Raw genomic sequence first — 57,671 nt, forward strand, 5'->3', positions numbered from 1 at the left:
CAAATAATAAAACAAAATCAAAAGGTTAAACTAGATTAAAGACGGAAAACGGGGCCGATACTTGCTGGCGACACCCCAAAACTCGCAGCACCGCACCCTTGTGCACACAGTTACCCACAGACTCGCTTCCGAGTCAGGCTGAATCGGCCGTTTTCGATCCGGAAACGAGTCGCGGCATCGGTAAACGAAGGGCAAGAAGTGCAAGAATGATCGTCAGATAGACCAGCGGCTCGATCTGGAACCCTTTGGCCAACATCACGTAGTGCAAGGCACCCAACAGCGCGATTGGGTACACCAGACGGTGGAGCTTGCGCCAACGAGGCCCTAACCTGCGCACCGACCAATTGTTGGATGTCACCGCCAGCGGCACCAAAAGAAGGAAGGCCGCCATGCCAACCGTGATGTAGGGACGCTTGAGAATGTCCGCCCAGATCTGACTGGGAAGCTGTACATCCAAGATCAGCCAAACCAAAAGATGCAGGCTTACATAAGAAAATGTCAGCACTCCGATCGCACGCCGGAACTTCATCAGGTTCAAACCAGTGAACCGAAGCAGGGGCGTGATTGCCAGCCCAGCGATCAGAAGTTGCAAGGCCAGTTCGCCATAGCGATGCTCCAGCGCTTCGATCGGGTCGATACCCAGCCCCCCGGTCAGGCCCAGATAGAACAGCCAGGGCGCAGGTAGCGCCCCAAGCAGGTAAATGGCCCATACCGGAATACGGCGGAATATCTGGTTCACGGCCTGCATGGTCTTAGTAGTTTTTGGCCAGATCCAAGCCTTCATAAAGGCTGGCGACCTCTTCCTCATAACCGTTGAACATCAGAGTGGGGATTCGCTTGGCAAACAGGCCGCCCCCAATGCGGCGCTCGGACGCCTGAGACCAACGTGGATGATCTACATTTGGATTCACATTGCTGTAAAATCCGTATTCGCGCGGGTTGGACATGTTCCAGCTTGTGGGCGGCTCTACGTCGGTCAGAGTGACGCGTACAATCGACTTGATCGACTTGAAACCATATTTCCATGGAACCACCAAACGCAAAGGCGCGCCATTCTGGTTCGGAATTGTTTTCCCGTAAATTCCTGTGGCCATGATCGTCAGCGGGTGCATCGCCTCATCCAGGCGCAACCCCTCACGATACGGCCATTCGAGAATCGGGAATCGGGTTCCGGGCATTTCATCAGGGCGGTATGCAGTTTCGAAAGCCACATATTTCGCGCCTTCCTGAACTCCGGCCATGTTCAGCAAGTCGGCAAGCTCGAACCCGTTCCACGGAATGACCATGGACCAGGCTTCGACGCATCGGAAACGGTATATCCGCTCTTCGACGGTCATCTCTGACAGAATGTCCTTGAAGTCATACTCGCCCGGGCGATCCACCAAACCGTCTATCTTGACGCTCCAGGGCTCAGTCACCAGAGATCCGGCATATTTGGCAGGATCGTCTTTGCCTGTTCCGAACTCATAATAGTTGTTGTAGGTGGTGATCTCTTCCCATGTGTTCGGTTCCAGCGCGTCTTGCGCCGCAGCCGGGCGCGCCATCGCGGTCAGTCCGACACCCGCCAGCCCGGCCATTACCTGCCGCCGGTTCAGGAACGCCACCTGCGGGGTGACGTCGGCTTGTGTCAAAGTATTAGTCCAGCGATGCGCCATATGGGTCTCCGTTAGGTACTTATGTCTGTGTTGACGTAATGCGCTGATAGCATAGCGCCAGCGAAACAGGCGTAACGATTGAGCGAAGTGACTGTAACGTTCTCAAATCGGACACCTCACAAAGACCGGAGTATTCTGCCTGTACAGCTGTTCTTAACGACTGCTTTGGCCGAACTGTTTTCCGGAAACCTTTACAAAAGCGCCTACCAGACTGCACTCTGTCACGCAGGTATCGCACGCGATCCTGCGCGTTGCTTGCCTGCCATTGCAGCCGTATCGCTGCAGAAAGGGAGGAAGAATTATGTGTGACATCTGTGTAATGAGCGCCGTCAAAGAGAGGATGCTGTCTCGGCGTGGGTTCTTCAAAGCTGCAGCTGCAACAAGCGTTGCCGCCGTCGCAACCGGTGGCACGGCCCCTGCAGCTCTGGCCGCAGGACATGGCAGTGTCGAGGACATGACCCACACGCTCAGCCCGGAATTTCCGACATGGGGCGGGGATCCCGGTATTTCGGCTGAACAGCCTTTCAACTTTGCAGATCACGGTTTCAACCTGTTCAACCTTTCGATCAATGAACATACCGGCACCCATATCGACGCTCCGCTGCACTTTTCGGCGGATGGCACCTCGGTTGATGAGATCCCTGTCAACGATCTGGTGGCCCCATTGTGCGTCGTGGATATCGCCGCCCGCGCGGCAGACGATGCAGACACACGTGTCACACCAGACGATCTGAAAGCGTGGATCGCAGCAAATGGTGACATCCCCGATGGGGCCTGCGTCGCGATGCATTCAGGTTGGGGCAGCAAGACCGCTACAGACGGATTCCGCAACTTCGATGGCGAAGCTCAGCATTATCCCGGCTTTCATGTCGAAGCGGCGCAAATGCTGATGGAGGACACCGGCGCGCGATCGATTGCTGTGGATACCCTGTCGCTGGATCATGGCATGTCAGCAGATTTTGCCACCCATTATGCGTGGCTGCCTTCAGGTCGGTTTGGAATTGAATGCCTGGCCAATCTGGATCGGGTGCCGGCATCCGGCGCGACACTTGTTATTGGCGCACCAAAACATGCAGGTGGCACAGGAGGCCCAGCGCGGATCTTTGCGTTGGTTTGAACCTATGAGCGACGACGAAACGGGCTTGTCTGTACTGCTGGTCCGTCTCTCACCATGCGAACCAATGGCCTATGGCCCAGCGGACACATCAACCTATGGAAAAGACGGCTTCGGATACCACCTCGCGCTATGATACCGCAGCGCCTAAATGGCGGGACAAGATGCGCGCACTTGGTTACTACGATGCGTATCTTGGTTTTCTTTCGGCGGAATACCGTGGGCCAGAACCAAAGCAGTGTGTTGTTGACGTAGGCGCTGGGACAGCTTCCTTCGCCGAAGCTTGGGTCGCCATTCATGGACCGCCCAAAGACTTAACGCTGCTTGAACCCAGTTCGGTCATGCTGCAACAGGGTCAGGGCGCATTGCGGGCGCGGGGCGTAGAACCAAGTATTGCACAAGGCGTGCTGGGCTCTGTCAATCTTAAACCTGCCGACGTGGCACTTGCAGCGCATGTGGTTGAACACTGCCCGAGTCCCTTGAACGCGCTTGAACAGATTCGCGACCTGCTGCAACCCGGAGGTCGTCTGTATCTGGTGGTATCAAAGCCGCATTGGTGCAATGCAATCATCTGGCTGCAATGGCGACACCGCACCTTTCGCAGGGAAGAGATCTTGGCTCTGTTAGATCAAGCAGGATTTGAATGCGAAAGCATATACGCATTCCCTGCAGGACCACCGTCCCGGACAAGCCTCGGAATACTGGCGCGTCGCTGAGACTAGTTTTCAAAAAAAGACCCGCCGATATAGCGGGTCTTCTTATTTCCGTTGGATTAATGCACCACGGCATCATCAGGACGAGGTCGGTCTGACGTCCCAAGCCAGTCGCCTATGATCAGCCCGTCTGGACCCGCGGTGACGGGAACGGTCTCGCCATCCTTGATCTCACCAGCCAGCAGCGCTTCGGCCAGCGGGTTCTGAAGCGCGCGCTGGATCACGCGCTTCAACGGACGGGCACCAAATACCGGATCATAGCCTTCATTGGCCAGCCACTCCTTGGCACCGTCATCCAGCACCAGCTCGATCTTGCGAGCGGCCAGACGTTTTTGCAGACGCGCCATCTGGATATCGACGATGCCATCCATATCACCCCGCTTGAGTCGATCGAAGATGATCGTCTCGTCCAGACGGTTCAGGAACTCGGGCCGGAAATGGGCCCGTACCGCATCCATCACATCGCGCCGCGCCTGCACGCTGTCCGCACCTTCGGGCAATTGGCTGAGCGCCTGAGAGCCAAGGTTCGACGTCAGGATGATCAGCGTCTGCTTGAAGTCCACGGTGCGACCCTGACCATCGGTCAGAACGCCATCATCCAGAACCTGCAACAGCACGTTGAACACATCCGGGTGCGCTTTTTCGACCTCATCAAACAGCACAACTTGGTAGGGCCTGCGCCGCACGGCTTCGGTCAGCACACCGCCTTCGTCATAGCCGACATAGCCCGGAGGGGCACCGATCAGACGGGCAACGGCATGCTTCTCCATGAACTCGGACATGTCGATACGGACCATCGCATTGTCGTCGTCGAACAGGAAGTTCGCTACGGCCTTGGTCAGTTCTGTCTTACCCACACCGGTCGGCCCAAGGAACAGGAACGAGCCCAGCGGGCGACCTTCGTCGTTCAGGCCCGCACGCGCACGACGCACGGCATTGGCGACAGCGGTCACCGCTGCATCCTGACCGATCACGCGGGAATGCAGATCGTCTTCCATCCGCAGCAGCTTCTCACGTTCACCTTCCAGCATTTTCGAGGTCGGAATACCCGTCCAGCGTTCGACAACAGCAGCGATCTGCGTCGGGCGCACCGTTTCTTCGGCCATCATGGCGTTGCTTTCGGCGTTCTCGGCCTCGGTCAGCTTTTTCTCAAGCTCTGGGATGACGCCATAGGACAGCTCACCGGCTTTGGCCAGGTTACCTTCGCGCTTGGCAATTTCCAGATCAGCCCGCGCCTTGTCGAGCTGTTCCTTCAGATCACGGGCACCCGCCAGCTTGTCGCGTTCGGCCTGCCATTGGGCCGTCATCTCGGCAGATTTCTCCTGCAGATCGGCCAGATCCTTTTGCAAGGTTTCCAGTCGATCCTTCGAGGCCGCGTCATCTTCCAGCTTCAGCGCCTCTTCCTCGATCTGCATCTGCAGGATTTGGCGATCCAGCTGGTCGAGCTCTTCCGGCTTACTATCCACCTCCATCCGCAGGCGCGACGCTGCCTCATCAACAAGGTCGATGGCCTTATCTGGCAGGAACCTGTCAGTGATGTAGCGATGCGAGAGCGTCGCCGCCGACACCAATGCTGAATCCGAGATACGCACGCCATGGTGTAACTCGTACTTTTCCTTGATGCCCCGCAGGATGCTGATCGTGTCCTCAACGGTTGGCTCAGTCACCATCACAGGCTGGAACCGGCGCGCAAGGGCCGCGTCTTTTTCGACGTATTTTCGATACTCGTCCAGCGTGGTCGCGCCGATACAATGCAGCTCACCCCGGGCAAGCGCGGGCTTGATCAGGTTGGCAGCATCCATCGCGCCGTCGGACTTCCCGGCCCCAACCAGCGTATGCATTTCGTCGATGAACAGGATGATCTCACCAGCGGCCTCGGTGACTTCGGTCAGAACGGCCTTGAGGCGTTCTTCGAACTCACCACGGTATTTCGCGCCAGCAATCAGCGCGCCCATGTCGAGCGCGAGCAGCTTCTTGTCCTTCAGCGATTCCGGTACGTCGCCGTTGACGATGCGTAGGGCCATGCCTTCGGCGATCGCGGTTTTACCAACGCCAGGTTCCCCGATCAGAACCGGGTTGTTCTTGGTACGGCGCGACAGAACCTGCATCGAGCGGCGGATTTCCTCATCCCGCCCAATGATCGGGTCAATCTTACCTTCAGCCGCAGCTTCAGTCAGGTCGCGCGCGTATTTCTTGAGCGCGTCATAGCCCTCTTCCGCCGACGCTGTGTCAGCAGTGCGACCCTTGCGGATGTCATTGATCGCCTCATTGAGTTTCTGGGCGGATACAGCCCCGGCCTCCAAAGCGTCCTTGGCTTTGGATTTCACCATACACAGCGCCATCAGCACCCGTTCGACCGGCACAAAGCTGTCGCCCGCCTTGGTGGCAATCTTGGCAGCCTCGTCCAGAACTTTGGCGGTTTGGCCGTCCATGTAAATCTGGCTCGCGTCGCCGCTGACCTTCGGGATCTTACCCATGGCCGCGTCCAGCGCTTCAACCACGCGGTTTGGCGCGCCGCCTGCGCGTGTGATCAGGTTGCTGGCCAGCCCCTGATCGTCATCCATTAGTGCTTTGAGTATATGCGTGGGCTCCAGCCTCTGGTGCCCCTCACGCAGCGCAATGGTCTGCGCAGCCTGCACGAAACCCCGTGCCCGCTCGGTGAACTTGTTCAAGTCCATGATATTCTCCTTTTCCAAGCGCCCCGTGTTGACATGCCCGCTTGGCGGCACATATCGGTCGAAGCCTCACATTCAATCTGGGAAATATCTTTGCCGGTTCAAGAGGCTAAGACGCAGAAATCACCGCTATTCGCGCTGTATGGTGTAAACGGTGTAACCCCCGGTCTCGGCAACCTGAACCGCACCCAGATCATCCACCAAAGACTGCGCCGCCGCACTTCCCGTCGGGCACGAAACCAGATCGGCCGTGTGATCCAGGAAATTTCCAGTAAAGGCTGTTTCGCCCGTAAGCTGGCACCAATCATCCTCGGACCTGTAGCCACCCACAAGACGCAGATCATCATTCGTCGGTGCAGGAGCAGCCCCGGTTTCCGGTGTTTCGGGCGGGGTTTCGTCACATGCAGCCAGCGCAACCAATACGCCCAGCACAACCAGCTTTTTCATTTTCTGTCCCTTACTCTGAAATCACGTGCTCAATGCCCGGCAGGATAGCACAAAATGAACGTGTCCGCACCCGGCCTCGAAGATGGACAGAACCGCCTGAACCCGCTAGGACGCAGACGTTTGCCAAAAAGGAGCGCCCCATGTCCGATGACCGTCTGATCGTAGCCCTCGATGTCCCCAATGCCCTGCAAGGTCTGGCCATGGCTGAGCGGCTGGGCGACAGCGTGTCTTTTTATAAAATTGGTTTGGGTATGCTGACCGGTGGTGGTTTGGCTTTGGCCAACGAACTGAAACAAGACCACGGCAAACGCATCTTTCTGGACATGAAACTGTTCGACATCGGCAATACGGTGGAAAACGCCGTGCGGGGGCTGGCGCAATTCGATCTGGATTTTCTGACCGTGCATGGCGACCCCCATGTGGTGCGCGCCGCAAAAGAGGGGGCTTCGGGCAAGGACCTTAAAATCCTCGCTGTGACGATCCTGACTTCGCTGAACCGCGATGATCTGGACGCCAGCCTTCTGAAAGACGGCGACGTGCAGGATTTGGTTGTCGAACGCGCCGCCAAGGCGCTGGAAGCCGGAGCAGATGGCGTCATCGCCAGCCCGCAGGAGGCCGCCCTGATCCGCTCGCTACCCCAAGCCGAAGGTCGCCTGATAGTCACCCCCGGTGTGCGCCCCGCCGGTGCTGCGCTGGGTGATCAGAAACGTGTGGCTACGCCAGCCAGTGCGATTCTGGATGGTGCAGATCATATCGTCGTTGGCCGACCGATTTATCAGGCACAGGATCCAAAAGCGGCCGCCGAAGCCGTTCTGGCAGAGCTAAATTCTTTGAAAGTTCACTGACTGAACCAGATCAATTCGTCAGGTTTGCACGTTCGGTTTGCCAGATAACAAGTTGACCTTGCGTCACTTTGTGGGGAAACCGCGCCAAATCGTCCCTGTGCCGGAAAACACACATTCAAATTACGAGTTTTTGCGAAACCGTCATCGGCCTATCGAAACTTGGGAAATTCAGCGATTCTGAGGGCAATACTCCCCAACGAACCGCTTCTTCCTGAGGTTCGTTACTTCCCCCCGCCATGCAGCGGGGGGCTTCTTCTCAGAAAGCCCTGCCGCAAAACCGGAGCTTTGATCCAGCGCCGAAGCTGGTATAAGTGACGTCCTAGCCAACTGCGGAACGCATGAGGGCGCAGATGCCCGGTCTTTGCCGAGATTGCCTGACACCTTTGACAAACGAACGGCGCTGTCCGGCCTGCGGCAGCCCCAGGGTCAAGTTGCACCCCGAGCTCTTTGACCTGTCCATCGCTCATATGGATTGCGACGCCTTCTATGCATCGGTTGAAAAGCGCGACAATCCCGAGCTTGCGGACAAGCCTGTCATCATTGGTGGCGGGAAACGGGGTGTGGTTTCAACGGCGTGTTACGTGGCCCGAATCCGCGGCGTGCGCTCCGCGATGCCCATGTTCAAAGCGCTGCAACTCTGCCCGGACGCGGTGGTAATCAAACCACGTATGTCCGTTTACGCCGAAGTGTCGCGCGACATCCGCGCCATGATGGATGAGTTGACGCCGGTCGTGGAACCACTGTCTCTGGACGAGGCGTTCATGGATCTGTCAGGCACTGAACGCCTGCACGGAGCGCCGCCCGCCGTCATGCTGGCGCGCCTGGTCAAACGCATGAAGGAGGAGCTGGGCGTGACAGGGTCCATCGGGCTGAGCCACAACAAGTTCCTCGCCAAGGTTGCGTCAGACCTCGACAAACCGCGCGGTTTTTCGGTGATCGGAAAGGCCGAAACGGCAACGTTCCTGAACGACAAACCCTTGCGGCTGATCTGGGGCATTGGCCCAGCGGCGCAAGAGTCGCTGGACCGGGCGGGGATACGAACCTTCAACGATTTGCTGCGCTGGGATCAAGAGGCGCTGACGGAACGCTTCGGCGCGATGGGGTATCGCCTGTGGCATCTGGCCCGGGGGCAGGACAAACGGCGTGTCTCGGCTCATGAGCCTATGAAATCCATCAGCAACGAGACCACATTTTTCGAAGACACGGCCAACCCCGAGATCCTGGATGGGCATTTGTGGCGTATGGCGCTGAAAGTTTCGGATCGGGCCAAGGCCAAAGATCTGGCCGGACGGGTTGTCACGCTCAAACTGAAGAAGGCAAATCACAAAACCCTGACCCGGCGCGTGTCCCTTCGCGATGCGACCCAGATCGCCGATAGGATCTATCGCACAGCAAAAGGGTTGTTTGATCAGGTGGGCGATCAGGGGCCTTACCGGCTTTTGGGATGTGGTTTGTCTGATCTGTGCCCCGCAGATCAGGCCGACATCTCGGGCGATCTGCTTGATCCGGGCGCTGCGCGCAGATCGCAGGCGGAACGGGCCACCGACGAGATCCGACAAAGGTTTGGCTCGGATGCCATCGTCAAAGGCCGCGCGCTGCGCTGAGGTTATTCGGCCGCCAAACGAACCGGTTCCGACCCGATGCTGGAGATTTCGCGCACCACCTGCCGCAAGAGCTTCGAAAATGCCATAAAATTGGCATTTGGCGTGATCTTCTCTTCGTTCATATAGAGTGAGCGGTCGATCTCGATCTGAATGGCGTGCTGATGGCGCCCCGGACGGCCATAGGTCTGGGTGACATAGGCCCCGGCGAACGGCGCGTTTCGCGCCACGATCAATCCTGCCGCAGCAAAGGCCGATTCAACAAGGTCCACGATTTCCGAAGACGCTGACGCGCCAAACCGATCGCCTAACACAATATCCGGACGTTTGCTGCGCGCCGTACCGGCCATTGAAACCGCCTCGTGCGGCATCGAGTGGCAATCCACCAATATTGCCTGACCAAATTTCTCATGCGATTCGGCCAGCAGGGATTTCAATCGTGCGTGATAGGGACGCCAGTAGGTATCGATACGCAACCGCGCTTCATCCATGGTCAGCTTTCCGCTGTAGATTGCCCGACCGTTAGCCACGACGCGGGGAATCACCCCTAACCCAGAAGCGACTCGCGGGTTGTGCCCATGTCTGCGCGCACCGCTGATCAGGGCCGGGTCCAGCTCATCCAGACTGCGATTCAAATCCAGATACGCACGCGGCATGGCTGCCTTGATCAAGGGTGCACCGTATTCAGCAGCAGGGGCAAACAGTTGATCCACAAAGGCATCTTCCGACGATCGAATCACGTTTTGATTCAGCACCGAGCGTTTCAGAAAAGCCTCAGGATACTCTCGCCCGCTGTGTGGGGATGAAAAAACCACGCATGAACTACGGTTTTCAGGCATATCCAATACAAAGGCTGCGTTCTGCATGATCACTCCATGTTCGTAATCAACATAGACTGGAAAATTGTTCTTCCAAACCCCTTGAACCCCTGAACGACTCCTTTTATAGACCCCGCTACCGGCGCGGTGATCCGCGCCCCATTTCGTTATGGGGCAGGACATGCATCGGGAACGTGGGCGGTTAGCTCAGCGGTAGAGCACTTCGTTGACATCGAAGGGGTCACAAGTTCGATCCTTGTACCGCCCACCATCTATTCACTGTTCCGGGCTTCCGGGGCACCCGACTAACCCAGGCGCTGGCCACGTCTTTGATGAAGGCGCCGCAGATTGGAGACAGACCATGAAGGTCAAGAACTCGCTCCGCTCGCTCAAGAACCGGCACCGTGATTGCCGTATTGTGCGTCGCAAAGGCCGCGTCTACGTGATCAACAAGACGCAGCGCAAGTTCAAAGCTCGTCAGGGCTAAGAACTGCTTAAATAGCTTTTAAAGAACCGCGCCTTTCAGCGCGGTTTTTTTGTGCCTGACAACAATCTGCGAATGGCGAGCCTGTCCAAACATGCGTTGCCGCTGTAATTCGCTCGCCAAAAGCGGCGAAGTCTTAACCTGACATTTCTCATTGTTATAAGTCGTTCTCGTGTTAACGTTTGATCGATTTATGATGTCAGGAGGTCTGATTTGGCCAACGATGACCCTCATGCAATATTTGGTACAACTCTGACGGACATGGTTGCCGATATCGGTAAAAGCGTTGCCCAGGCTGCGGAACAACTGAGCAGAGATCAGTTGGAAGCACTAAAGAACTATCCGCAGGAACTGCGCGACATGGGCATACCGCCTGTCTTTTATCATATGCAAGATGTCGACGTTGAACTGAAAGTGGTCATGGAAATGTCCAGCGAGCAAGGGGAAGAAGACAGGCTGTTCAGCTTTCTTTGGGGCCCAAAGCTGACGCAGACCGATACGCTCGACTCAAAAAGCGCGTCCACCATGCGCATGCGTTTTGTCCCCGGACCCGTTCACGAGGATGAGACCGGCAGGCCCGAAGATGGCTGATTCCGATCGAAAGCAACCGATAGAAGTTCGGGTTACCGAAATGCCCGAAGCGTTTACGCTTTTGCTCAAGTCTCTTTCGGACAGGCTGACCGCCATGGAGACACGTGAAAACGAACTAAGGCAGACCATCTCGGACCTGGAAGACAGGATTGATGAGTTGGAGGATGGCGGTGAAATGATGGTCGGGGCCAGTTTGCCGCCCGTGACGAGCCCATTGGCCAGTGCTGCCGCCGAGGTGATGGCAGACGATAGAGACACGCAGATCGTCGACGCGCAGAAATTCTCGCAAGCACTGGGAGAACAGATTCTGGCCGGATCTAACGACAGCGACGATTTCACCATCGACAACGTGAAAGTCGAAGCCTTTGTTGGATTGGGTCAGGATGGTGAAACCGCCCAGATTGCGACCAATGCAAAGAAGCAGGTGATCAGCCAGAACGCTTCAAAAGTCACATTTTCCGTCAGGAGGCGGTCCCCCACGAAAATTATCAAGTAGACTGAATTTGGAACAGGAGTTCGAAGATGAGTATCGGGCAGGAATTGCTAAACGTCCCCTTTGCGGAAATGGTTCAAAAACTGGCCCTTTCCGTCGCCGAGTCGCAATCAGAACTGGATCGTCATTCGACCGATGTTGCCAAATACATGGCCGATCAGAAGATTATGCTGCCCGACCTGTCCAACCCAAGTGGACCCGGCAAAGAATTCAGCCTTGTTTCGATGGGGTTTCTTCCCGCGTTTTATGCCGTTCAGGAAGCTGAGATCGAAGTGAAAATGGCGATCTCGATGACGAAACAAAAGGAAAAGTCAGGCAGTGCATCCGTCAAAGGCGGCTGGGGTCCTGTGGCCGCACAGGTCAATGCCAGCTATTCCTCTCGCTACGCATACAGCCAGGAAGGCGCGAGCAGGTTGACTATCAAACTGGCACCTGCGGACCCCCCTATTTTGCTTCAGAAATATATGGAGGCTGTGACGGCGGCGATGCTTGCCGAAAATCCGGTCATGGGTGAAGACCCCGACCCCGAGCCTGAGCCGGCCCCACAGCTTCGCCAGGCTGGAAAACAGTCAAGGAAGCGACAGTAGCTAAGTCGTGAACAGTTCAGATTGTAAGAATGCAGGGCGGCGCGTCGCAAAGGCGGCAATTTCGCGTCCGGCATGACACAGCGCCAGCTCCACGAACATCGGCGGCTAGACCCGAATTGAGATGTAACGAACTGCGCCGTTTGGCGGGGGTTACCTGCGCCTGACGCTTTTTAGAACGTGACTCCGGCGTGAATTAGAATTCCGATCACCATCAAGATGTTCAGAACCATTGAGATGCCATTGCCGACATAGATCGGCAGCTTCCCAACAATCAAACCGTAAGCGAACCACAGGAATGAGACAGCAGCATAAAGCGACCATGACACCAAAGATTGGCCAGTCGCGTGTTCTGTATGCGTAAAATAGAGCTTCATCAGTTGCGGCAGGGTCGCAAATGGTCCAACGACGCCGACAAAAACCATGAAGCTTTCGTAGCGGGCCATCCAATGTCCAAGGTTTGATTTTTCCAGTTTTTCCGCAAGTGTTTCGGGCATCAACTGATCCTTTTCGTGCACTACTCAATCCGACTCTGCCTGTCGCAGAAAAGCTGTAACCCCAAACTAACTCGCTCGGCCCCTGCGGCCAATACGTGCAAAAAAGTGTTTCAGGTTTCACCCAATACCTCTTTCTGACATTTACCCAACTATTTTCGTCGGATTTCCTTGCATCCCGCCGGGAATCGTATAATTGATCAAATCAGTCGGATTAATGTCCACTCTCTGAATTCAACAATGGGACGCAACATGCTGAACTCCTCCACCTGCATCGTCGCCGCACTGTCGGCATTGATTGCCACCTCCGCCGTCGCTGAAGGGGAACTGAACCTTTATTCGTCGCGCCACTATGACACCGATGAACGTCTGTATACCGATTTCGAAGACGCAACCGGCATCAAGATCAATCGCATCGAAGGCAAAGCCGACGAATTGATCGCGCGGATGGAAGCCGAAGGCGAAAACTCGCCCGCAGACGTTATGCTGACCGTTGACACTTCGCGCCTGGCTCGCGCCAAAGACGCAGGCATCTTGCAGGCCATCGAAAGCGCAACCCTGGAAGAACGTATCCCCGCGAATCTGCAAGACAGCGACAATCAATGGTTCGGCTTTTCGCAGCGCGGTCGGATTATCTTTTACAACAAAGAAAACGTCACCAACCCACCGGCCACTTATGCCGATTTGGCCAAGCCAGAGTATAAGGGCCTGATCTGCATCCGCTCGTCGACCAACACGTACAACCAGACCTTGTTGGCCTCGATCATCACCCACGAAGGCGCCGACGCCGCGAAAACCTGGGCAGAAGGTATTGTCGCCAACATGGCGCGTGATCCACAGGGCGGCGACACCGACCAGCTGCGCGGCATCGTATCGGGTGAATGCGACATTGCAGTCTCGAACACCTATTACTTTGCGCGCGCAATCCGCAAAGATGTCAAAGGCCTGTCTGCTGACCGTGACATGATCGGCTGGGTCTTCCCGAACCAGGAAGGTTATGGGGCCCACATGAATCTGTCAGGCGGCGGCGTTGCGGCAAACGCGCCGAACAAAGAAAACGCGATCCTCTTCCTTGAGTATCTGGCAGGCGATCAGGCGCAGCAATATTTCTCGGCAGGTAATGACGAATACCCGGCTGTACCTAGTGTCGCGCTGGCTGAGTCTGTCGCTACCTTGGGCGAGTTCAAGGCTGACGAAGTGAACCTGTCCGAAGTTGCCAAGAACATTCCCGAAGCGCAAAAGATCTTTAACGAGGTTGGCTGGAAGTAACCTTCCAATTCGACGCAAACCACAAAGGGTGCGAGGTTTCCGCACCCTTTTTTCGTTTACAGTTTATTTGTTTTGGACTATCTTTCTCATATCTGGAATTTTTTCTATTATATGATCCATGCTCGACGCGCTCTCGAACCGCCTTGCCAGCCGATTGAATGAACTCCGCCGCGGGCGTGGATGGTCTCTGGACCAATTGTCTGAGCACAGTGGCATCAGTCGCGCCACCTTGTCTCGGATGGAGAAGGGCGATGTCAGCCCCACGGCAGAAAACCTTGGTCGTTTATGTGCCGCATACGACTTACCGATGTCACGCCTGTTGATGATGGTCGAAGACAGTTTTGACCCCAAGGTTCCGTTTGAACATCAGACGGAATGGAGCGATCCCGAAACGGGATACACCCGCCGCGCCGTGTCTCCTCCTGCGAACGGTCTGAACGCTGAGGTCGTGGAGGGCCACCTGCCGCGTAACACCGTGATCACGTACGAGACGCCGCCCAAATCAGGGCAAGAACATCACCTGATCCTGATCGATGGCGCACTGACGTTGACAGTTGACGGAACGCCACACGATCTGAGCGCGGGGGATTGTCTGCGTTATCATTTATCTGGTCCGACCCGGTTTGAAACAGGCGCCGAACGAGGCGCACGGTATCTACTGGTGCTGGTATGATCACACGTCTAACTTGTTCAGAATTCGATGCCGCCTTAGATGATCTGGCAGAGATTTTGCACGCCTGTGTCCATGACGGGGCCAGTATAGGGTTTATCCTTCCCTTTGCGCAGGAAAACGCGCGAAACTATTGGCAGCAGCACGTGCGGCCGGGATTAAACGCGGGCGCTTTAGAGATTTTCGCGGCCTATGACGGCGCGCGCGTTTTAGGTACCGTGCAGCTTGTCCCGGCGGCCATGCCCAACCAACCCCACCGTGCGGATGTCGCAAAGCTGCTGGTTCACCCAAACGCGCGACGTCGCGGGCATGCCCGCGCTTTGATGGCGGCGCTTTTTGAACACGCCCGCAGCTTGCACCGCACGATGCTGGTGCTGGATACGCGCAGCAGCGATCCCTCACGGATGCTGTACCAAAGCCTCGGGTTTCAAATTGCAGGGGAAATACCGAATTATTGCCGTAACCCGTTCGAACCCAGGCTGGAACCGACCACGTACATGTACAAAGACCTGTCCGCCTGAAGATGGACGACGCGGCTATTCTGCTGCCGTAACCTTTTCCGGAAACTTGTTTGGCAACAACCCCAAACGACGCGCGTGCCGGACATCGGACAACAGATCGCGATCGGCTGCTTCGAACAGATCTTCAGGGTCATCCAGCACAAAATACCCCATCTGGTGCATGTCGATCCGATAAGGCGTGCGCAGAATTGTCAGGATGTCAAACGCGTCGCGATCCGGGATGTCGCTGGTTACGGCATAAACCAGTTCGGTCGGCGACGACGCCAGCCCCGATCCCAAAGCCTTGATCTGACCGCCCTGTCGGCGCAACCCAAATTCAATGGAAAACCAGTATAGCCTGATCAGCCAGGCGTAATCTGCATCCGTCGCCTGCTGGCCTGCCTTGCCGATGGCGTGGCTGAACGCGGCAAAGCGTGGGTCACTGAGCAACGGGGTGTGGCCGAAGATCTCATGAAAAATATCCGGCTCTTCGATATAGTCGAAATCCTCGCGCGAGCGAATAAACGACGCTGCGGGAAAAACGCGATCTGCAAGCATTCCAAAGAACGTCTTGAACCCGATCAGGGCCGGAACCGGTTGCACCCGCCACCCCGTCAGATCCAGCAGTCGATCCGAGATATCGGCGCAAGACGGCACCTTGGTCTTTGGCAACTCAAGACGCGCCAGTCCGTCAAGATATTCGCGCGCCATATAGCGCTGAACATTATTCTCCTGCGCTGCGTATAGATCGGCCCAAACGGCGTTTTCTTCATCCGTATAGGCGATATGGCCACGCGCGTCGGCGACTTTGGCAACGTATTTGGTCGATTTTGGCATCCGCTTCCTCCTGCTGAGGAACAGGATACCGCGTCACACGCGGGAGATTTGTTTTGATTACTGGAGATTTCTCGCTAGTTTGATTGAAATAGACCGGAAAAATTGAGTTTGCGAAACATATGCTTCATCCTGCAGACATCGATATCCTGCGCGAGCTTCAGATCAGTGGACGTCTGTCTATGCAAGAGCTGGCGGACCGAACCGGGTTATCGGCCTCGCAATGCTGGCGGCGTGTTCGCGATCTTGAAGCGTCCGGAGTGGTTACAGGCTATCGCGCGCAAGTGCCCGCCAAGGCCGTTGGGCTAAACGCCATCGCGTATGTTCATGTTGCGCTTAAGGATCATCAGGAAAAGAGCATTGCAGATTTCCTGCGTTTGGTCGAAACCGAACCGCAGATTGTTGAATGTGCATCGATCACCGGGGATCACGATTTCATACTGAAAGTCTATGCGAAAACGCCCGAAGATCTGGAGGTCTTCATCATGCAACGACTCTTGAAGTCCGGGTTGGTCCGCGACACGCGCAGCAATTTTGTACTTCGCCAAACCAAGACCCGTGGACCGTTGCCTATTCTTTGAATGCGGATCGCCTTTTCGGCAAACGCAACCGCGGCTTGAATTCAACGAATGAAAACGCCCGGGCACCTGCAGGGTGCCCGGGCGAAGTATTCTCAGCGTCGACGGCGGCGTTTAGAAGTGCGCTGACTTCGTGCCCGCTGGCTTTTCAGTCGAAGGCGCGAATTTGGTCAAGTCGATGCCTTCAACAGCGGTCTTGTACTCGTCGATATTTGGGGTGCGGCCCAAGATAGCCGACAGCACGACAACCGGGGTCGAGGCCAGCAGGCTTTCACCCTTCTTGTCCGGCGCGTCCGCCACGACACGGCCCTGGAACAGGCGGGTCGAGGTGGCCAGAACCGTATCCCCCTTGGCGGCTTTTTCCTGGTTGCCCATGCACAGGTTACAACCCGGACGTTCCAAGTAGAGGATGTTTTCGTACTCGGTGCGGGCATTCTGTTTCGGGAAAAGATCGTCGAATTCGAAGCCCGAGTATTTCTCAAGCACTTCCCAGTCACCCTCTTCTTTCAACTCGTCGATGATGTTGTAGGTTGGGGCCGCGACGACCAGCGGCGCCTTGAATTCGACCTTACCGGCTTCCTTCTCAAGGTTCTTCAACATCTGGGCGACAATCTTGATGTCCCCCTTATGCACCATGCACGAACCAACAAAGCCCAGATCGACATGCTTTTCGGCTTTGTAGTACGAGATCGGGCGGATCGTGTCGTGGGTATAGCGCTTGGAAACATCGGCATTGTGAACATCCGGGTCGGCGATCATCGGTTCAACAATCTGATCCAGATCGACGACGACTTCAGCGAAGTATTTCGCGTTGTCATCCGGCTGCAGCGCGGGTTTTTCACCCGATTTGATCTCGGCGATGCGCGCGTCCGCGATGTTGATCAGCTTTTGCAGCATGCCGTTTTCATGCTCCATGCCCTTGTCGATCATGATCTGGATGCGCGACTTGGCCAATTCCAGCGAACCGATCAGGGTCTCATCATTCGAGATACAGACCGATGCCTTGGCCTTCATCTCGGCTGTCCAGTCGGTGAAGGTGAAGGCCTGATCCGCCAGCAGCGTGCCAATATGCACTTCGATCACACGACCCTGGAACACGTTGTCGCCGTGCTGGTCCAGCATTTGCGCCTGGGTTGCATGCACCACATCGCGGAAGTCCATGTGATCGGCCATTTTGCCTTTGAAGGTCACCTTGACCGACTCCGGGATCGGCATCGAGGCTTCACCGGTCGCCAGTGCCAGCGCCACAGTGCCCGAGTCCGCGCCAAAGGCGACGCCTTTGGACATGCGGGTGTGGCTGTCACCGCCGATGATGACCGACCAGTCATCCACGGTGATGTCGTTCAGCACCTTGTGGATCACGTCGGTCATCGAATGATAGACGCCTTTGGGGTCACGTCCGGTGACAAGTCCGAAGTCATTCATGAACTTCATCAGGCGTGGCGTGTTGGCCTGCGCCTTGGCATCCCAGACCGATGCAGTGTGGCAGCCGGACTGATAAGCCCCATCAACGCTGGGCGCCACAACGGTCGCGGCCATCGCCTCAAGTTCCTGCATGGTCATCAGACCGGTGGTGTCTTGCGAGCCGACAATGTTGACCTTCACGCGAACGTCCGAACCCGCGTGCAGGGTTTTGCCCGGCGTGGTGCCCAATGCGTTCTTGTTAAAGATCTTCTCGACTGCGGTCAGGCCCTGGCCTTCGTGGCTGATTTCCTTGGACGGGGCAAAGACCAAAGGTGCTTCGACACCCAGCGTCTCGGCCGCAAATGTTTGCAGCTTCTTTCCAAAGACAATGGCGTAAGAGCCCCCGGCCTTCATGAATTCCACTTTTTGCGGGGTAAAGGACGAGGATACGTCGACCAACTCATCGCCATCTTCGCTCAGCAGTTTGTGGTCTTTGGTGTTGATCTTCAGAACCGTGCCTGTGGCGACCGAGTACTTCTCTTCCAAGATCGGGTTGCCGTCATTGTTCAGGATCGCATTGCCGTCCTCGTCCACCTTTTTAACCCAGTTCTTCAGGTCCAGACCGATGCCACCGGTTACACCGACGGTGGTCAGGAAGATCGGAGAGATGCCATTCGTACCCGCGACGATTGGGGCAAAGTTGACAAACGGCACATAGGGGCTGGCTTGCTTACCGGTCCAAAGCGCCACATTGTTTACGCCGGACATACGTGAAGAACCAACACCCATGGTTCCTTTTTCAGCGATCAGCATGACACGTTTGCCGGGGTGCTGAAGCTTCAGATCCTGAATTTCCTGCTGCGCCTTTTCCGAGATCAGGCACTTGCCGTGCAGTTCGCGGTCGGCGCGCGAGTGTGCCTGATTGCCCGGCGACAGAAGGTCTGTGGAAATGTCACCTTCGGCAGCAACATATGTGACGATTTCGATTTCCTCGTCGATGTCGGGCAGCTTGGTGAAAAACTCGGCCTTGGCATAGCTTTCCAAGATATCCCGCGCGACGGTGTTGCCGCCCTCGAGCGCGGCCTTCAGTCGGTCGGTGTCGGCGTCGTACAGGAAGACTTGTGTTTTCAGCACTTCCGCCGCTTTGCCAGCAACTGCAGCGTCATCGCCCAGCGCAAGGTCCAGAAGAACCTCGACCGAGGGGCCACCTTTCATATGCGACAACAGATCGAACGCAAAGTCCTGCGAGATTTCTTCGACGTCAGCTTCGCCCAGAATGACCTCTTTCAGAAAGCTGGCCTTTTCGCCAGCCGCGCTGGTTGTGCCGGGCAGCGTATTGTAGATGAAATAGTTCAGCGAGTCTGCGCGATGTTCGTTCTGGGGATCACGGATCTGATCAATGATTTCCTTCGCCAAAGCCCCATCATCGATGGGTTTTGGGCTCAGGCCCTGCTCTTTGCGGGTTTCGATTTCATTCAGGTAATCAGTATAGAGGCTCATGACGGGTCCGACCATTTAGCTGGGTGTACCGGCAGTCAAAAGGCCGGCACTTTCAATTTGTATGCGGCGGTATACTAAAACTGCGCCACATGCAAGTCCCAGACCTGCGACCCGGTGTCCTGAGCCGGTTGCAGCCTGCCAAAGTCGCTACCCTTGCAGGAGCGGGATGAAGAGGTCAGTTAAGACGGATCGTCCCCAAAGGCTGTAATCAACGCTTGCGCCAACGGCAAGGAAGAGTAACCCAACCGAGACGGGGTCAATCCCATTCGCAAAACGATCATGTCATGAGACGGGAACACACCGATGAACTGGCCGTCATGCCCCTGTAGCCAGTATGCGTCTTCAAAGGGCGGAAAATCTCCCGGAGAGTCCAGCCAAAGGTGCCCCTTGGCATAGCGCCCGTCTGAGGCAGCCACCGGTTCGACCATCCAGTCCACAAAGCCTTCCGGTAGAATCCGGGTATTGTCCCAAACACCCTTTTGCAACAAAAGCTGGCCAAACCGGGCCCAATCGCGGGCCGTGGCATACATATAGCTGGACCCGATAAACGTATCGTTGGCATCCGTCTCAAGGATCGCCGAGGTCATGCCCAGCGGCTCAAACAGAGCAGCTTGCGGATAGGTTAGCCCGCCATCCGGCAACTGGTCCTGCCAAACACGGGACAAAACAGTGGTTGTTCCAGAAGAATAATTGAAATCCGTACCGGTTTCGGCTTCAGGCACTCGATCCGCTGCAAAGCCAGCCATATCATTGCTGAGATACAGCATTCGGGTCACATCAGAGACATCGCCATATTCTTCATCCCAGTTCAATCCGCTGGTCATGGACAGCATATCAGCCAAGGAAATGTCACGGCGAGAGTCCTCGGCCCAGTCCGGAAAGCTACCGACCAGATTGTCCGTTAGGCTCATCTCACCTGCTTCAACCAATGTACCAATCACCCCGGCCGTGACGGATTTGGTCATGGACCACCCCAACAAAGGGGTTTGCGCGTCAAACCCGTCCGCATAGCGTTCAGCAACAATGCGCCCGTTTCGAACCACCACGACCGCGCGGTATCCTTCACCAAGCAAGCTTTCATCAGACATGACAGCCTGAACCTTTGCATCCTGCGAAAGGGCTACATCGTTGCCTCTTGGCCAAAGGCCCGCAGGCAAAGGACCGGGCGCCACAAGCGTTTCTGCGCTTAGAGCAACGTCATGAACGTTGGTGCAGCCAAGCCCGTCGCGGTACTGTGAGGTTGCGGGGGCAAAAAACCGAAAAAGCCGGGCGTGCACTGTTTGCGCCTCTTGATCGACCTCGATCGACACTTGTTTGAGCAGCGGATGTCCCGGCGCTTGAACGTCTACGGCCAGCACCTCATCGGGATCACGTCCGGCAATGAAAACGTTCGAACAGACAATTTTGGCCGAGTAATTTGTACCGACCTTCAGCAGATCGGGTGGCGCAATCAGCAGGTAACTTACCAGCCCCACGCCACCCACGATCACTAAACCGCCAATTGTTTTCGCTATTTTCCCGAACATCCGACTGCACCGCCCCAATTGTCATTTTGCCCTGTGACGTTAGAGGCAACGTGGCTGCGTTTGCCACACTTCCGTTACGTAGAAGTCAGGTACCTAAAATCAGACTCCATGCGTTACGCGTAACCCTGAAGGTGCCACTTCAGAACTGACCCGCGCGAGTGACCCTCGCGGGCCTCGGCGCTTCAATGACATGGCCATTCTGCCGGGGAAGGTAATCCAAAAGAACAAACTCACCCTTAAGCGTAACTCAAGTTGAGTTTCACTTCAGCACGCGGCGACCAAAGAACGTCGCAAAGTGACGTGATCCGTTTTCTGGCCCGTGCTAGTGGCCCCATGAAAGGGCACCTCATGACAGCAGACGTAAAGTTGCAAAACCCAACAGCAGGTATTGCATTCATTCTGATAGGAATTTTGGCGATTTCTATCAACGATATGCTGATCAAGTTCCTGTCTGGCGGTTACCCCCTGCATCAAATGGTTTTCACCAGATCACTGATCGGAATCGGGTTCAGTCTGGCTTTGGTGCAGATGGAAGGCGGCTGGCGCATCTTGAAAACCGATCAGCCTGGGCTTCATCTTTTACGCGGGGTTCTCATCGTTGTTGCCAATCTGACATTCTTTACGGCATTGGCTGTCATGCCTCTGGCCGAAGCAACCGCAGTATTCTTCGTTGCACCGCTGATGATCACTTTGCTCAGCATTCCCTTGCTTGGGGAAAAAGTTGGCCCCATGCGCATCGGCGCGGTGATTGTGGGTTTCCTCGGCGTGGCAATTATGACCCGCCCATGGGAAGCTGGCGGCGCGCGCGACGTCAGTCTTTTGATGTATGCCCTTCCTGTGGTGGCAGCCTTTACTTATGCCCTCAACAACGTGCTCACCCGTTTGCTTGGTGCCAAATCCAAAGCATCGGCGATGGCTGTCTATATTCAGGCATGTTTTATCGTTGTCAGCTTACTGTTCTGGTCTGTGGCAGGGGACGGGCGCTTTGCCGATGCATTCGAAAATGAAAGCTTGATCTTCTTGCTAAGGGCTTGGGTTTGGCCAGAAGGCACTGATCGATGGTTGTTTGTCGGGCTAGGGTTCAATTCGGCAATCATTGGGTATTGTCTGGGTCAGGCTTACCGTATGGCCGACGCCGCCACGGTGGCACCATTCGAATATGTTGGTCTTCCTTTGGCAGTGTTTTGGGGATGGGCGATTTGGGGCGAACTGCCAAATCTGCCTGTCGCGACTGGTATCGTGCTGATCTTGGGATCTGGATTGTTTGTCTTTTTGCGCGAGCGCCAGAAAGAGAAGAACGTGATTACTCGAAAAAGAGTGCATCGTCGTTATTAGGTATCACCACTCGCAGATACGGCGACGGTAGCCGCCCATGACGGGTTTTCTGCCTTTCTCTGACGACCCAGAAAAAAGCGTTTTCCCACAGAAATCGAGCTCACATCCGGTATGATCCCGGTGTCCGGTTTGTCCACTTTCGGAACGCTCTGTGGAAATTCGCAGGGGCCGAAAAGCCCGTGTCAAAGGCGATTTGATCGATACTGTCCGTGCTTTGCTGTAGTGCACGGATCGCGATGTCACGGCGCAGGGCATCCTTGATGTCCTGAAAGGATGTTCCTTCGTCTTTCAAGCGTCTGTTCAATGTCCGAGGCGTCATTTTCAAAGCTCGGGCTGCATCCGTAAGCTGGCAAGACTGCCATGTTGCTCCGTAAAGAAAAGCTCGGACGCGAAGGCTGTTTGTATGCACCCGAGAGCCTGTGAATATCCAATCCAGCGGCGCGCGCTCAAGAAACACCGACGCCTCCTCAGGGCTGCGGGTGATCGGGCGGGTGAATTGGCGAGGGTCAAAACGAATGCTGGTTTGCGGGGCGTCGAATTCGACAAGGCACGGGAAGACAACCGAATAATCCGCAGCAAATTCCGGGCGGGGAAAGGCAAAGCAAACCATTTGAACTGGCGTTTCCGACCCGCTGAGCCAGGACAACAAACCGTGCGCCAGTTTCAGAATCAACATGTGGCCAAAGCGCTGCGGCTGGGTTTCGCCCAAGTAAGGCACCAAAGCCAGCTCCACCTCATTTGGCCTGTTGCGCAGGTCAAAAAAAAAGTCATCCAAAAGCAGGTTCCAGAACGTCGAGAAACGATAAAGGGCCGAGGTCAGGCTGCTTGCTCCGCGCTGAACCGTCACAAGATGCTGCAGAGCGCGGGGCCGGATCGGGCGGCTCCAAAGCCCCATCATTTCGTCCCCGGTTTCAGGCGCCGCAAGCTGGTAAAGCTGCGCAATTTCATTGAGGGTAACACGTTGATTTGGAGCCGTCGGACCAGCCTGAAGACCAGCGCGCTCTAGCAGCGAAGCCATCTCTTCCGGGGTGCAACGGGACCTAAGTGCGTCCAGCCAATCCTGAATGAATTCTGCTGAGACGGTCGTCAGCGAGATAGGGTCATGACGGGTCACAGGAACCTCAGAGTGGCGTGATCGGATAGTATTTTGGCAAAATATGAGCTTATCGGCAAATCGGTCGACAGGTAAATGACGTAAACCCATAGTTTCCGACAGAGAGCCTGGAATGTCCTATCAGCCGCCCGTTCAGGATTTGATGTTTTGCGTCGAGCATTTGTCTCATTGGGAACAGGTGTCTTCCTTCGCAGTGTATTCAGACTATGACCTGGCCGATATTGGCGCTGTACTGGAAGGCTATGCCCGGTTCTGCAGCGAGCAGATCGCACCCTTGTCGCATATCGGCGACACGCTGGGAGCCCAGTTTGACAACGGGCGCGTGATCATGCCTGAAGGCGATGCCCAGGCTTACGCTCAGTTTGTCGAAATGGGATGGCAAGCCCTGACTCACCCAGTGGAATATGGTGGCATGGGGTTGCCGAAGACCGTCGGCGCGGCCGCGGTCGAGATGCTGAATGCCGCCGATATGAGCTTTGGCCTCTGCCCTTTGCTGACCGACGGGGCCATTGAGGCATTGCTGCTGACCGGGTCTGACGAACAGAAAGCCACTTATCTTGAGCCGCTGATTGCAGGCCGTTGGTCTGGCACGATGAACCTGACTGAACCGCAAGCGGGCAGCGATCTGGGCCGGGTGGCAACAAAGGCGGTGCAGCGTGAGGATGGCAGCTATGACGTGTCGGGCACCAAGATTTTCATCACCTATGGCGCCCATAACCTGACCGAGAACATCATCCATTTGGTGTTGGCCCGCACGCCTGACGCACCTGCCGGGCCAAAAGGGTTGAGCTTGTTTATCGTACCGCAGAAACTGGTCGAAGCAGATGGAACGGTCGGGGCCGAAAACACAGTCAACTGCGTGAGCATTGAGCACAAGCTGGGCGTTCGCGCCAGCCCGACGGCTGTTTTGGAGTACAAACAGGCCACTGGATTCTTGATCGGCGAAGAAAATTGCGGGCTAGAATACATGTTCATTATGATGAACGCTGCGCGATTTTCCGTTGGTGTACAGGGTATTGCGACGTCAGAGCGGGCCTATCAACGTGCGCTGACCTATGCGCGAGAGCGCGTGCAAAGCCGCCCTGTCAACGGTCAGACCAAAGATGCTGTCGCCATCATCGAACACCCGGACGTGCGCCGCATGCTGATGCGGATGCGCAGCCTGACCGAAGGTGGGCGCGCAATGGCGGCGGCGACTGCGGGGTTGCTGGACATCGCACACCATCAGGACAATCCAGAGATGGCTGCTCTGGCCGAGTTCATGGTTCCGCTGGTCAAAGGCTTTTGTTCCGAACGCGCAGTCGAGGTTGCCTCGTTAGGTGTTCAGATCCACGGTGGTATGGGTTTTATCGAGGAAACCGGTGCCGCGCAGCATTATCGCGATGCCCGTATTCTACCGATTTACGAAGGTACCACCGCCATTCAAGCCAACGACCTTTTAGGGCGTAAGGTGATGCGCGACGGTGGCGAAACCGCCCGTCTCTTTGCTGCCCGGATTGCTGAAACCGAAGCACAACTGGCGAGAGGTGACGCAAATGCTCAAGCGATAGGTGCAAGCCTTGCGCAAGCACGCGAAGCGTTTGAATCGGCGCTGGACTGGTTGTTGGAAAACAGCCGCAAGGACATCGACGCAGCTTTTGCCGGCTCAGTCCCCTTTCTTTTGCTGGCAGGAACCCTGGCGGCAGGTTGGAAACTGGCAAAGGGCGCTTTGGCTGCGCAATCATCATTGGACGCCGGGCAGGACGCGCAATTCATGGCCCAGAAAATCGCGACTGCACTTTTCTTTGCACAACACATTCTGCCCGAATGCACCACAGAACACAGCCGAATCCTGCTGGGCGCGCGCAGTCTGCTTGACGCGCATTTCCCCGAATAACTCCTCCAAAGGACCCGACCCATGAATGACGTCGTGAACCCCGAAACCTATGAAAACCTGGCGATTTCAGAGCGCGAGAACGGCTTGTATGTCGTAACGTTGAACCGTCCTTCAAAGCGCAACGCTCTGGATGTGGCCACTATCGAAGAACTGATCCGCTTTTTCAGTGGTGCCCGTATGGCCGGTGTCAAAGCTGTGGTGCTTGCTGGTGAAGGTGACCACTTCTGCGCGGGCCTTGATCTGGTCGAGCATTGGAAGGCCGACCGCAGCCCGGATGACTTCATGCATGTCTGCCTGCGCTGGCATGAGGCATTTAACAAGATGGAGTACGGCGGTGTGCCGATCATCGCGGCACTGAAAGGTGCGGTCGTGGGCGGAGGGCTGGAACTTGCCAGTGCGGCGCATATCCGGGTCATAGACCCCGGCACCTATTTCGCCTTGCCTGAAGGCCAACGTGGGATTTTCACAGGTGGTGGCGCGACAATCCGAGTGTCCGACATGATCGGCAAGTATCGCATGATCGACATGATCCTGACGGGTCGCGTTTACCAGGGGCAAGAGGCCGTCGATCTGGGGCTGGCGCAATACATCACCGAAGACGGCGGCAGCATGGCCAAGGCGATGGAGCTGGCAGAACAAATCGCGCAGAACCTGCCCCTGACCAATTTTGCAATCTGCTCGGCGATCAGCCACTTGAACAACATGTCAGGCATGGACGCAGCCTATGCCGAGGCTGTGGTAGGCGGAGTGGTCAACACCCAACCCGCCGCTCGGGCGCGCCTTGAAGCCTTTGCAAACAAAACTGCCGCCCGTGTGCGGCCAAACAGCTAAGTCAGGCGGAATCGGGATGCGCCATCATTTCGAAGCTCTTCAGAAGACGCGGGCGAACCATGTCCCCTTGTCACCATTGTCCTTTCTGCACCGCGCCGAAAGCTTGCACGGTGCGAGAACAGCAGTGGTTTATGGCGATATCCAAAGAACATGGGCCGAAACTGCAAACCGCATTCGCGCAGTTGCCGGTGGGCTGGTCGAACTTGGCGTGCGGAAGGGCGACACTGTTTCGGTGCTCAGCCCGAACATCCCAGAGCTCTTTGAGCTGCACTTTGCCCTGCCGTTGACCGGCGCAGTGCTCAATACGCTGAACACGCGTCTGGAACCGGAAACCATCGCCTACATCCTGGATCACGCGGACACCAAGCTGGTGATCGTGGACCGGGAACTTGTGCCGCTTCTGTCCAAAGCTTTCGATCTGCTCGGTCGAACTCTGCCGGTGGCCGAAATCGATGATCCTGCAGTTACTGGGGAGAGCCTTGGTGGTCAGACCTTTGAAGCGCTGACCAAAGCCGCGCCCCTGCCGATCGAATTGCCGGAAGATGAGTGGGATGCCATTGCGTTGAACTACACGTCCGGCACATCCGGGCGCCCAAAAGGCGTCGTTTATCACCATCGCGGCGCCTATCTGATGGCTCTTGGCACCGGGACGGCATGGCAGATGCCCCCCTATCCCGTCTATCTGTCGGTGGTGCCGATGTTCCACTGCAATGGCTGGGGACACCCTTGGTTGATGGCCATGCTTGGGGCAAAGGTTGTGTTTACGCGCGTTCCGGCCGCCGACCGCATTCTGGACGCAATCCGCACCCATGGCGTAACGCATTTCGGTGCCGCGCCTATCGTGCTGCAGATGCTGGCCGAAGCTGAAAGTGGCGCGACCCCATTTGATCCTGCAATCCGTGTGTTGACCGCAGGTGCACCACCACCGCCTTCGGTGCTGGAAAAGACCCGTGCAATGGGGTTTGACGTCATGCAGGTCTATGGGCTGACAGAGACCTACGGCCACATCTCTCAATGTCTTTGGCAGGACGACTGGGATGATCTCAGCCCAGCTGAACAAGCGGAATTGCAGGCGCAGCAAGGTATTGCCTTTCCAATGGTCGAACAGGTCACAGTGATCGACCGCGAAACCGGGGAACCGGTGGCGCGTGACGGTTCGACACAAGGCGAGATCGCCATTCGCGGTAACACGGTGATGGCAGGGTATTACAAGGACCCAGCGGCCACCGCGACAGCTTTCGAAGACGGTTGGTTCTGGTCCGGCGACGGCGCGGTCATTCACCAAAACGGCTATATTCAGATACGCGACCGCCTGAAGGACGTGATCATTTCGGGCGGCGAGAATATCTCGTCCGTCGAGGTCGAAGCCGTATTGTACCGTCATGAAGCAGTTCAGGCCGCAGCGGTCGTGGCGATGCCCCACGAGAAGTGGGGAGAAGTCCCCTGCGCTTTTGTCGAACTGCGCGAAGGTTCCGAAACAACGTCTGACGAGATAATCGCCTTCTGCCGTGACCATCTGGCGGGGTTCAAAGTGCCCAAAGCCGTTATCTTCGAATCCCTTCCCAAAACCTCCACAGGCAAAATCCAGAAGTTCCAACTTCGGGACCGCGCCAAAGCAATGGACCTTTGATATGCGTCTGCTGTCCCAATCCCGCCGCCTGCGCCAAACACCTTTTTCCGAAGGGGTCGAGGATAAAGGCGTTACTGCCTACACCGTCTATAACCGGATGCTGCTGCCCACAGTGTTCGAGAGCGTCGAGGCCGATTATCGGCACCTCAAATCTCATGTGCAGGTCTGGGATGTGTCTTGTGAGCGGCAGATCGAACTGAATGGGCCTGATGCGGGTCGTCTGATGCGGCGGTTGACCCCCCGCAACCTGGAAAAAATGCAGGAAGATCAGTGTTACTACGTTCCAATTGTCGACGAGAACGGCGGCATGCTGAACGATCCGGTGGCGATCAAACACAGCGCGGATCGCTGGTGGATCTCAATCGCCGACAGCGACCTGTTGCTGTGGGTCAAGGGCCTTGCAGTCGGCGCGGGCATGGATGTGCGGGTTTTTGAGCCTGACGTTTCGCCGCTGGCCATTCAAGGGCCAAAGTCGGATGATCTAATGGCCCGCGTGTTTGGAGACGAAGTGCGCGACATTCGCTTTTTCCGTTACAAACGGATGGTGTTTCAGGACACATCCTTTTTGGTCGCACGCTCTGGTTACTCGAAACAGGGCGGGTTTGAGATCTATGTCGAAAACGGTGCCTACGGGATGCTGCTGTGGAATGCGTTGTTCGAAGCCGGAATGGATCTGAACGTTCGTCCGGGATGTCCAAACCTGATCGAGCGGATCGAAGGCGGGCTGTTGAGCTATGGCAACGATATGACCATGGAAAACTCTCCGCTGGAGTGTGGTTTGGGCAAATTCTGCAAACCGGACGAGGAAAGTGACCACATTGGCAAGCACGCACTTGCGCGCGAGGCCGCAACTGGTCTGGCCCGACAGATCCGCGCGATCTCTATCCCCGGTGACCCCGTGCCACCTGCCCGCTCAGCTTGGCCACTGCTCAAGGATGGAAAACGGGTTGGTCAGGTCACGTCCGCTGCCTGGTCACCGGATTTTGAAACCAATGTCGCTATTGGCATGGTCGACGCCGGACACTGGGATGCTGGTTCTGTTCTGACGGTCAGAACCCCAACCGGTGACCGACAGGCCAAGATTCAGGAAACGTTCTGGATATAGCCCAAGCCAGGGTAACGCCCGCGTCCGGTGTTTTGGTTAAGCGACGCCGCTAGCATCAGGCAAGCATTCCCCAGTGCTTCGACGCATTTGGTTTCTGCCCGGGAACGTTTGAGACGGTGTTGCGTTAAGTCGCGAACCGATAAGTTGGCAGTTGAGGGTTGTGCGAAACCAACGCTGACGACCCAAACAACCTCAGGCTTCAAAGAACACTCTTGCAATCGCGTGCGCTGGCATAGTCACCTAGGCCAAAGGAGGCCGGAGGAAGCCTATGGCGCGTTGGAAGTTTGTGATTTGTGTTTGGAGCGCGCTGGTACTTGTCGCATGCGCTCCTAAAACCCGCACTTACGAAAAGACGGTATCGGCTGCATTGCCCGCCTATTCGGGCACGGCTCTGAGTCAGTTGGCCAATCGCCTGGGGGATCCCAAAGACGGCCGGTCAGGTGTCAAGCTGATCAGTGATGGTGAAGAAGCGCTTGCCTCACGGCTGTTGATGGCCGCCGCCGCCGAAAGAACGTTAGACGCTCAGTACTACCTTCTGCATGACGACCCGACAGGACATCTTTTTGCAGCCAGTCTGTTGCAGGCCGCAGATCGGGGGGTTCGTGTCCGCCTGTTGTTGGATGACATGGATACGTCCAGCTACGACGCGATGACCGCCGCATTGGACCATCACAAAAACATTGAGATCAGGCTGTTCAATCCGTTCTGGCGAGACCAAAGCCTGTTGGTCGCTGGACTGACGGACTTCAAGCGCATCAATCGCAGAATGCACAACAAATCCATGACAGCTGACAACGTGTTTACGATTGTGGGTGGAAGGAATATCGGCGCTGAGTACTTTCTGGCGCGGAAAGAAATGAACTACGCCGATCTGGACGTGTTGGCTGCTGGACCTGTTGTGCGTGAAGTTTCACAGAGCTTCGACGCATATTGGAACAGCGAATTCGCAGTCCCCGCCCGCGTGGTTGTGGGAGAGCCCGAAGATTTTGACCTGAGCGATGCGCGAAGCCGGTTGAATGAACTGGTCGAAGAAGCAAAGCAAACACAGTATGGCGCTGCCCTTAGAAAGTCAGCACAAGAGAACTTCGCAGATGGGGCCTTTTCGCTGGATTGGCTGCCCGCGAAGCTTTATGCCGATCCACCTTCAAAAGCGGCCGGACTTGAAGGTTCGGACCCCGTTCTTGCCTCGCAATTGCTTCCGTATTTTGAGAATGCCAGCAGTGAGGTGAATATCGTTTCTGCCTATTTCGTACCACGCAACAACGGTGTGAAATGGCTGACCGAACTTGAACGTCGTGGTGTCGAGGTAAAGGTGGTAACCAACTCGCTGGCCTCCAACGACGTTGCACCCGTTTACGCGCATTATGCCAAAAAACGCCGAGCGCTTTTGCGCGGAGGAGTGGAACTCTACGAGTTGCGACCCGACGCCTATCAAGTCCAGCGCCGTGGCATAAACTGGGCTCAGTCCAGATCCGGCTTGCACTCCAAGGCATTCGCTGTTGATGACCGCTACTTGTTCGTGGGATCGTTCAATTGGGATCCGAGGTCAGTCAAAATCAACACCGAGATGGGAATTCTGATAGACTCGCCCGCATTGACCACACAAACCATGGGTGCGTTGGACGACGCGCTACCCGCATACACTTACAGTGTAACCCTTGAGCAAGCCGGTCGGCTTAAATGGACGACACGAAGCGATGATGGCGAAGTTCTTGAATATCAATCCGAGCCGACGGGATCAGCCTGGGACCACATAGTTGCCGGGTTTCTGAGTATTTTACCAATCGGCTCTCAGCTTTAGGTTTATCCAGAAATACTCTGTCGACGTGTTAGGGGTAAGGGGGCTTCGGTGTCCTGCTCGCTCAATTGGGACGAAGTATCTGCGAGACAATGGCCGTTTCGGACACTGCCCGCCGCCGCCTTTGGTGCGTTCTTGTGTGGCATCTTACCCTTGTTCTCCAAGAAACCTTTCACCGTCTTCCAATCCGTGGTCACCCACGACCTGAGGCTGACGTGACTGGCACTATTGTCTGGCCTACCTACTCCCAGGCAGAACTTGGTCGATGACGTGCTCGTATAGAGCCCGAGGTAATCAGGGCATTTTTTCAGGCAATACCGCCCAAACAGAGCTCATTTAAACCTTGGAAGCTCAAGCGTAAGGCTCGCTCCCGCTAAAGCTGGATCGATTGAGATCTGCCCCCCGTGGCGGCGGGCCACGGCTGAAACGATCGACAAACCTAACCCGCTTCCCTCCGAGGGTTCCAGCTGTGAAAACCGGCTGAATACGGCGTCGCTTTGGTCTGGTGTAAGTCCGGCACCATCGTCGGCCACAGTCAGCCGGACGGTGTCCCGAGCGCTCTGTAAAACAACCGAAATTCTGGTCAGTTCAGCGCCTCCATGTTTCAGCGCATTATCAAGCAGGTTCTTGATTGCCTCCGACAGAAATACCCGGTCACCCGCGACAGTGATTGGTGAATCTAGCATCGTGACCTCAAACTCGATGCCCCTTGCGAGGATGTGAACGCCCATCTCTGCGCAGGCCTCTTCCACCACCGAGCGGAAGTCAATCTTGTCCATCTGATCCTGATGCGTTGGTTGTCTCAGCCGTTCCAACGACAACAATTGCTCGGCAACTGTGGCCGAGTTTTTAGCCGCCGCTATAAGTTCTACAATACGTTTGTCTCTGTCTGCGTCCGTTTTTGCGCCTCGCAAAGCCTCGGCCATCGATTGGACTGCGGCGGCTGGATTGCGCAGCTGATGCGCAGCTTCGGAAATAAACACCTGATGCGCGTGTATGCTGTGTTCGACCTGCTCAAACAGCCGGTTTAGAGTTTTTACAATACCATGGACCTCGACCGGAACCTGGCGTTTGATTTCACTCAGGTCATCGGGTGAGCGCAAGTCGATGGCGTTCTGTAAATCCAGTAAGGGTCGCAGACCGCGCGCGACGCCGAACCAGACAACAATAGCGAGGGTCACCAGCAGGATACCCATCAGGATTGCCGCACGGATTGACAACTCGTTGGCAAAGGCATTGCGATCCGCGATGCGTTGCCAGACCGTGACCGTTGCATCACCTACCAGATTTTCTAAGGTGACCCGTTCAGTCATTTTTAACACGCGCACCGGCTCGTCCCGATACAGCGCTTCAAAAAACTGAGGTTGGAACACGTCCTGCTCCGTTGGGTTCGGGGCAGCCGGAGGATAAGCATAGCCGGTCACGTAAATACCACCGGGGCCTGTTACGTGGTAGAATATCTCTCCGCCCGACGCATCGCGGATCAAGCTGCGGGTGGTCGGCGACAGGGCATCACCTTCTGAAATCGCCACATCACGCGAAATTGCCAGACCTGCAGATAGCAGGCTGTCATCAAAAAGTTCCTGTGCCGTTTGCTGGGCAACCGTGTAGCGCCAATATCCAAGCAGGATCGCAAGCAGAACCAACGGCGTCAGAATCAGCGTGAAAAGCCGGAGCCGGAGCGAACCCTGTTTGATCACTTCTGCACCTCAAGCAGATAGCCAAGGCCACGGGCCGTCTTGATCCTGATCCCAAGGTTCTGAAGCCGCTTACGCAAACGCGACACATGAGGTTCGACGGCCGAATCCTCGACATCGGCCCCCACACCATAGACATAGTCGGTGAGCTGGCTTTTTGGCACAATCCTGCCCCGCCGTTCCAGCAGGCATTCCAGGACGGCCATCTCCCGGCGTGGTACATCTAGCACCTGCCCTTTTGCGCTCACCTGACGAGAGGCGCGGTCGAATTCCAGATCTCCGATGGTTTCGCGGGACCCGTAGTCCAGTTGCTTGCGGCGAGACAAAGCGCGAATGCGGGCCTCAAGCTCGTCCATTTCGAAGGGTTTGATCAGATAATCATCGGCGCCCATATCCAGACCCGAGACCCGATCACTGGTTTCGGTACGCGCGGTCAGCAGGATCACGGGCGCGCTATCACCCCTGTTACGCAGAGACCGCAGAATCTCGAGCCCTGACCGGCCAGGCAGATTGATATCCAGAACGATCAGATCCGCGCCTTCCTGTTCAAGGTATTGGTTGGCTGCGTCTCCATCCGTCAGCACGTCTGCGGCATGGCCCCGGTCCCGCAGGCGATAAGCAATGGCGTTGGCGAGGGTCTCATTGTCCTCGACGATAACAATCCGCATCGGGTCTCCTGCAAGTTTCGCGCAAGGTTGGCCCTCCATGATTGCCAGATGGGAGGGGGAATCAACCCCGCAGTTCTATTAGCGATCATGGTAGCGCCAAGGGCGCTGGCGTGGTTGTCTGGTCAACAGGGAGGAACCAATGGCCATTTCCAACTTCACCCGTCGCGCCGTCGTGGGGCTGATCGCCGCCGCCGGAATCGCCGCACCTGCCGCTGCCGAGGTCGATTTCTCGGGCAAGACTGTTGAATGGGTGATCCCGTTCTCGGAAACGGGCGGGTCTGCCAAATGGGCCAATTTCTTTGCGCCGCTTCTTTCCGAAGCATTACCGGGTCAACCGACTGTTGTCGTGAAATTCATGCCGGGCGCTGGTTCGACCAAAGGCGCAAACTGGTTCCAAGAACAAAGCCATGACGATGGCACGCTGCTGTTTGGCACCTCTGGCTCTACCCAGTTCCCATACCTGCTAAGCGATCCACGCGTTCGCTATGAATACAACGACTGGATTCCGGTCATGGCGTCGGGAACAGGTGGTGTTGCCTATCTGAACGCCGAAGACGGAGCAAAGTTCGATGGCTCCGCCAACGCGCTGAAAGACACCAACTTCATCTACGGTTCGCAGGGTGCGACGCGTCTTGACCTTGTACCGCTGTTGGCCTGGCAAATGCTTGGCATGAATGTCGAGCCGGTCTTCGGCATCAAGGGTCGCGGAGACGGTCGTCTGATGTTCGAACGTGGTGAAGCCAATATCGATTATCAGACCTCGTCCGGCTATCTGGGTGGTTCCGCCCCGCTGGTTGAATCCGGTCAGGCTGTGCCGATGATGACATGGGGCGCACTGGACGCCGATGGCAACATCGTTCGTGACCCGACCTTCCCGGACATTCCGACCTTCAAAGAGGTCTGCGAGGCGACCGATGGCTGCGAAACAAGCGGTGAGGCATGGGATGCGTGGAAAGCGTTCTTTGTAGCCGGGTTCCCGGTCCAGAAGCTGGCATTCCTGCCCGGTGATACACCTCAGGAAGTAGTCGACGCATACACCGCTGCATTCCAGGCTGTGACCGAGCGCGGCGACTTTGCTGACATTTCCTCGAAGCGCGTGGGTAAGTATCCGGTGTTTGTAGGTGACGGCTCCAAGTCGGCGCTGCAAACCGCGACAAACGTCGACGACAACGCCAAGGCCTATGTCCTGAACTGGCTGAAAGAAGCCTACGGTGTCGAGCTGAACTAAGCCGACCATTCACAGCGCGTGCCTGCAGCAAAGGGCGCGCGCTTTTTGAACCCTACCAAAATTGAATGAAAGGCGGCCGCTATGGAGGTTTTCGCCACCGCTCTTCCTGCGCTCAGTGACGCGTGGGGTCTGATCCTGCAACCCATTGTACTGGGATATCTTGTTCTCGGTGTCGTTATGGGTCTGGCTGTAGGTGTGTTCCCGGGACTTGGCGGCATTGCCGGATTGTCCCTGTTGCTGCCTTTCATGTTTGGAATGGACCCGATCCTTGGGCTAGCGCTGATGATCGGTATGGTCGCCGTTGTTCCGACCTCTGACACCTTCGCGTCGGTTCTAATGGGCATCCCCGGCAGCTCTGCCTCGCAGGCCACCGTGCTGGACGGCTTCCCAATGGCTAAAAATGGCGAAGCAGCCCGTGCGTTGTCGGCCGCCTTCGCCTCATCGCTGTTTGGTGGGCTTGTCGGTGCAACTTTCCTGACCATGTTCATTCTGATCGCGCGGCCCATCGTACTGGCCTTCGGTTTGCCCGAGATGCTGATGATCACCATCCTGGGCCTGTCGATGGTTGCCATTCTGGCGGGGCGTATCCCATTGAAAGGTGTTGCTGCAGCTGGATTGGGGCTGATGGTCGGCACCATCGGAGAGGCCGACGCGGGCGGCTCTTTGCGTATGGCGACCTATGACATTCCCTATCTAACGGACGGTCTGAAACTGGTCATCGTGGGTTTGGGAATCTTTGCCGTTCCTGAAATCGTCTCACTGCTGCGGCAGGACCGATCTATCGCCAAGGGTGCCTCGCTGGGTGCCGGTTGGTTTGATGGGGTTAAAGACTGGGCCGCAAACATATGGCTTTCGGTTCGCTGTTCGATAATCGGGGTGGTCGTTGGCGTCATTCCCGGCCTCGGTGGCTCGGTCGTAGACTGGATTGCTTATGGCCACTCGGTGCAATCCACGAAAGACAAAAGCAAATTCGGCAAAGGCGAAGTGCGCGGTGTCATCGGGCCGGAAAGCTCGAACAACGCCAAGGAAGGCGGCGGGCTGGTGCCGACGCTGCTGTTCGGCATCCCGGGCTCCGGCTCGATGGCGATCTTCATCGGCGCGGTGGCTCTGTTGGGGTCGGGTGATATCGAAGTCGGTCCGAGCATGCTCAAGGACAATCTCGACATAACTTATTCGATCGTCTGGCTGTTGGCATTGGCCAACGTGGTCGGCACCATCCTATGCATCGCAGCCTCGGGCGGGATCGCTAAACTGACCACGATCCGTTTCACCTATCTGGCCCCGTTCCTTTTCATGTTGATTAGTTTCGCGGCCTTCCAATCCGGTCAGAACTTCGAAGACCTTCTGGCCCTATTCGTGATTGGCCTGATCGGCATCTTTCTGCGCCGTTTCGACTGGTCGCGCCCGGCCTTTCTGATTGGGTTCGTGCTGTCGAACCCGGTTGAGAAGTTCACCAACCAGGCTTTCCAGATCGCCTCATTCAGGTTCCGAAAGAGCTTTGCTGAAGGCATGGAGTATGTCTTCAGCCCCATCGTAATCGTTCTGATCATCGTCACTGTGGTGTCCGTCATTCTTGGCATTCGGCAGGCCAAAATGATCATGTCCGAGGGTGAAGTCCAATCTGGTAGCAAGCGCGCGCCGCTGGTCTTCCTGCTGGTGATCATGGCTTATCTGATCGTGGCGTTGATCAATGCCAACATGATCCCTGACTACAATATGACCGATAAGATCATCCCGATGGTGATTGGCGGCGTGTCTTTGTTCTGCTGCGTGATCCTGTTGATCCAGATGATGCGGCGACCCGAGGGGGACGCGATCTTTGCTGACAAGGAGCTTGCTGGCGAGGACGCGAACGCGCCGCATGGACTTTGGTCAACGCTCGCATGGTTTGCAAGTCTGATCGCGGCCACTTGGGTTGTGGGCTTCATCCTCGCCTTGATCGGCTTCCTGATCGCATTCTTCCGCATTCGCGCCGGGTCCAGCTGGCAGATGACCCTGATCCTGACCGCCTGCGGCATCGGCTTCATGTGCTTCATGGCCGGGGCGTTGAACCGGGATTTCCCACCAGGTCTGCTTCAAGACATGGTGAATCTGCCGTGGCCGCTGAAATGAACGACACACTGACCCTACTGTGCCTTGAAGGAGACGGCATCGGGCCAGAGATCATGGCCGCAACGCTGGTGGTTCTACAAGCTGCTCGCCCGGTTCTGAACCGAGAGATCAAGATCGAGCAAAAGGACATCGGCTTTACCGCGTTGGAGGCGGAAGGGTCGACGCTCCCACACGCAGTGATTGAAGCCGCCAAAGCTGCAGACGGCGTTATTCTTGGACCGGTATCGCACAACAGCTATCCATCCGTCGATCAAGGCGGGCATAATCCGTCCGGCATTCTGCGCAAAGAGCTTGCGCTTTTTGCCAACCACCGCCCAGCCAGAACATGGCCGGGATTGGATGCACCGTCCCGCAAGGCGTTTGATCTGGTCGTGATGCGTGAAAACCTCGAAGGCTTCTACGCTGACCGCAACATGTACGCTGGTGGTGGTGAATTTATGCCCGAACCGGACATCGCACTGGCTTTCCGGAAAGTCACGCGTGCGGCCAGCATGGATATCGCACGAGCCGGGTTCGAACTAGCCGGGTCGCGCCCTTCCAAAAAGGTGACCGTAGTTCACAAGGCCAACGTCATGCGCATGACGGACGGCTTGTTCCTTGAGTGCACTAGAACCATCGCCGACGAGTTTCCTAGTGTGGCTTACGACGAAATGCTCGTGGATGCTGCGGCGGCTCATCTGGTTCGAGACCCTTCGCGGTTTGATGTGCTGATCACGACGAACATGTTTGGTGACATTCTCAGCGACCTGGCTTCGGAACTGGCCGGAGGGCTGGGATTAGCCGGATCTCTCAACTTCGGATTTCGACACGCCGTGGCGCAGGCCCAGCACGGTTCTGCACCGGATATCGCGGGCAAAAATTTGGCCAACCCTGTCTCACTGATTTTATCTACTGAAATGTTGCTGCGACATTTGCGCGAAACCGCAGCGGCCGATCTGATCCGCGCATCTGTGGGCTTGGCTCTGTCCTTGCCCGAAACGCGCACGCGCGACCTTCGCGGCGCGCTTGGCACCCGTGAGTTCACCAAAGTTCTGACAAACCTTGTCGAGGAAGGCACGAGATGACCCAAACGGCAATCCCCTACATATTCATGCGAGGCGGCACCTCGCGGGGCCCTTATTTCCGCAGATCGGACCTCCCCGAAGATCTGGATACTTTGGCTGAAGTTCTAATCTCGGTTGTCGGAGCCGGCCATCCTCTGAATATCGACGGCATCGGCGGTGGCGCGGCAGTCACCACCAAGGTCGCGATGCTGTCGCTCAGCGACGATGACTGGGCGGACATCGACTATTTCTTTGCCCAGGTGTCGGTTGAGGAAAAGCTGGTAGATTTCAAACCGACCTGCGGCAACATCCTGTCTGGGGTCGGCCCCGCCGCAATCGAGATGGGGTTGATTAAGCCCAAAGGCGATCTGACCGAAATCCGTATCCGAGCTGTAAATACAGGAGCGAGGGTCGTCGCCAAGATACAGACACCAGGCGGTGAGCTGACCTATGATGGTGACGCAGAAATTGCGGGTGTCCCTGGAAATTCCGCGCCGGTGCAATTGAGTTTTATGGGGGTCGTCGGCTCCTCTACCGGGGCCTTTTTGCCTACAGGCAACCTGCGCGATACTGTTCAGGGCGTCGAACTGACTTGCATGGATGTCGCCATGCCTATGGCCATTGCCCGCGCGGTCGATTTTGGCCTGACAGGGTATGAAAACGCCGAAGAACTGGACGCAAATCGCGAGTTTTTCGACCGGATGGAAGACATTCGGATAGAAGCCGGGCAATTGATGGGAATGGGGGATGTTTCAAAGTCGGTGACACCCAAGTTCGGGATTTTGGCACCAGCCAAAGACGGTGGAACTATTGCCGTCAGATACTTCATGCCGTGGAAGACACATCCAACGATGGCGGTGACGGGGGCGCAGTGCATGGCGTCATGCGCTTTGACACCTGGCTCGGTTTCGGAGGGGTTGCTTGAGCGTGCTGTCAAGAGCCCCGCAGAAGTCGTTTTAGAACACGCCTCGGGGAAAATCGACGTCCTCGTGGATTTTTCAAATGAAGACGGGTTTTCGTTAAACGCTGCTGGTTTGGTGCGCACAGCGCGCAAGCTGGCTGAAGGCTCTATCTACGTGCCTCAAAGTGTTTGGGTCAGTAGTTGATTGGGTGCATTTCAATTGGTATACTTCGGTATACAATAGGAGATGTTACGATGGATGACTACTCGGAATGCCTCGACATTGCACGCCAGGAACTCAAACTTGCGCAAGCGGCGTTACGGCGGAACATGGCAGAATACCCAACACCGATTGCAGGGTGCGACGAGCAGTTCAATCACTTGCTTGATCAAAGCCAACGCGTTCGCAACGCGCTGGCTGCACTTGAAGCACCAAATTTCATTCCAACACCAAGAAAGCTCACCCCGGGTCGGAGTTTAGAAAGCCGATGAAAGTTCACATTCTGGATGACTGGTTCGACACCCTGCGCGGTTTGCCTTGTTTCACCAAGCTTGCCGAACACGACGTGACGATCTGGACCGATCATGTTGAAGATTTCGACAAATTGGCGTCCCGGTTGCAGGATGCCGAGGCCATTGTGCTGTTCCGCGAACGCACCAAAATCACACGAGAATTGCTCGCGCAACTTCCTAATCTCAAACTGATCAGCCAACGCAGCGTATATCCTCACGTCGACCTGGACGCTTGTTCGGATGAAAACGTGTTGCTCTGTTCAAACATGCATGGCGGGACGCCTTCTTATGCTGCGGCAGAACTGACTTGGGCACTGATTATGAGCGGTATGCGTGATTTACCGTCGCAGATGGCTTCGGTCAAAGCAGGGCGTTGGCAAGCTGGGGTGGGCAAGACTCTGCGAGGCCGTCTATTGGGTCTCTATGGCTACGGTCGCATCGCTCGCGCCGTTGCCGACTATGCTAAAGCCTTTGGGATGAAAGTGGTTTGGTGGTCGTCAGACGAAGGTCGGGCGCGTGCCTTGGCGGACGGGGTGCAAATTGCGTCCAGCCGCGAGGCATTCTTCACCGAAAGTGATGTCGTTTCGCTTCATGTGCGGCTGAAACCGGGAACGCATGGCATAATAACAGCGTCTGATCTCGGACGCATGCAGCCGGGTGCACTTTTTGTGAATACGTCCCGCGCAGGGCTTATCGCGCCAGGCGCGTTGCTGAACGCGCTCAACGCCGGTCGTCCCGGAAAGGCGGCCATTGACGTGTTCGACACCGAACCCCTGACCGACCCGAACGATCCGTTGCTGTCTCATCCAAACCTGATCGCCACCCCACATATTGGGTTTGTGACCGAGGACGAATTCGACCTGCAATTCGCTGATATCTTCGATCAGGTGAATGCATACGCCGACGGCGCGCCAATCCATATGATCAACCCCGAAGTCTGGAACAACACGACCTAGGTTTCACTAAAATTTCGAGTTTGCAACCTGATCCTTCAACGATCATGGGTCCACAGGGTCGACCTAACACTCTGCGACGGACCCTTTACAAATGGGCCTCCACGCGCTTTCTTCCGTCGGTCGCTTGCATCAACACCTCTCAAGTCAATTTCTGCCCAAATAGAAGATGCAGGACAAAGACTATAGGGCTACGCCAACTGCTTTAGGCGAGGCATCAAATCCAAGAGCTCCCTAGTATACGAATGCTGCGGAGCTTCGAACAACGAATCCGTCTCCTGAACCTCAAGCAACTTCCCATTACGCATCACGCCCACCCTGTCACACATCTGACGTACGACCGGGAGATCGTGGCTGATAAAGAGCATAGTCAAGCCGAGATGTTCCTGCAGGTCTTTGAGAATGTTCAGGATTTGCGCTTGAATAGAGACATCCAAGGCGCTTGTCGGTTCATCGCAGATCAGAAAACGGGGCTGAGTTGCGAGGGCGCGAGCAATACAAATACGCTGACGCTGTCCTCCGGAAAATTCATGCGGATACTTGCGCCATGCGTCCTTAGCCAGCCCAACCCAGTCAAGCAATTCGCGCACACGTGGTTCGATAGCGGACTTGGGCAGGATTTTATGGTGATGGATGGGCTCGGCCACGAGGTCCCCGACCCTCATGCGGGGATTCAGGCTGGAGAACGGGTCTTGGAAGATCATCTGGATCTGGCGGCGGTAGGCTTGCAGGGCCTCTGCCTCCATAACTGTGACGTCTTCGCCATCAAAGATAACCCGTCCGCCATCCACGGGATAGAGCGTTCCAATCATCCGCGCGACCGTGGACTTGCCAGAGCCACTTTCGCCCACAAGGCCGAAAACCTCACCGTCGCGAATGTCGAAACTCACCTGATCGACGGCAGTGAAGTACTTGCGTTGCGATGGTAGCAGCCCACCTTTTTGCAGGAACGTTTTAGTAATGTTTTCGACTTCCAGCAGCTTGCCGGTTTTGGACAGATCAGTCTTGTCCCAATGAGCCGCCAGATCGTCGATCTTGAAGGTTCTTTCCCGCTCGCCATAATTGACCACCGGGAAACGCTCGACCTTGGTGTGCGGGCGCGGCACGGCGGCAATCAGGGATTTGGTATACTCATGTGTCGGCGCGCCGAGGATCTGATCGGTCGTGCCGCTTTCAACCACATTACCGGAGTACATCACAGTGACCGTATCCGTGGTGTCGGCGATAACACCCATGTCGTGCGTCACGAGGATCACGCCAACCTGACGTTCCTTTGCCAGCTCCTTGATCAGATCCAGCACCTGCGCTTGGACAGACACATCCAGGGCCGTTGTGGGTTCGTCCGCGATCAGAACACTGGGTTCGGTACAGAGCGCAAGCGCGATTACCACCCGCTGACGCATCCCGCCGGAAAACTGGTGCGGGTACTGGTTGAAACGATCCGCCGGGTCGGGGATGGACACGCGATCCAGCAGGGCAATGGCGCGCTTTTTCGCCTCGGACGCGGACAGGCCAAGATGCAGTTGGATCGTCTCGACCAATTGCTCACCAACTGTGAACAGCGGGTTCAGCGAGGTCAGCGGGTCCTGAAAGATCATCCCGATCTCTTTGCCCCGGATTCGGCGTTTGTCTTCGGCGTCCAACTCGTCGATGCGGCGCCCGTTCAGCCAGACCTCACCCTCTGACACATGGGCCGGAGGGTCCAGCAGACCGATCACAGCGTTGCCGGTCATGGATTTGCCTGCACCGCTCTCGCCGACAACGCCCCGGATTTCACCGGGGTGGAGATCATAGGTCACATGCTCGACCGGCTTGAAGATGCCGTGGCGGGTGGGGATTTCCACCGTCAGGTTGCGGATCGAAAGAACGGGATCGGTCATTTCAGCCTCGGGTTCAGAACATCACGCAGCCAGTCGCCCAGCAGGTTCACACTCAGCGCCAGTGCCAGCAGAGTGCAGGCGGGGAAGAACAGGATCCACCACTCACCCGAGAACAGGAAGCCCTGCCCGATACGGATCAGCGTGCCGAGCGACGGTTGCGTTGGTGGCGCGCCAACACCAAGGAAGCTGAGCGTCGCCTCGGCAATGATCGCCAGCGCCAGCGAGATGGTCGCGATCACCAGAACCGGTGACAGCACATTGGGAAGGATATGGCGCAGCATGATCGTCAGCGGGCTTTGCCCGATGATGCGCGCGGCGGCGACATAGTCCTTGTTTTTCTCGACCAGCGTGGCACCTCGGACCACACGAGCGAACTGCACCCAATCGGACAGGCCAATGGCCAGGATCAGCACCCAGATCGCCATTTGGTCGCGGTATTCCACCGGAGTAATGCCTTTGGCGATGCCAAAGATAAGCATGGCCAGAAGAATCGAAGGGAAGGTCAGCTGAACATCCGCCGTGCGCATGATGATGGTTTCAGTCCAGCCCCCAAAATAGCCCGAGAGCAGGCCCAGAATAATGCCCAGAACCATCGCAAACAGAACGGCCGCCACCCCAACAAATAACGAGATCCGCATTCCGTACAGGATGGTCGAAAACACATCCCGCCCCTGATCGTCGGTGCCCATCAGGAAGCTTTCGCCTGTAAAGGCATTGGGTTCCATCGGCGGGGTGAAGCCGTTCATCAGGTTGAGGCTGGCCGGATCAAACGGGTTTGTCGGCGCAATCAACGGTGCAAGGATGGTGGCGAGGATTAGGATCAAAGCCACAGTCGCTGAGACCATCGCGACGGGCGAGCGGCGAAAGGCGTAGAACTGGTCGCTGTCCAGAATGCGTCTCACTCGGCTCATGCGCTGACCCTCAGGCGCGGGTCGATGAAGGCATAGAGGATGTCGACCGCAAGGTTGATGGTGACAAAGATGACCGAAATCATCATCAGGTAAGCTGCCATGACAGGAATATCCACGAACTGGATTGCGTTGATGAACAGAAGGCCAAGACCCGGCCACTGGAACACCGTCTCGGTGATGATGGCGAAGGCGATGATGGCCCCCAGTTGCAGACCGATGATGGTGATGACGGGCACCATCGTGTTCTTCAGCGCATGGCGAAAATTGATGGTCCGGTCGCTGAGACCGCGGGCACGGGCAAAGCGGATATAGTCTTGCCGGAGGACTTCCAGCATCTCGGACCGCACCAGCCGCATGATCAGGGTCATCTGATACAGACCCAATGTAATCGCTGGCAAGATCAGCGCCTTAAGCCCGCTGCTGGTTAGCAAGCCGGTGTTCCACCAGCCCAGATCCACAACCTCTCCGCGCCCAAAGCTTGGTAGCCATCCAAGCTCGACCGAGAAGACGTAAATCAACAGGATGCCGATCAGGAAGGTGGGCAGGGATACCCCGATCAGAGAGGCTGACATGATGAAATTCGCGGCAAAACCGTCTCGCCGGATTGCGGTGAAAACACCCAGTGCGATGCCTAAGACTATGGCAAATACGGCCGAGACCAGCGCCAGTTCCAGCGTCGCCGGAGCGCGCTCGGCCAGGATTTCAGCGACCGGACGCCCCTGACGGAAGCTGACGCCGAAATTGCCCTGTACCGCTTCTTGCAGAAACTTCACATATTGCACCGGAAACGGCTGATCGAGACCCAACTGAGCGCGCAGACGCTCCACATCTTCCATGGTCCGCTCCTGCCCCAGCATGTTGTCGATCGGATCACCGACAAAGCGGAACATGGAAAAGGCAACAAGGCCCACGACGAACAGAACCAGCGCCGACTGGGCAACGCGCCTGATAATGTATGACAGCATTTAGTTGACCGTGACCCAGCGCAGAAGGAAGAAATTGTCGGGCCGTTGTGTCAGCTCGACATTGCTACGCGCGCCCCAGACCAACGGCTGGACGTACAGCGGCACATAGGCGACCTCATCCTGAAGTATGCCTGCAACCTCATCCAGCATTGCTTGACGGGTAGGCTCATCGATCTCGGACTGGATCAGTGGCAGCAATTCATCCACGCGGGCGTTGGAATAGCCGCCAAAGTTCCACGAACCCAGCTTCTTTTCCTCATTAGGTGTCGATGCGAGAAAACGCACAGGATGCTCGGCATCAAATGTGCCCGGTGACCAGCCCAGCAGATACATATCGAAGTTGTCGGCCCGCAGTTCCGGCCAGTAGTTTTGAACCGGCATAGCGTCGAGCGTCACGTTCAATCCAACTTGCGTCAGCATGGCGGTAATGGCCTGACAAACGGATTCGTCATTTAGGTAGCGGTTGTTGGAGCATTTGAAGCTGACTTCGGCCCCTTCGGCTCCCGCTTCGGCCAGCAACGCCTTCGCACCTTCTGGGTCGTAGGCATATGGGTCTGCGTTTGCAGCCGAATAACCACGCATCGCCGGGCTGACCAACTGGCTTGCCACTTCGGCGTTGCCGCGCATGATGGTTTGAAGGATAGCTGGTACATTAACTGCCTTGGCAACGGCCTCGCGTACGCGCACGTCGCCAAAAACGTCGGTTCCACCTTGCCCCGTTTCACTTGCGCCTTCCTGCTGGTCAAAACCCAACATGATCACGCGCGCTTCGATGCCCTGAATGACTTTCACGTCCGGGTTGCCCTGCAACCGGGCGACGTCCTGAATGGGAACCGGGTTGATGAAATCCACATCGCCTGAAAGCAGAGCTGCCAGAGCGGTCGCTGGATTCTGGATAGGCACCAGTTCGGCACGAGTCAGGTTGTGCTCGGTCTCGCCCCACCAGCCTTCGAAGGGCTCTAGAACCGTGCGCAGGCCCGGCTCTCTCGCGGTGACGCGGAAGGCACCGGTACCGTTGGCGTTGAGCGTTGCGTAGTTACCTGCTTCTTTGTCGGGAAGGGCTGTGTCATTTGTCTCGGCCCAGCCGCTATCCATGATCATCCAGTTGGCGATGCTGTCGGGAAAGATTGGGTTTGGTGCGGTGGTCATCACGTCGACGGTGTAATCGTCAACCTTGACCACCTCGCTGACGGGCGCGAACCAGCTGCGGGTGTCCGAGTTTTCGTCAGACGCCCGCTGGTACGAGAAGATCACGTCATCCGCATTGAATTCAGACCCATCATGAAACGTTACGCCCTCGCGCAGCTTGAACCTCCATCCAGCTCCGTCGCCGATGGTTTCCCAACTGGTCGCAAGCGCCGGTTCGATGGTCATATCCTTGCCTCGCCGAACAAGCCCTTCGTAGACATTGTTCAAAAAACCCAGAACTGGGGCGGAGTTGACCGCATGAGGATCCATTGTTTGCGGGTCTGTTGTGACGGCAAACGTGAACTCTTTGGCTGAGACAGGAAAGGCAAGCGCGCCCAAAAGCGCGGCAGTGGTCAGACGTTTCATGATAGCTCCCACTTTTTGGTGGCGGGCCCCTTATGCCGAGGCCCGGCCACGTTTCTTAGTTCAGGCCGAAGTGCTTGACCATAGGCTGATCTTCAGGATCAACGTTGATGTCCAGGTTTTCAGCCATACCCCAGTTCAGCACCTGATGGTGGATCGGAATATAAAGCTGTTCGTCCTGCACCACGCGCCAAATCTCGGCGATTGCTTGATCTCGCGCAACAAGATCCGTGTTCGAGGCCAGCGACTTGATCTTGGCATCCAACTCATCATTGTGATACCCGGTGCCGTTCCACGTCCCGATGTCGCTTTCACGGCCATGGACGAGGAAGTTGAAGATGTACTCCGAGTCATAGGTCGGAACGCCCCATCCCAGCATGTAGAAATCGGTCTTGCCATCCGTGATCAGCGGGAAGTGCTGCGCCTTTGGCTTGGCATCCAGATTCACCGTAATGCCGATCTGACCCAGCATACCAACAGCAGCCTGACAGATGCCTTCATCGTTGATGTAGCGGTCATTGGGGCAATCCAGCCGGATCGAGAAGCCGTCGGGATAGCCCGCCTCGGCCAAAAGAGCCTTCGCGCCTTCAACATCCGTGCTGCTTTCACCGTCCATCTCGGCGGTCCAGCCGTTGACGAAAGGCGGTGCGATCATCCCGGCAGGTTGCGACTGACCGCGCATAACCACCTGTTGGATGGCGTCCCGGTTGATCGCCTTGGACATGGCCTGACGTACCCGGACGTCGGCAAGGGGGTTCTTGCCATCGACGTTGTCCGCCTCGATGTCGTCTCCGCCCTGGTTCATACCAAAGAAGATCACCCGGTTCTGCGGTGCTTGCTTGACGACCAACCCGTCCACAGCATTCACCCGGTCCAGATCCTGCACCGGCATATCCTGAAGGAAGTTCACCTCGCCCGACAGCATCGCAGCAACGCGGGTGGCGTCGTTCTGGATCGGTGTATAGATGATTTCGCTGATCGCCATCGGGAACTGATCACGACCCCAATAGTTTTCGTTCCGCTCCATCACGGTTTTCACATCGGGCTCGCGGCTAACCAGCTTGTAGGGGCCGGTGCCATTTACATTCACAGTCGCAAAGGTGATCTCACCACCTTCAAAGTCCTGAACGTTGACCGCGTTGTTCGCCTCGGTCCAGCCTTTGTCCATGATAAACAGGTCGGTCAGGTTCGCCGGCAGGATCGGGTTCGGACCGTCGGTCACGATCTCGACCGTGTGGTCATCAACAGCACGCACCTCGACAATCGAGTTGATCAGCTCTTTCATGTCTGAGTTCGGCTGTTTCGCGCGGTTGATACTGAACACCACGTCTTCTGCGGTGAAATCAGCGCCATCATGGAACTTCACGCCCTGACGCAGGTTGAACACCCAGACATTCGGATCACTCTCACTGGGGGCCCAATCGGTGGCCAGCGCGGGCTCAAAAGCACCGGACGTGTCGCGGATAATCAGAGGTTCATACATCTGGTGGCGCACGGTATGCGTCGGCCCTTCGTTTTGCGAATGCGGGTCAAGCGTCAGCGCATCCCCCGAGCGCGCCCAACGCAGGGTTTCTGCATTGGCCAACGACGTCGTCGTCATCAACAGCGCAAGCGCGAGTATTGGTTTGGTCATGTTTTTCTCCCATTTTGCAGATGCTTATCTGCTTTGAATTCGCGATGCTCTGTCGCAAATTTCTGTGAACGTTATGGTTGTGGATAGCATACCAACTGCGAATGCATGTCAATCGTTCAACGCGGTGCTGAGTTGCCAAACGTTTGCAACGCGGAATTTTTTGATGACAGCTACTCTCTAAAAAACATCGTAACCTGCGCTTCAATTGTCGTTGAAGTCAAAGAACTTTTATAAGGCGGCACCAATTGCAAACCGTACTAAGGCGGTGAGCAAGACTATCGTCCACTCACCAATCCCAGCGGAACCAGATTACAGCTCTAAGACAACTTTTCCGACCGCAGCTCCGGTTGTAAGGCGTGTGTAAGCCGCGTCGACATTGGTCCATCCGAACTTATGTTCGTCAACAATCGGTTTAAGCCGGCCCGCGTCCACAAGATCTGCCAGCTTCTGCAGGATTTCACCATGAGTTTGCCGCCCGACATTGTGCATCATAGGGATCAACATGAAGACGACGTGCAGGGACAAACCTTTGAAATGCACAGGCGTCAAATCGATTTCGACCATAGCGACCGTTGAAGCGACGTGGCCGTTGAGTTTCGCAGCTTCGAACGAGTTCTTCATGTTCGCTCCACCCACAGTGTCAAACACCACGTCGAAGCCTACGCCTTCGGTATGTTCAGCCACATAGTCCGCGACTTTTTGGGTCGTGAAGTCCACGGGCCGCGCACCCAGACCCTTGATCAACGCCAATTGATCCGAACCGCGACCAGTTGCGGACACGGTGGCACCAAGATGACGGGCGATTTGGACGGCGACATGACCAACGCCACCCGCGCCGCCTTGAACCAGCACATTTTGCCCATCGCTGACACCGGCGCGGGTCAACCCTTCGTAGGCGGTGATACCGACAAGAGGTAACGCTGCGGCTTCTCGCATGCTCAGAGTCTTCGGCTTGTGTGCAATCAGACGGGCATCCGCATTGATGTACTCGGCCAGAGAGCCTGGCAGGTCCATCAAACCGCCGGCGCAACCGTACACCTCATCGCCTATGGCAAAACCTGTCACGCCGTCGCCAATTGCAATGACCGTGCCAGCAAAATCCATGCCAAGCACTGCAGGCAAAGCGGGAGACAGAGGCAGGTCTGCTCCCATATTTCGGATCATTGTGTCGACGGTGTTTACGCTGACAGCGGCCACATTGATGACCACATGCCCAGACGTCGCGACCGGGTCGGGCATTTCTGTCAGCTCGAACGGTGCTTCGGGTCCGTAAGAACTTAGAACCAGTGCTTTCATTGGGATTTTCCTTTCGAGAGAGAGTGTGTCGGGCCCACGCGGAAACCACGCACGCCCGACGAGTTCATTGTGTTGAAGAGTGGTCAGTTGATGTCCTGCACCTGCATCACGAGATCGCCCCAATTGCGCTGGTTTTCGATGTCGTGTTCCAAACCTTGTTCATCCGCGATGGTGAAACGTTTGACGGCCGGAGTTTTGCTGGTGGCCTGATAAAGCCAATAGGCTTCTGCCTTCAGCGCCTCATCAATGGGTTTGTCGATGGATTCATAAACCATCTGCTTACAGGCATTGATCGATTCCGCCGGGAATTTTGCGATCCGTTCAGCCAGCGCGGTCACATACGGGCCAATTTCATCCGGCTCCAGAGCCTTGTTGATGGTGCCCAGGCGTTCTGCGTCATCCGCGTCATAGTCCTGCGCACTCAAGATGATCTCAAGCGCTTTGCCAAGACCAGTCTGACGCGCCATGCGCGAGGCACCACCGCCGCAGGGCAGGATGCCCATGCCGACCTCCATCTGCATGAATTTGTACTTGCCCCGCGCGGCAAAGCGCATGTCGAGCGCCAACGCCAGCTCGTGCCCGCCGCCGCGTGCAAACCCTTCCAGCTTAGCGATAGTGGCTTGCGGCACCTTGCTTATCCGTTCGCAAACCGACTGCAGGTCCAGAAGCTGTGCATCCTGCCGGGATACCGCCTCGGTCGACATGTCCTTGAGCAGGTCGGTGTCATAATGGCAGACCCAGATTTCCGGATTGGCGGATTGAAAGATCACGACCTTGGTGTCGCGGTCCCGCTCCAGTCGCATGGCCAAGCTGTTGAGGTCGGCTAACATTTCCTGGCCCTGCACGTTCACAGAGCCGAAGTCGAATGTCACCGTGGCGATGCCGTTTTCGACGGCGACCTCAAAAGTTTGAAAGTTCTCATATTTCATCAGGCTGCCCTTTCTTGGGCCTCGACGCGATACGCGCGAGGGGTTTGGGGGGGGTAAAGGTGATTGTGTTTGGCGCGGTCGCGCCGCTTGGGTCAGCCCGTCTGGCTGATCAAGGTTTTGATGGTGTTCATGACTTCGGCGGTGTGGTCCTTGTCGCGTGCAGCAGCGTGTGGATCAGCGAAATCCCCGCTGTCATTGTCAAAGTAGGCGCCGGACGCGCCAGCGAACCGCTCACCCAGGGCTGCATCAGTCAGGATATCAGCGCCGATGTTCATGTCGTTCCCTGAGATGCCAAAGCCCTCTTGCACCATCTTTGAGGCGAGTAACGATCCGGGATTTACAGCGACCATCATCGGCGCATCGGTTAGCGCTTTGGCCCATTCTAGGGTCCAGATAGTGATCGCCAGCTTGCTTTGCGCATAGGCGTCCATATCCGTCAGCGGGACATTGCCCTGCATAGCCTGAATGTTGACCGGGGCCTGCGCCGCTGACGACAGGTTCACAACGCGCCCGTCGGCGGGCATGATCGGCAACAGCAATTCGGTCAGCAGATACGGTGCAAGCGTGTTGACGACAAAGCGAATGTCCTGCCCGTTCTCAAGCACGGTTTGCGGGGCTTTCAACACACCTGCGTTGTTGATCAGCACATCCAGTTGGTCATGTTTGGCGCGTATGTTGTCGGCCAGCTTTCGAACCGCGGACAGATCGCTCAGATCAGCAGAATAGGTTTCAACATCGCCACCAATTTCGGCGGCGGCGCGCTCTAATTTGGAGGCGCTGCGTCCGTGCAGCAGTACCTTGTGCCCCTCGGCGGCCAGTTTCTTCGCCGTGAGCAAGCCAATGCCGTCAGTGGAGCCAGTGATAAGAATAATCTTGGTCATCGGTCTGATCCTTCAGGAAAAGTGAGGCAGCACAACGTCCGCCAGATGGTCGAGGGTTGCGTCGATGGGTGCTTGATTGAACCTCAGGTTCAGCGCGACGTGATTGACCCCGAGCGTTTCAATCTCGCTCAGATATTTGCATAGGAAATCCGTTCCCGACTGAAACCCAAGGTGGATCGGACGCGGAGGTGCAGCAGGGTCGGCAACGACATCGACATAGAGCGATTGCATAACGGGCTTATCCGGTTGGCCCGCCGCCTTCACGCGTTGTCGGTAATCCGCAATGACTTGCCCTTGGGCCAACGCGTTGCGCGGATAGGTCATCCAACCGTCGCCGTTCTGTGCCACCCAATCAGGTGTTTGCTGGCTGCCACCAGTGATGAGCATCGGCAGGCGGGTTCCGTGCGGTTTAGGCAACAGGTCAATCCCACCAGATAGCGTACCTTGCGCGTTCTCATGTGTGGGGTAATCCGATCCAACCGCGCGAATGTATTCCACGCTCTCACGAAAACGAGCCCCGCGGCCATCATAGCTTTGGTTCATCGCCGGGTACTCCTCAGGCCGATCGCCAGAAGCGATACCCAATAGCAATCGCCCACTCGAGAGTTCATCTGCCGTCGCCGCTGCCTTGGCGACATGTGCGGGGTGGCGCAATGGAAGGATCACACTCGACGTTCCAAGTGCAATCCGATCCGTCGCCGTTGCGAGCGCACCCAGATAGACAAACGGATCGAAAACCTGTCCGGGATCACCGAAGCTTGGAACATTGAAGGGCACGTCGCGTAGCCAAAGTGCTGCAAACCCAAGTTCTTCGGCTTTCTGAGCAGCTTCCAGATGCCCCCGCAGTGTCGGCTCTGCTCCGACGGCGTATGGTTCGAGCGGCAACACAAGACCAATGCTCAGCCGCCTCGGACGAAACACCCGATTATAGGCCGAATTGATCTTCGCAAACTCAGTGGGCTGCCTATCATCCAACATGTCTGTCACCCTTTAATAGCGCACTAAAGTGCGGCTCTCGATGCTTTTGCGGATAGTCGTGACGTTTGGGTCCTCGATCATGTCGAGCGCGCTATGCGCAATCGATGGTAGCCCCTGATTGTCGTAGATGTTGAAGATCGCGACCTCCTCGGGCGTCATCTTGGATTGATAGATCCACTCATGTTTGGGGTTTCCCGCCAGCCCCATGATTTGCCCTGTGCGGTCGGGATAGTTCAGGTCCAGAAGAACCCAGTCAGATGGTTCAACCGATGATGGGCGAACAAAGCCCAAAGGTGCCGAATTGATCGGATGATCCACAGGGCGCCATACATTGACAAAAGCGTAGTGACCTTGCGCCCACTCCGCTGCGGCCCCGGCGCCCAGCAAGTCGATAAGCCGTTGTTCGGCTCCGTCCTTGCTGTAGTCGCTATGAACATTGCGCGCCGGTTTACGTATTGCTTCGGGGTCGTCCACCCGAACAGTGTGATCAAAAACAACGACCTCTCTCGCACCCAGCTTGTCCTGCAGCATCGCTTTGATTTCCGCATCGTAAGTCGGTTTCCAGCCGTCACCTGCAAAGTCTCGGACCTGCGTTTCAAAGGGCGTGATTTCAACGGCATCACGCGCAAATGAAATCGACGTCTTCGTTGTTCGGTTGTCCGCTAGCACAACGGATGTCGCGACGAGTTCAGGGGAAATCAGGTTGCCAGCGACCCCGCCAGCATCAAGCTCAAAGGCTTGCCGGTAGGATTTGTGAACATGGTAGTTGACTATGGCTGTCCGTGTCATGTGCGCCTCCTGCCTAAGTTTTACGGTCTCTGCGAAAAGGATTTAACGTCGATCAAATTGCAGATAAACTGCCCAATCATGTATTGATAATTCGGAAAATAAATATAATGGGCTTAGACACAGACGCGCTTCGCTTGTTTATAAAGGCGGCAGAAATGCTGAACATCAGTGCGGCGGGGCGCGCTTTGGGTATGGCTCCAGCCGTCTCAAGCGCAAAGCTCGCCAAGCTAGAGCAAAGCCTAGGTTCCGAACTTTTGCACCGTACAACTCGCAAAGTGTCGCTGTCTGTCGAAGGTGCAGATTTCCTGCCTTTCGCCCGAGAGATCATCGCACAGGAGGAGGCTGCACTTACGGCGTTGGGCAAGCAAACGACCACCATCCGAGGCACCTTGCGCTTCGCTGCACCGAGCACCTTTGCACAACTCTACATAGCACCGATTATACCAAAGTTTCTTAAACAGCATCCCGACCTTACACTCGATTTACGTCTATCGGATGTTCAGTTTGATCTGATTGAAGGGAGTTTTGATCTGGCGCTCAGGAACGCGCCGCTTGTCGACACCAGCCTCAAAGGTCGAAAATTGGCAGATGACCGCCGCATTCTTTGTGCTGCACCGCACTATCTGGAAACGTACGGCACCCCCAAGACACCTGATGATCTGACCACCCACCACCTGATCGCTTTCCAAAATCGCCAACCGCGCCCGCTGACGGGACCAGCGGGCGAGAATGGGGTTTTCGATCCAGGATCAGCCAAAGGCAAATTAATTATCGATGACGGCCAAAGCCAGGTGTGTGCCACGTTGGCAGGGGCAGGAATTTCTTTGAACGCTCTGTGGAGTGTGCACGAGCATCTGAAATCGGGCCGATTGGCGCACGTCCTACCGAACTTCAATGCCAAAGAGGGCAATGTTCTTTGGCTAATCTACCCCAAGTCCAATGTGTTGTCCCCTAAGGTTCGCGTTTTTATGGATTTTCTGATCGAAGAGATTGGCGCAAAACCGCCTTGGGAATTGTGAATTCAAAGTCAGCCAAGCGCTTCAAAGTGTCAGCAAACCAATGTTTTGAAGGCGCTAAACCCCGAGGGCTGCGTTTAATTTAGAGGTCGATGAAGCTCAGATTTTTTGATCGACCCAGAATTCCAATGAGGCTGCAACCGGTAAGGCAAGTGTGCTGAGGGGAAGAATAAAAGCGACTGGCAGGACTAACGAAGACGATTAGTGACACGGCCCAATCGCCTTGGCTATGGTTCGGAACCGGCGTTCAATTTGGTGGGCTGACCTTCTGCTTGCGAGAAACTGAACGGCGAAAGCGGCGATAGGGGAGCGCATGAGGGTTTGGCTATTTAGAATTATTGGGCTTGTCGCATTACTTGCATTCGCAGCAGTCGCTTTTGTTTGGTTGTTGCTTGCGTCTCCGATGTTCTCGGACATGCGGCGCGGCCTTGTTGAAAGAGTTCTTTCGGAACAAATTGGTCGCCCGCTTTTGGTGAACGATGATGTAAGCGTCGCGCCTGGCCGCATTAGTCACATATATGTCGGTGGGGTGGTCATCCCGAGCCTGACAATGCCGGAGTCACCTCTTGTAGAATTGAACCTGTTGGAATTGGAGCTGGATATTGTCGCCTTGACCAACGGGCGTCTGCAATTTGACAATCTCGTCGTGGAAGGGCTCCAAGCAAATCTTCTGACAGCCGAAGACGGCACAACAAGCTGGCGAAAAGACGGGCCAACACCCAAGCCAGCTTCCGAGGAAACAGTATCGGCGGATGATCAAAAAGACGTCGCGAGCGCTGATAGTATCGATGAGATCGACACCGAAAGCAGTGGAATCCTGAACTTTCTGAGCGACAAGAACGTCAGCTTTAAGTCGATCGGGCTAAACATCGACGACAAGGTCTCAGGCTTCTCGTTTGTGTTTGACCTAAAGTCACTTGCTCTTGAACAAGCGGATCATGGAAAAAGAACGAAGGTCTCTGGTTCCGGCTCCGTCAACGGTCAGGGTTTCCAAATCGAAGGCGATTACCCCCATGACGCGCCATTTACGACACGGGCCAGTTTCGGAGAAATGACCGTAAGCTACGATGGCGAGCCTTTCTCAGAAGACGAAGGTGGTGGCTATCGAGCTGTGTTGAAAATGGACACAGGTGAATTCGGTGATTTTCTAGACGTCATCGGGTTGGAACGCGTTTTGGAAGGCAATGGTCAGCTGCAGGCTGAACTCGTGTCTCAGGATGATCTGAAGATCGAAGCGTTTACAACAACTATCAGCCTGGAGGATGGGCAGAAACTCGAAGCTGAGGGTTCAATAGATGACCTCTACACTGCTCAGGGCGTCGATCTGCTTTTCAACGCGCGGCTTCATCCCGAAGGACAGCCGCCGCCAGCAGCAAAAAGTATACAGGAACTGAAGTTCACTGGCTTTGAAATGCATATGGTCGGATCTCTGGCTTCTTTCGAGTTTGAGAAGTTGCTGTTCCAAACCAATGCATTCGACCAGGGGCTGGACGTAATCGGCCCAGCCTCCATCGAAAGTATTCGCCGCATGCCAGACGGACGGCTTGCCATGCTGGGCGTTGCGCTGCAAGCCGGTCCAATCGCAGAGCCTGTCCTAAAAGCCGAAGGTGAAATCCTCGATCTGCTTCAGCTTCGGGACGTAACATTCGATGGTGTGCTGAACGGGCCCGCCAAGTTGATTTTGCCCAACCTCGATGACGACTATGTTGACCAATTCGGCGGCATCAAAGCCGATTTCAACATATCCAATGCGGGTGGGCCGGTTTCACTCAACAGGTTTAACGCGACGACTTACGACACCGATCTCTGGGCGCTTGATCTTGCGCTATCCGTCAACGAGCTCAAAGGGCTGGCTGGTCTCGATTTCGATGTGAAACTGGACGTCGACGACAGTGCCCAGTTTCTGACCGCGCTCAAGCTGCAACCTGTTGAAATTGGTGCACTGGCTATCGATGCTGAAACCTCCAGGCAGGGTGAAGACTTTGATGCCGCAATCAAGTTCAACGCCGGGTCTTCCGATCTTCTTGCGGCTTTGGATGCAAGTTTCCCCGAAGGTGCACCCGTCGTCCGTGGCAACATTACGAGCGAGAGGCTCGATCTCAATGACCTGAAAAACCTGACCGCTGTACTTGACCAACTGAAGAGCCTGATAGGCGAGACCTCAAAAGAACCTGAAGCCGAAGTTCAGCCCTTGGTTCTGCCGAAGGAGACAGACGTCCAGCCCTTGGTGTTGCCAAAGGAAAAAGGGAAGCCTGCCGATCTTCTGGATGTGCAGCGCGTGCTGCGAGAAGCTGACGTCGAGGTACAAATCGATTTCAAAGAGATTGTAGGCCAGCAAGGCGTAACTTCTGTTTCAAGCCAACTGTCTGCAAAAGACGGAACCGTGGATTTCGGCCCTCTCCAGATGGCTTATGGCGGCGGAAACTTCAGCCTGCGTGCGGTCATGGACCTGATTGACTCACCTGATTGGCTTTCATTGTCGGGATCAACTTCGGGATGGGAATTCGGTGAGATCCTTGATGAGTTGGGAATTGGCATTGATGCCTATGGACGTTTGAGCGGTGAGTTCAACGTTTCTGGCAGCACCGCCTCGGGCAAGGCCTTCATCAACTCCATGCGCGGCAACGCGTCTTTGTCGATGTCGCAGGGCTACATCAGCACCAGTCTACTGGAGTTGGCCGGGCTAGGTATTTTCCCCTGGCTGTTTTCAGAAGAGTTCAGACAGGGCTACACCGACATCACTTGCGTGGTTGCTCCGGTTGTTATTCAGGCCGGGCGAGTCAGTTCAAACTCCATCGTCATTGAAACGGGATCGGTTCAATTGGTGGCCAGGGGGCAAGTGGACTGGCTGAACGATAGCATAGCACTCAGAGCGGAGCCTCGGCGCGTTGGCAAACCCCTGTCCCGAAGCGCTTGGCCCTTTGATGTGACTGGCCAACTTTCGTCGCCAAAGTTTAAGCTGGATGTGGGCGGGTCCAGAAACAAGGCCCCGGAAGGCGCTGATGCTATGCCTGCCGACAGGCAACCCTGTGTGCCGGACATCAATCAATTGCAGTAGTCGGACGCCACCTAGTTCTTCAGTGGTTCCGGCTGTTCGGCCTGACACGTCAGAACGGCCTCAATGGCTTTTGCGGACCCGCTGAGGTCGAGTTCAACCTCGGCCCCACTTTCGCCAATGATCGTAACACTTTGGCGCTTTCCAAACTCGGTTACAAACGCCGGGTTGTCGAAAAAGGCGTAGCCACCGGGCACGCCATTCTTGAAGACCCCAACCGCTTCGCCTTCGAGTTTTGCATCACCGAAGTCGAACTTTACGATACCCGTTGCACCGTCCTCGATTTGAACCCAGGCGGGATTAAAGGCTGCAAAAAAGCCGCCAGCCTGATTGGGTGCCGCGCCGATTTCAACAGTCATTTCATTTTCAAAAGGTTTCCAAGCAAGACAGCCATTTCCCTTTTCGGGATCAATCAGGATTGTCCAGTCCCCGGATTCACCCCACCGTTCCATCCCAGCGGCCCACACCGCGCCAGTGGAGATCAATGCCATTGCTGTCAGCGCCAACCTGTTCATTCAAAGCTCCACACTTGTTCTGCTGATCCTTGGATGCGATCAGATTATCGCGCTAGCCCAATCGAATACAACCATTCGCTTTCTCGAATGTTGAACCACCACCAATGCGCCCTTGTCCTTAAAAAGAAATCATTTTCGCCCTCTGCCAGAGAAAACATGACGCTCAACTCCCCTAGAATTCGCCAGAGTTGTTCCAAGTCTCTTTCGGTCGACATGTAGTCCTTTACAAGATCTGTGCGCCCTGCCATCGGGACACTGTCGACGAACCCTTGCACCACGGTTGTTTTCGCCTCGGTGAAATCGAGATCTTCGATTTCGGTTGGACCATCCACCATGCTGCGGCCCGAGGCGGTTGAACACGCAAGCGAGCTTCGTGAAGCTAAGGCGCAAGTCAAAGCGTTGGCGGTAGAACTGGAACGATTGGTCCGTCAACAAAAAGCAATGCTGGGCCTACGCGCAGAGCAAAGTGTGTGAGGAATACCGGGCTATCGTCGTGTCTTGAATCAAAGTCGACAGAGCGCTTCAAATCCTACGCTACATTCTCCAAGATATATGCAAGCTCTCAGTCCGAAGCGGATCTTCGAAATCCGACTTTGCAATTCTCGTGTAGCGGACCAAACGGCCGTTAACGGCAAAGAACCGAATGACCGTATTGATGCCGCGCACCCGGTTTTTGAGCGCGCGGCTTGTGGTGTTACTCGCTTCGAACAATGTCCGAGTAAGTGCCATTTAGGTTTAGTGTGACGGTGACCGCCTCATCGTCTCTGTTGCGCCAGAACCAGCCGTGATCACCGGCGAAGGGTGTTTCAAAACTGCCTTCGCCTTTCGTTTGACCGCGCCCTTTCTCGTAGGTCACGTTTTGGTCGCCCGCATGTGCGTGGAGGTCGAAGTTGATACGACCACCTTCAGCCACCCAAGAGTAGAACAGGGTCTCGCCCTCTTGCATGGTTGCCTTGATCTCGGTGAACTCACCCGATTCAAGCGTGAACGTGATTGTGTCCTGCCACGCTTCTTGAGCGTGCGCCGTTCCAACAAACAGACCAAAGATGTCGCCCAGCAAGCTGGACGACTGGTCAGCCCCGTGAAGCTGTTGATCTTGTTCGGCTTCATCTGTCAGTTCCTGTTTGATTTCACCCATCTCAGTCAGGCCAAGCACGCGGCCCGCACCCGTTGGGTCGATCCCGTATTCCGCGGGCAGCACAACAGCGACCAGTATCGCCCCGGCGCTGATAGCTGCGATGACCGTGGAGCGAAGAAGCCGGGCTGAACTGGGCAATTCATCGAGGCTCGGTTTTTTTGCATTAAACATCTGTGCTGTTCCTTATGCGGCTACGAAATAGCCGGTCAGTTGGTATCCCATCAGCACAAAGCCGATGGTCATCATGACGACATTGACGGTGTAGGCTTGTTCGAAAAACTTGGCGCTTTTTCGCCAGTACCCCATGACGATGAGGATGGCTGCGAGCGCCAGCAGTTGACCGATCTCGACGCCAACATTGAAAGCCAGAAGGTTAGGCAGAAGCCCGTCTGGTGCGATCTGATAGTCCAATATCTTCGTGGCCAAGCCAGTGCCGTGAAACAGGCCAAAGATGAAAGTCGCCGCCTTGGTGTTGGGCTGGAAGCCGAACCACCGCTGATAGGCCCCAAGGTTGTCGAGCGCCTTGTAGACAACG

Annotated in this window: 52 protein-coding genes and 1 tRNA gene (1 of these 53 running past the window's edge); 27 read left to right on the forward strand and 26 right to left on the reverse strand. The window is 56.1% G+C overall.

Going from position 1 to position 57,671, the window contains the following annotated elements; genetic code table 11:
• Positions 1-133 precede the first annotated feature (133 nt).
• Together msrQ and msrP are read right to left on the reverse strand one after the other, a co-directional pair.
• Positions 134-748, reverse strand: a complete 615-nt coding sequence (gene msrQ, locus GOV90_RS20300; protein WP_171096744.1) for a protein-methionine-sulfoxide reductase heme-binding subunit MsrQ — start codon at positions 746-748, stop codon at positions 134-136.
• A gap of 4 nt (positions 749-752) precedes the next feature.
• On the reverse strand, positions 753-1,655 hold the full coding sequence (gene msrP / locus GOV90_RS20305; protein ID WP_171096669.1) for a protein-methionine-sulfoxide reductase catalytic subunit MsrP: 903 nt from the start codon (positions 1,653-1,655) through the stop codon (positions 753-755).
• A gap of 301 nt (positions 1,656-1,956) precedes the next feature.
• Here msrP and GOV90_RS20310 point away from each other — a divergent pair, with 301 nt between their 5' ends.
• Together GOV90_RS20310 and GOV90_RS20315 are read left to right on the forward strand one after the other, a co-directional pair.
• The gene (locus GOV90_RS20310; RefSeq protein ID WP_171096671.1) at positions 1,957-2,772 is read left to right on the forward strand and encodes a cyclase family protein; all 816 of its coding nucleotides are present in this window, start codon (positions 1,957-1,959) and stop codon (positions 2,770-2,772) included.
• Positions 2,773-2,867: 95 nt separating this feature from the next.
• Complete coding sequence (locus GOV90_RS20315) at positions 2,868-3,485, forward strand: class I SAM-dependent methyltransferase (RefSeq protein ID WP_253284834.1); 618 nt, start codon at positions 2,868-2,870, stop codon at positions 3,483-3,485.
• Between the two features lie 56 nt (positions 3,486-3,541).
• Here GOV90_RS20315 and clpB read toward each other — a convergent pair whose 3' ends face one another.
• Positions 3,542-6,160: an ATP-dependent chaperone ClpB gene (gene clpB, locus GOV90_RS20320; RefSeq protein WP_171172894.1), complete on the reverse strand. Its 2,619-nt coding sequence runs from the start codon at positions 6,158-6,160 to the stop codon at positions 3,542-3,544.
• Between the two features lie 126 nt (positions 6,161-6,286).
• Positions 6,287-6,604: a hypothetical protein gene (locus tag GOV90_RS20325; RefSeq protein WP_171096685.1), complete on the reverse strand. Its 318-nt coding sequence runs from the start codon at positions 6,602-6,604 to the stop codon at positions 6,287-6,289.
• A gap of 140 nt (positions 6,605-6,744) precedes the next feature.
• On the opposite strand from GOV90_RS20325, the gene pyrF reads away from it, so the two are divergent.
• Together pyrF and GOV90_RS20335 are read left to right on the forward strand one after the other, a co-directional pair.
• Positions 6,745-7,449 (forward strand): orotidine-5'-phosphate decarboxylase, encoded by a 705-nt coding sequence (pyrF, locus tag GOV90_RS20330; protein WP_171096687.1) that lies wholly within the window; start codon positions 6,745-6,747, stop codon positions 7,447-7,449.
• Positions 7,450-7,799: 350 nt separating this feature from the next.
• A complete protein-coding gene (locus tag GOV90_RS20335; protein ID WP_171096689.1) occupies positions 7,800-9,053 on the forward strand; it encodes a DNA polymerase IV in 1,254 nt (417 codons plus the stop codon).
• 2 nt (positions 9,054-9,055) lie between these two features.
• Here GOV90_RS20335 and GOV90_RS20340 read toward each other — a convergent pair whose 3' ends face one another.
• Positions 9,056-9,916 carry an N-formylglutamate amidohydrolase gene (locus tag GOV90_RS20340; RefSeq protein ID WP_171096691.1) on the reverse strand — a complete coding sequence of 287 codons (861 nt, stop codon included), beginning with the start codon at positions 9,914-9,916 and terminating at the stop codon, positions 9,056-9,058.
• 148 nt (positions 9,917-10,064) lie between these two features.
• Here GOV90_RS20340 and GOV90_RS20345 point away from each other — a divergent pair.
• The 5 genes from GOV90_RS20345 to GOV90_RS20365 all read left to right on the forward strand — a co-directional run bounded on the left by GOV90_RS20345 (position 10,065) and on the right by GOV90_RS20365 (position 12,023).
• A tRNA-Val gene (locus tag GOV90_RS20345) sits at positions 10,065-10,139 on the forward strand.
• Positions 10,140-10,229: 90 nt separating this feature from the next.
• Positions 10,230-10,355, forward strand: coding sequence for a type B 50S ribosomal protein L36 (gene ykgO, locus GOV90_RS20350; protein ID WP_008755722.1), 126 nt, complete (start codon positions 10,230-10,232; stop codon positions 10,353-10,355).
• 210 nt (positions 10,356-10,565) lie between these two features.
• Positions 10,566-10,943 carry a hypothetical protein gene (locus tag GOV90_RS20355; protein WP_171096693.1) on the forward strand — a complete coding sequence of 126 codons (378 nt, stop codon included), beginning with the start codon at positions 10,566-10,568 and terminating at the stop codon, positions 10,941-10,943.
• Positions 10,936-11,439 carry a hypothetical protein gene (locus tag GOV90_RS20360; protein ID WP_171096695.1) on the forward strand — a complete coding sequence of 168 codons (504 nt, stop codon included), beginning with the start codon at positions 10,936-10,938 and terminating at the stop codon, positions 11,437-11,439. Before GOV90_RS20355 ends, GOV90_RS20360 begins: the two co-directional genes overlap by 8 nt.
• A 26-nt stretch (positions 11,440-11,465) precedes the next feature.
• Positions 11,466-12,023 carry a hypothetical protein gene (locus GOV90_RS20365; RefSeq protein WP_171096697.1) on the forward strand — a complete coding sequence of 186 codons (558 nt, stop codon included), beginning with the start codon at positions 11,466-11,468 and terminating at the stop codon, positions 12,021-12,023.
• Between the two features lie 170 nt (positions 12,024-12,193).
• Here GOV90_RS20365 and GOV90_RS20370 read toward each other — a convergent pair whose 3' ends face one another.
• Positions 12,194-12,517, reverse strand: coding sequence for a SemiSWEET transporter (locus tag GOV90_RS20370; RefSeq protein ID WP_171096698.1), 324 nt, complete (start codon positions 12,515-12,517; stop codon positions 12,194-12,196).
• A gap of 249 nt (positions 12,518-12,766) precedes the next feature.
• On the opposite strand from GOV90_RS20370, the gene GOV90_RS20375 reads away from it, so the two are divergent.
• The 3 genes from GOV90_RS20375 (at position 12,767) to GOV90_RS20385 (ending at position 14,974) form a co-directional block, all read left to right on the forward strand.
• Positions 12,767-13,783, forward strand: coding sequence for a Fe(3+) ABC transporter substrate-binding protein (locus GOV90_RS20375; RefSeq protein WP_171096699.1), 1,017 nt, complete (start codon positions 12,767-12,769; stop codon positions 13,781-13,783).
• A gap of 118 nt (positions 13,784-13,901) precedes the next feature.
• The gene (locus GOV90_RS20380) at positions 13,902-14,456 is read left to right on the forward strand and encodes a helix-turn-helix domain-containing protein (protein ID WP_171096700.1); all 555 of its coding nucleotides are present in this window, start codon (positions 13,902-13,904) and stop codon (positions 14,454-14,456) included.
• Positions 14,453-14,974, forward strand: a complete 522-nt coding sequence (locus tag GOV90_RS20385; protein WP_171096701.1) for a GNAT family N-acetyltransferase — start codon at positions 14,453-14,455, stop codon at positions 14,972-14,974. Before GOV90_RS20380 ends, GOV90_RS20385 begins: the two co-directional genes overlap by 4 nt.
• Positions 14,975-14,989: 15 nt before the next feature.
• Here the strand turns inward: GOV90_RS20385 and phhA are convergent, their stop codons facing one another.
• Positions 14,990-15,790: a phenylalanine 4-monooxygenase gene (gene phhA / locus GOV90_RS20390; RefSeq protein ID WP_171096702.1), complete on the reverse strand. Its 801-nt coding sequence runs from the start codon at positions 15,788-15,790 to the stop codon at positions 14,990-14,992.
• Positions 15,791-15,909: 119 nt separating this feature from the next.
• On the opposite strand from phhA, the gene GOV90_RS20395 reads away from it, so the two are divergent.
• Entirely contained in the window at positions 15,910-16,368 is a 459-nt protein-coding gene (locus GOV90_RS20395) for an Lrp/AsnC family transcriptional regulator (protein WP_171096703.1), read from the forward strand.
• A 111-nt stretch (positions 16,369-16,479) separates the two neighbouring features.
• On the opposite strand, the gene GOV90_RS20400 is transcribed toward GOV90_RS20395, so the two are convergent.
• Both GOV90_RS20400 and GOV90_RS20405 read right to left on the reverse strand, forming a co-directional pair.
• Entirely contained in the window at positions 16,480-19,269 is a 2,790-nt protein-coding gene (locus GOV90_RS20400) for a bifunctional aconitate hydratase 2/2-methylisocitrate dehydratase (protein ID WP_171096704.1), read from the reverse strand.
• 179 nt (positions 19,270-19,448) lie between these two features.
• Positions 19,449-20,795, reverse strand: coding sequence for a serine hydrolase (locus tag GOV90_RS20405; RefSeq protein WP_171096705.1), 1,347 nt, complete (start codon positions 20,793-20,795; stop codon positions 19,449-19,451).
• A 348-nt stretch (positions 20,796-21,143) separates the two neighbouring features.
• Between GOV90_RS20405 and GOV90_RS20410 the strand changes: the two genes are divergently transcribed.
• On the forward strand, positions 21,144-22,130 hold the full coding sequence (locus tag GOV90_RS20410) for a DMT family transporter (protein ID WP_171096706.1): 987 nt from the start codon (positions 21,144-21,146) through the stop codon (positions 22,128-22,130).
• A 100-nt stretch (positions 22,131-22,230) separates the two neighbouring features.
• Here GOV90_RS20410 and GOV90_RS20415 read toward each other — a convergent pair whose 3' ends face one another.
• Entirely contained in the window at positions 22,231-23,244 is a 1,014-nt protein-coding gene (locus GOV90_RS20415; RefSeq protein WP_256367984.1) for an AraC family transcriptional regulator, read from the reverse strand.
• 112 nt (positions 23,245-23,356) lie between these two features.
• Here GOV90_RS20415 and GOV90_RS20420 point away from each other — a divergent pair, with 112 nt between their 5' ends.
• The 5 genes from GOV90_RS20420 (at position 23,357) to GOV90_RS20440 (ending at position 30,487) form a co-directional block, all read left to right on the forward strand.
• The gene (locus GOV90_RS20420; RefSeq protein WP_171096708.1) at positions 23,357-25,120 is read left to right on the forward strand and encodes an acyl-CoA dehydrogenase; all 1,764 of its coding nucleotides are present in this window, start codon (positions 23,357-23,359) and stop codon (positions 25,118-25,120) included.
• A gap of 21 nt (positions 25,121-25,141) precedes the next feature.
• Positions 25,142-25,951: a methylthioacryloyl-CoA hydratase gene (dmdD, locus tag GOV90_RS20425; RefSeq protein WP_171096709.1), complete on the forward strand. Its 810-nt coding sequence runs from the start codon at positions 25,142-25,144 to the stop codon at positions 25,949-25,951.
• 16 nt (positions 25,952-25,967) lie between these two features.
• Positions 25,968-27,581 (forward strand): AMP-binding protein, encoded by a 1,614-nt coding sequence (locus tag GOV90_RS20430; protein WP_171096710.1) that lies wholly within the window; start codon positions 25,968-25,970, stop codon positions 27,579-27,581.
• Between the two features lies 1 nt (position 27,582).
• Positions 27,583-28,686 carry a dimethylsulfoniopropionate demethylase gene (locus tag GOV90_RS20435; protein ID WP_171096711.1) on the forward strand — a complete coding sequence of 368 codons (1,104 nt, stop codon included), beginning with the start codon at positions 27,583-27,585 and terminating at the stop codon, positions 28,684-28,686.
• Between the two features lie 268 nt (positions 28,687-28,954).
• A complete protein-coding gene (locus GOV90_RS20440; RefSeq protein WP_171096712.1) occupies positions 28,955-30,487 on the forward strand; it encodes a phospholipase D family protein in 1,533 nt (510 codons plus the stop codon).
• A 329-nt stretch (positions 30,488-30,816) separates the two neighbouring features.
• Here GOV90_RS20440 and GOV90_RS20445 read toward each other — a convergent pair whose 3' ends face one another.
• Together GOV90_RS20445 and GOV90_RS20450 are read right to left on the reverse strand one after the other, a co-directional pair.
• Entirely contained in the window at positions 30,817-32,184 is a 1,368-nt protein-coding gene (locus tag GOV90_RS20445) for a sensor histidine kinase (protein ID WP_256367983.1), read from the reverse strand.
• Complete coding sequence (locus GOV90_RS20450) at positions 32,181-32,849, reverse strand: response regulator transcription factor (RefSeq protein WP_171096713.1); 669 nt, start codon at positions 32,847-32,849, stop codon at positions 32,181-32,183. The genes GOV90_RS20445 and GOV90_RS20450 overlap by 4 nt, the downstream gene beginning before the upstream one ends.
• Positions 32,850-32,988: 139 nt before the next feature.
• Between GOV90_RS20450 and GOV90_RS20455 the strand changes: the two genes are divergently transcribed.
• The 6 genes from GOV90_RS20455 to GOV90_RS20480 all read left to right on the forward strand — a co-directional run bounded on the left by GOV90_RS20455 (position 32,989) and on the right by GOV90_RS20480 (position 39,602).
• A complete protein-coding gene (locus GOV90_RS20455) occupies positions 32,989-34,077 on the forward strand; it encodes a tricarboxylate transporter (protein WP_171096714.1) in 1,089 nt (362 codons plus the stop codon).
• An 81-nt stretch (positions 34,078-34,158) separates the two neighbouring features.
• On the forward strand, positions 34,159-36,189 hold the full coding sequence (locus GOV90_RS20460) for a tripartite tricarboxylate transporter permease (RefSeq protein WP_171096715.1): 2,031 nt from the start codon (positions 34,159-34,161) through the stop codon (positions 36,187-36,189).
• Positions 36,186-37,253 carry an isocitrate/isopropylmalate dehydrogenase family protein gene (locus GOV90_RS20465; RefSeq protein ID WP_171096716.1) on the forward strand — a complete coding sequence of 356 codons (1,068 nt, stop codon included), beginning with the start codon at positions 36,186-36,188 and terminating at the stop codon, positions 37,251-37,253. The genes GOV90_RS20460 and GOV90_RS20465 overlap by 4 nt, the downstream gene beginning before the upstream one ends.
• Complete coding sequence (locus GOV90_RS20470) at positions 37,250-38,338, forward strand: 4-oxalomesaconate tautomerase (protein WP_171105993.1); 1,089 nt, start codon at positions 37,250-37,252, stop codon at positions 38,336-38,338. The genes GOV90_RS20465 and GOV90_RS20470 overlap by 4 nt, the downstream gene beginning before the upstream one ends.
• Before the next feature lie 50 nt (positions 38,339-38,388).
• Positions 38,389-38,625 carry a hypothetical protein gene (locus tag GOV90_RS20475; RefSeq protein WP_171096718.1) on the forward strand — a complete coding sequence of 79 codons (237 nt, stop codon included), beginning with the start codon at positions 38,389-38,391 and terminating at the stop codon, positions 38,623-38,625.
• Positions 38,622-39,602, forward strand: coding sequence for a D-2-hydroxyacid dehydrogenase family protein (locus GOV90_RS20480; RefSeq protein WP_171096719.1), 981 nt, complete (start codon positions 38,622-38,624; stop codon positions 39,600-39,602). Before GOV90_RS20475 ends, GOV90_RS20480 begins: the two co-directional genes overlap by 4 nt.
• A gap of 188 nt (positions 39,603-39,790) precedes the next feature.
• On the opposite strand, the gene GOV90_RS20485 is transcribed toward GOV90_RS20480, so the two are convergent.
• The 10 genes from GOV90_RS20485 to GOV90_RS20530 form a co-directional block, all read right to left on the reverse strand.
• Entirely contained in the window at positions 39,791-41,479 is a 1,689-nt protein-coding gene (locus GOV90_RS20485; RefSeq protein ID WP_171096720.1) for an ABC transporter ATP-binding protein, read from the reverse strand.
• Positions 41,476-42,390, reverse strand: a complete 915-nt coding sequence (locus tag GOV90_RS20490) for an ABC transporter permease (protein ID WP_171096721.1) — start codon at positions 42,388-42,390, stop codon at positions 41,476-41,478. The genes GOV90_RS20485 and GOV90_RS20490 overlap by 4 nt, the downstream gene beginning before the upstream one ends.
• Complete coding sequence (locus tag GOV90_RS20495) at positions 42,387-43,355, reverse strand: ABC transporter permease (protein ID WP_171096722.1); 969 nt, start codon at positions 43,353-43,355, stop codon at positions 42,387-42,389. The genes GOV90_RS20490 and GOV90_RS20495 overlap by 4 nt, the downstream gene beginning before the upstream one ends.
• Complete coding sequence (locus GOV90_RS20500) at positions 43,356-44,909, reverse strand: ABC transporter substrate-binding protein (RefSeq protein ID WP_171096723.1); 1,554 nt, start codon at positions 44,907-44,909, stop codon at positions 43,356-43,358.
• A gap of 55 nt (positions 44,910-44,964) precedes the next feature.
• Positions 44,965-46,539 (reverse strand): ABC transporter substrate-binding protein, encoded by a 1,575-nt coding sequence (locus tag GOV90_RS20505; protein WP_171096724.1) that lies wholly within the window; start codon positions 46,537-46,539, stop codon positions 44,965-44,967.
• A 309-nt stretch (positions 46,540-46,848) separates the two neighbouring features.
• A complete protein-coding gene (locus GOV90_RS20510; RefSeq protein WP_171096725.1) occupies positions 46,849-47,835 on the reverse strand; it encodes a zinc-dependent alcohol dehydrogenase family protein in 987 nt (328 codons plus the stop codon).
• 83 nt (positions 47,836-47,918) lie between these two features.
• Positions 47,919-48,764, reverse strand: a complete 846-nt coding sequence (locus GOV90_RS20515) for an enoyl-CoA hydratase/isomerase family protein (protein ID WP_171096726.1) — start codon at positions 48,762-48,764, stop codon at positions 47,919-47,921.
• 92 nt (positions 48,765-48,856) lie between these two features.
• Complete coding sequence (locus GOV90_RS20520; protein ID WP_171096727.1) at positions 48,857-49,645, reverse strand: SDR family NAD(P)-dependent oxidoreductase; 789 nt, start codon at positions 49,643-49,645, stop codon at positions 48,857-48,859.
• Between the two features lie 12 nt (positions 49,646-49,657).
• Positions 49,658-50,623: an LLM class oxidoreductase gene (locus GOV90_RS20525; protein ID WP_171096728.1), complete on the reverse strand. Its 966-nt coding sequence runs from the start codon at positions 50,621-50,623 to the stop codon at positions 49,658-49,660.
• A gap of 12 nt (positions 50,624-50,635) precedes the next feature.
• The gene (locus GOV90_RS20530) at positions 50,636-51,412 is read right to left on the reverse strand and encodes a CmcJ/NvfI family oxidoreductase (protein WP_171096729.1); all 777 of its coding nucleotides are present in this window, start codon (positions 51,410-51,412) and stop codon (positions 50,636-50,638) included.
• A 107-nt stretch (positions 51,413-51,519) separates the two neighbouring features.
• Between GOV90_RS20530 and GOV90_RS20535 the strand changes: the two genes are divergently transcribed.
• Together GOV90_RS20535 and GOV90_RS20540 are read left to right on the forward strand one after the other, a co-directional pair.
• Complete coding sequence (locus tag GOV90_RS20535) at positions 51,520-52,431, forward strand: LysR family transcriptional regulator (protein ID WP_171096730.1); 912 nt, start codon at positions 51,520-51,522, stop codon at positions 52,429-52,431.
• Between the two features lie 310 nt (positions 52,432-52,741).
• Positions 52,742-55,486: an AsmA family protein gene (locus tag GOV90_RS20540; RefSeq protein WP_171096731.1), complete on the forward strand. Its 2,745-nt coding sequence runs from the start codon at positions 52,742-52,744 to the stop codon at positions 55,484-55,486.
• 11 nt (positions 55,487-55,497) lie between these two features.
• Here GOV90_RS20540 and GOV90_RS20545 read toward each other — a convergent pair whose 3' ends face one another.
• From GOV90_RS20545 to GOV90_RS20560, 4 genes are all read right to left on the reverse strand, one after another.
• Positions 55,498-55,998, reverse strand: a complete 501-nt coding sequence (locus GOV90_RS20545; RefSeq protein WP_171096732.1) for a hypothetical protein — start codon at positions 55,996-55,998, stop codon at positions 55,498-55,500.
• A gap of 44 nt (positions 55,999-56,042) precedes the next feature.
• Complete coding sequence (locus GOV90_RS20550) at positions 56,043-56,333, reverse strand: hypothetical protein (protein ID WP_171105986.1); 291 nt, start codon at positions 56,331-56,333, stop codon at positions 56,043-56,045.
• A 359-nt stretch (positions 56,334-56,692) separates the two neighbouring features.
• Positions 56,693-57,307: a transmembrane anchor protein gene (locus tag GOV90_RS20555; protein WP_171096734.1), complete on the reverse strand. Its 615-nt coding sequence runs from the start codon at positions 57,305-57,307 to the stop codon at positions 56,693-56,695.
• 12 nt (positions 57,308-57,319) lie between these two features.
• Positions 57,320-57,671, reverse strand: partial view of a HupE/UreJ family protein gene (locus GOV90_RS20560; protein WP_245223309.1) — the 3' portion only. The gene runs 302 nt beyond the window's last position; the window shows 352 of its 654 coding nt (coding positions 303-654); its start codon lies off the right edge, out of view — the gene reads right to left on this strand; it ends in the stop codon at positions 57,320-57,322.

The organism is Ruegeria sp. HKCCA5929, from assembly GCF_013034525.1.
Lineage (GTDB): Bacteria > Pseudomonadota > Alphaproteobacteria > Rhodobacterales > Rhodobacteraceae > Ruegeria.

Bases quoted from the DNA above. Each gene is read 5' to 3' on its own strand.
- GOV90_RS20535 (WP_171096730.1), top strand. From the start codon at position 51,520: ATGGGCTTAGACACAGACGCGCTTCGCTTGTTTATAAAGGCGGCAGAA.
- GOV90_RS20440 (WP_171096712.1), top strand. From the start codon at position 28,955: ATGGCGCGTTGGAAGTTTGTGATTTGTGTTTGGAGCGCGCTGGTACTT.
- ykgO (WP_008755722.1), top strand. From the start codon at position 10,230: ATGAAGGTCAAGAACTCGCTCCGCTCGCTCAAGAACCGGCACCGTGAT.
- GOV90_RS20395 (WP_171096703.1), top strand. From the start codon at position 15,910: ATGCTTCATCCTGCAGACATCGATATCCTGCGCGAGCTTCAGATCAGT.
- GOV90_RS20325 (WP_171096685.1), bottom strand. From the start codon at position 6,604: ATGAAAAAGCTGGTTGTGCTGGGCGTATTGGTTGCGCTGGCTGCATGT.
- GOV90_RS20460 (WP_171096715.1), top strand. From the start codon at position 34,159: ATGGAGGTTTTCGCCACCGCTCTTCCTGCGCTCAGTGACGCGTGGGGT.
- GOV90_RS20495 (WP_171096722.1), bottom strand. From the start codon at position 43,355: ATGCTGTCATACATTATCAGGCGCGTTGCCCAGTCGGCGCTGGTTCTG.
- GOV90_RS20405 (WP_171096705.1), bottom strand. From the start codon at position 20,795: ATGTTCGGGAAAATAGCGAAAACAATTGGCGGTTTAGTGATCGTGGGT.
- GOV90_RS20365 (WP_171096697.1), top strand. From the start codon at position 11,466: ATGAGTATCGGGCAGGAATTGCTAAACGTCCCCTTTGCGGAAATGGTT.
- GOV90_RS20420 (WP_171096708.1), top strand. From the start codon at position 23,357: ATGTCCTATCAGCCGCCCGTTCAGGATTTGATGTTTTGCGTCGAGCAT.
- GOV90_RS20480 (WP_171096719.1), top strand. From the start codon at position 38,622: ATGAAAGTTCACATTCTGGATGACTGGTTCGACACCCTGCGCGGTTTG.
- GOV90_RS20540 (WP_171096731.1), top strand. From the start codon at position 52,742: ATGAGGGTTTGGCTATTTAGAATTATTGGGCTTGTCGCATTACTTGCA.
- GOV90_RS20475 (WP_171096718.1), top strand. From the start codon at position 38,389: ATGGATGACTACTCGGAATGCCTCGACATTGCACGCCAGGAACTCAAA.
- GOV90_RS20410 (WP_171096706.1), top strand. From the start codon at position 21,144: ATGACAGCAGACGTAAAGTTGCAAAACCCAACAGCAGGTATTGCATTC.
- clpB (WP_171172894.1), bottom strand. From the start codon at position 6,160: ATGGACTTGAACAAGTTCACCGAGCGGGCACGGGGTTTCGTGCAGGCT.
- GOV90_RS20555 (WP_171096734.1), bottom strand. From the start codon at position 57,307: ATGTTTAATGCAAAAAAACCGAGCCTCGATGAATTGCCCAGTTCAGCC.
- GOV90_RS20515 (WP_171096726.1), bottom strand. From the start codon at position 48,764: ATGAAATATGAGAACTTTCAAACTTTTGAGGTCGCCGTCGAAAACGGC.
- GOV90_RS20400 (WP_171096704.1), bottom strand. From the start codon at position 19,269: ATGAGCCTCTATACTGATTACCTGAATGAAATCGAAACCCGCAAAGAG.
- GOV90_RS20315 (WP_253284834.1), top strand. From the start codon at position 2,868: ATGGAAAAGACGGCTTCGGATACCACCTCGCGCTATGATACCGCAGCG.
- GOV90_RS20550 (WP_171105986.1), bottom strand. From the start codon at position 56,333: ATGGTGGATGGTCCAACCGAAATCGAAGATCTCGATTTCACCGAGGCG.
- GOV90_RS20485 (WP_171096720.1), bottom strand. From the start codon at position 41,479: ATGACCGATCCCGTTCTTTCGATCCGCAACCTGACGGTGGAAATCCCC.
- GOV90_RS20490 (WP_171096721.1), bottom strand. From the start codon at position 42,390: ATGAGCCGAGTGAGACGCATTCTGGACAGCGACCAGTTCTACGCCTTT.
- GOV90_RS20450 (WP_171096713.1), bottom strand. From the start codon at position 32,849: ATGCGGATTGTTATCGTCGAGGACAATGAGACCCTCGCCAACGCCATT.
- GOV90_RS20380 (WP_171096700.1), top strand. From the start codon at position 13,902: ATGCTCGACGCGCTCTCGAACCGCCTTGCCAGCCGATTGAATGAACTC.
- GOV90_RS20430 (WP_171096710.1), top strand. From the start codon at position 25,968: ATGCGCCATCATTTCGAAGCTCTTCAGAAGACGCGGGCGAACCATGTC.
- GOV90_RS20525 (WP_171096728.1), bottom strand. From the start codon at position 50,623: ATGTTGGATGATAGGCAGCCCACTGAGTTTGCGAAGATCAATTCGGCC.
- GOV90_RS20455 (WP_171096714.1), top strand. From the start codon at position 32,989: ATGGCCATTTCCAACTTCACCCGTCGCGCCGTCGTGGGGCTGATCGCC.
- GOV90_RS20335 (WP_171096689.1), top strand. From the start codon at position 7,800: ATGCCCGGTCTTTGCCGAGATTGCCTGACACCTTTGACAAACGAACGG.
- GOV90_RS20340 (WP_171096691.1), bottom strand. From the start codon at position 9,916: ATGCAGAACGCAGCCTTTGTATTGGATATGCCTGAAAACCGTAGTTCA.
- GOV90_RS20435 (WP_171096711.1), top strand. From the start codon at position 27,583: ATGCGTCTGCTGTCCCAATCCCGCCGCCTGCGCCAAACACCTTTTTCC.
- msrQ (WP_171096744.1), bottom strand. From the start codon at position 748: ATGCAGGCCGTGAACCAGATATTCCGCCGTATTCCGGTATGGGCCATT.
- GOV90_RS20465 (WP_171096716.1), top strand. From the start codon at position 36,186: ATGAACGACACACTGACCCTACTGTGCCTTGAAGGAGACGGCATCGGG.
- GOV90_RS20520 (WP_171096727.1), bottom strand. From the start codon at position 49,645: ATGACCAAGATTATTCTTATCACTGGCTCCACTGACGGCATTGGCTTG.
- GOV90_RS20375 (WP_171096699.1), top strand. From the start codon at position 12,767: ATGCTGAACTCCTCCACCTGCATCGTCGCCGCACTGTCGGCATTGATT.
- GOV90_RS20370 (WP_171096698.1), bottom strand. From the start codon at position 12,517: ATGCCCGAAACACTTGCGGAAAAACTGGAAAAATCAAACCTTGGACAT.
- msrP (WP_171096669.1), bottom strand. From the start codon at position 1,655: ATGGCGCATCGCTGGACTAATACTTTGACACAAGCCGACGTCACCCCG.
- dmdD (WP_171096709.1), top strand. From the start codon at position 25,142: ATGAATGACGTCGTGAACCCCGAAACCTATGAAAACCTGGCGATTTCA.
- GOV90_RS20310 (WP_171096671.1), top strand. From the start codon at position 1,957: ATGTGTGACATCTGTGTAATGAGCGCCGTCAAAGAGAGGATGCTGTCT.
- GOV90_RS20510 (WP_171096725.1), bottom strand. From the start codon at position 47,835: ATGAAAGCACTGGTTCTAAGTTCTTACGGACCCGAAGCACCGTTCGAG.
- pyrF (WP_171096687.1), top strand. From the start codon at position 6,745: ATGTCCGATGACCGTCTGATCGTAGCCCTCGATGTCCCCAATGCCCTG.
- GOV90_RS20500 (WP_171096723.1), bottom strand. From the start codon at position 44,909: ATGAAACGTCTGACCACTGCCGCGCTTTTGGGCGCGCTTGCCTTTCCT.
- GOV90_RS20505 (WP_171096724.1), bottom strand. From the start codon at position 46,539: ATGACCAAACCAATACTCGCGCTTGCGCTGTTGATGACGACGACGTCG.
- phhA (WP_171096702.1), bottom strand. From the start codon at position 15,790: ATGCCAAAATCGACCAAATACGTTGCCAAAGTCGCCGACGCGCGTGGC.
- GOV90_RS20530 (WP_171096729.1), bottom strand. From the start codon at position 51,412: ATGACACGGACAGCCATAGTCAACTACCATGTTCACAAATCCTACCGG.
- GOV90_RS20470 (WP_171105993.1), top strand. From the start codon at position 37,250: ATGACCCAAACGGCAATCCCCTACATATTCATGCGAGGCGGCACCTCG.
- GOV90_RS20360 (WP_171096695.1), top strand. From the start codon at position 10,936: ATGGCTGATTCCGATCGAAAGCAACCGATAGAAGTTCGGGTTACCGAA.
- GOV90_RS20545 (WP_171096732.1), bottom strand. From the start codon at position 55,998: ATGAACAGGTTGGCGCTGACAGCAATGGCATTGATCTCCACTGGCGCG.
- GOV90_RS20385 (WP_171096701.1), top strand. From the start codon at position 14,453: ATGATCACACGTCTAACTTGTTCAGAATTCGATGCCGCCTTAGATGAT.